54 protein-coding genes (2 of these 54 running past the window's edge) are annotated in these 57,671 nt (G+C 41.6%); 42 read left to right on the forward strand and 12 right to left on the reverse strand.

Annotated elements, in window-relative coordinates:
* Positions 1 to 316, reverse strand: the 5' portion of a protein-coding gene (locus tag cpu_RS01960) for a hypothetical protein (RefSeq protein WP_075858310.1). The gene continues 230 nt to the left of window position 1, outside the view; the window shows 316 of its 546 coding nt (coding positions 1-316); it begins with the start codon at positions 314 to 316; its stop codon lies off the left edge, out of view.
* Between the two features lie 343 nt (positions 317 to 659).
* Between cpu_RS01960 and cpu_RS01965 the strand changes: the two genes are divergently transcribed.
* From cpu_RS01965 to cpu_RS02025, 13 genes are all read left to right on the forward strand, one after another.
* Entirely contained in the window at positions 660 to 1,580 is a 921-nt protein-coding gene (locus cpu_RS01965) for a DMT family transporter (protein ID WP_075858455.1), read from the forward strand.
* A 204-nt stretch (positions 1,581 to 1,784) separates the two neighbouring features.
* Positions 1,785 to 2,579 (forward strand): TrmB family transcriptional regulator, encoded by a 795-nt coding sequence (locus tag cpu_RS01970; RefSeq protein WP_075858311.1) that lies wholly within the window; start codon positions 1,785 to 1,787, stop codon positions 2,577 to 2,579.
* A gap of 13 nt (positions 2,580 to 2,592) precedes the next feature.
* Positions 2,593 to 4,161, forward strand: coding sequence for a DHA2 family efflux MFS transporter permease subunit (locus cpu_RS01975; RefSeq protein ID WP_077177117.1), 1,569 nt, complete (start codon positions 2,593 to 2,595; stop codon positions 4,159 to 4,161).
* A gap of 15 nt (positions 4,162 to 4,176) precedes the next feature.
* On the forward strand, positions 4,177 to 5,262 hold the full coding sequence (locus tag cpu_RS01980; RefSeq protein ID WP_075858312.1) for an HlyD family secretion protein: 1,086 nt from the start codon (positions 4,177 to 4,179) through the stop codon (positions 5,260 to 5,262).
* A gap of 187 nt (positions 5,263 to 5,449) precedes the next feature.
* The gene (locus cpu_RS01985) at positions 5,450 to 5,818 is read left to right on the forward strand and encodes a DsrE family protein (protein WP_075858313.1); all 369 of its coding nucleotides are present in this window, start codon (positions 5,450 to 5,452) and stop codon (positions 5,816 to 5,818) included.
* A gap of 73 nt (positions 5,819 to 5,891) precedes the next feature.
* Positions 5,892 to 6,653, forward strand: a complete 762-nt coding sequence (locus tag cpu_RS01990; RefSeq protein WP_075858314.1) for a TatD family hydrolase — start codon at positions 5,892 to 5,894, stop codon at positions 6,651 to 6,653.
* 13 nt (positions 6,654 to 6,666) lie between these two features.
* Positions 6,667 to 7,803: an ABC transporter substrate-binding protein gene (locus cpu_RS01995; protein ID WP_075858315.1), complete on the forward strand. Its 1,137-nt coding sequence runs from the start codon at positions 6,667 to 6,669 to the stop codon at positions 7,801 to 7,803.
* Between the two features lie 17 nt (positions 7,804 to 7,820).
* Positions 7,821 to 9,629 carry a sensor histidine kinase gene (locus tag cpu_RS02000; RefSeq protein WP_075858316.1) on the forward strand — a complete coding sequence of 603 codons (1,809 nt, stop codon included), beginning with the start codon at positions 7,821 to 7,823 and terminating at the stop codon, positions 9,627 to 9,629.
* Complete coding sequence (locus tag cpu_RS02005; RefSeq protein ID WP_075858317.1) at positions 9,613 to 10,944, forward strand: sigma-54-dependent transcriptional regulator; 1,332 nt, start codon at positions 9,613 to 9,615, stop codon at positions 10,942 to 10,944. Before cpu_RS02000 ends, cpu_RS02005 begins: the two co-directional genes overlap by 17 nt.
* A 240-nt stretch (positions 10,945 to 11,184) precedes the next feature.
* On the forward strand, positions 11,185 to 11,826 hold the full coding sequence (locus tag cpu_RS02010) for a 4Fe-4S dicluster domain-containing protein (protein ID WP_028052035.1): 642 nt from the start codon (positions 11,185 to 11,187) through the stop codon (positions 11,824 to 11,826).
* Positions 11,827 to 11,853: 27 nt separating this feature from the next.
* Positions 11,854 to 13,086, forward strand: coding sequence for an NrfD/PsrC family molybdoenzyme membrane anchor subunit (gene nrfD / locus cpu_RS02015; protein ID WP_075858318.1), 1,233 nt, complete (start codon positions 11,854 to 11,856; stop codon positions 13,084 to 13,086).
* A 1-nt stretch (position 13,087) separates the two neighbouring features.
* Entirely contained in the window at positions 13,088 to 16,195 is a 3,108-nt protein-coding gene (locus tag cpu_RS02020; protein WP_075858319.1) for a molybdopterin-dependent oxidoreductase, read from the forward strand.
* A gap of 265 nt (positions 16,196 to 16,460) precedes the next feature.
* Positions 16,461 to 17,273 carry a GGDEF domain-containing protein gene (locus cpu_RS02025; RefSeq protein ID WP_075858320.1) on the forward strand — a complete coding sequence of 271 codons (813 nt, stop codon included), beginning with the start codon at positions 16,461 to 16,463 and terminating at the stop codon, positions 17,271 to 17,273.
* A gap of 41 nt (positions 17,274 to 17,314) precedes the next feature.
* Here the strand turns inward: cpu_RS02025 and cpu_RS02030 are convergent, their stop codons facing one another.
* The 8 genes from cpu_RS02030 to cpu_RS02065 all read right to left on the reverse strand — a co-directional run bounded on the left by cpu_RS02030 (position 17,315) and on the right by cpu_RS02065 (position 22,265).
* Entirely contained in the window at positions 17,315 to 18,235 is a 921-nt protein-coding gene (locus cpu_RS02030) for a polysaccharide deacetylase family protein (protein WP_075858321.1), read from the reverse strand.
* Positions 18,229 to 18,759 carry an undecaprenyl-diphosphatase gene (locus tag cpu_RS02035; protein ID WP_075858322.1) on the reverse strand — a complete coding sequence of 177 codons (531 nt, stop codon included), beginning with the start codon at positions 18,757 to 18,759 and terminating at the stop codon, positions 18,229 to 18,231. The genes cpu_RS02030 and cpu_RS02035 overlap by 7 nt, the downstream gene beginning before the upstream one ends.
* Positions 18,759 to 19,448, reverse strand: coding sequence for a polysaccharide deacetylase family protein (locus cpu_RS02040; RefSeq protein ID WP_075858323.1), 690 nt, complete (start codon positions 19,446 to 19,448; stop codon positions 18,759 to 18,761). The genes cpu_RS02035 and cpu_RS02040 overlap by 1 nt, the downstream gene beginning before the upstream one ends.
* Before the next feature lie 107 nt (positions 19,449 to 19,555).
* Positions 19,556 to 19,798, reverse strand: coding sequence for a hypothetical protein (locus cpu_RS02045; RefSeq protein ID WP_075858324.1), 243 nt, complete (start codon positions 19,796 to 19,798; stop codon positions 19,556 to 19,558).
* Positions 19,799 to 19,830: 32 nt separating this feature from the next.
* A complete protein-coding gene (locus cpu_RS02050; protein WP_075858325.1) occupies positions 19,831 to 20,151 on the reverse strand; it encodes a hypothetical protein in 321 nt (106 codons plus the stop codon).
* A 2-nt stretch (positions 20,152 to 20,153) separates the two neighbouring features.
* A complete protein-coding gene (locus tag cpu_RS02055; protein ID WP_075858326.1) occupies positions 20,154 to 20,525 on the reverse strand; it encodes a hypothetical protein in 372 nt (123 codons plus the stop codon).
* A complete protein-coding gene (locus cpu_RS02060; RefSeq protein ID WP_075858327.1) occupies positions 20,518 to 21,048 on the reverse strand; it encodes an RNA polymerase sigma factor in 531 nt (176 codons plus the stop codon). Before cpu_RS02060 ends, cpu_RS02055 begins: the two co-directional genes overlap by 8 nt.
* Before the next feature lie 68 nt (positions 21,049 to 21,116).
* Positions 21,117 to 22,265: a PIG-L deacetylase family protein gene (locus cpu_RS02065; RefSeq protein ID WP_075858328.1), complete on the reverse strand. Its 1,149-nt coding sequence runs from the start codon at positions 22,263 to 22,265 to the stop codon at positions 21,117 to 21,119.
* Positions 22,266 to 22,396: 131 nt separating this feature from the next.
* On the opposite strand from cpu_RS02065, the gene cpu_RS02070 reads away from it, so the two are divergent.
* The 6 genes from cpu_RS02070 to cpu_RS02095 all read left to right on the forward strand — a co-directional run bounded on the left by cpu_RS02070 (position 22,397) and on the right by cpu_RS02095 (position 29,756).
* Positions 22,397 to 22,969, forward strand: a complete 573-nt coding sequence (locus tag cpu_RS02070; RefSeq protein WP_075858329.1) for a glycerol-3-phosphate responsive antiterminator — start codon at positions 22,397 to 22,399, stop codon at positions 22,967 to 22,969.
* A gap of 351 nt (positions 22,970 to 23,320) precedes the next feature.
* Entirely contained in the window at positions 23,321 to 24,031 is a 711-nt protein-coding gene (locus tag cpu_RS02075) for an MIP/aquaporin family protein (protein WP_075858330.1), read from the forward strand.
* 31 nt (positions 24,032 to 24,062) lie between these two features.
* The gene (glpK, locus tag cpu_RS02080; RefSeq protein WP_075858331.1) at positions 24,063 to 25,565 is read left to right on the forward strand and encodes a glycerol kinase GlpK; all 1,503 of its coding nucleotides are present in this window, start codon (positions 24,063 to 24,065) and stop codon (positions 25,563 to 25,565) included.
* Positions 25,566 to 25,794: 229 nt separating this feature from the next.
* Entirely contained in the window at positions 25,795 to 27,381 is a 1,587-nt protein-coding gene (glpA, locus tag cpu_RS02085; RefSeq protein ID WP_075858332.1) for an anaerobic glycerol-3-phosphate dehydrogenase subunit GlpA, read from the forward strand.
* On the forward strand, positions 27,374 to 28,552 hold the full coding sequence (locus cpu_RS02090) for an anaerobic glycerol-3-phosphate dehydrogenase subunit B (protein ID WP_075858333.1): 1,179 nt from the start codon (positions 27,374 to 27,376) through the stop codon (positions 28,550 to 28,552). The genes glpA and cpu_RS02090 overlap by 8 nt, the downstream gene beginning before the upstream one ends.
* Positions 28,545 to 29,756, forward strand: a complete 1,212-nt coding sequence (locus cpu_RS02095) for an anaerobic glycerol-3-phosphate dehydrogenase subunit C (RefSeq protein ID WP_077177119.1) — start codon at positions 28,545 to 28,547, stop codon at positions 29,754 to 29,756. Before cpu_RS02090 ends, cpu_RS02095 begins: the two co-directional genes overlap by 8 nt.
* An 89-nt stretch (positions 29,757 to 29,845) precedes the next feature.
* Here the strand turns inward: cpu_RS02095 and cpu_RS02100 are convergent, their stop codons facing one another.
* Positions 29,846 to 30,355, reverse strand: coding sequence for a LysM peptidoglycan-binding domain-containing protein (locus cpu_RS02100; protein WP_075858334.1), 510 nt, complete (start codon positions 30,353 to 30,355; stop codon positions 29,846 to 29,848).
* A 126-nt stretch (positions 30,356 to 30,481) separates the two neighbouring features.
* Here cpu_RS02100 and cpu_RS02105 point away from each other — a divergent pair, with 126 nt between their 5' ends.
* The 11 genes from cpu_RS02105 to otsB all read left to right on the forward strand — a co-directional run bounded on the left by cpu_RS02105 (position 30,482) and on the right by otsB (position 45,053).
* Positions 30,482 to 31,825, forward strand: coding sequence for a histidine kinase (locus cpu_RS02105; RefSeq protein WP_234970167.1), 1,344 nt, complete (start codon positions 30,482 to 30,484; stop codon positions 31,823 to 31,825).
* Entirely contained in the window at positions 31,797 to 32,552 is a 756-nt protein-coding gene (locus cpu_RS02110) for a LytR/AlgR family response regulator transcription factor (RefSeq protein ID WP_075858335.1), read from the forward strand. The genes cpu_RS02105 and cpu_RS02110 overlap by 29 nt, the downstream gene beginning before the upstream one ends.
* Positions 32,553 to 32,690: 138 nt before the next feature.
* Entirely contained in the window at positions 32,691 to 34,634 is a 1,944-nt protein-coding gene (acs, locus tag cpu_RS02115) for an acetate--CoA ligase (RefSeq protein WP_075858336.1), read from the forward strand.
* Positions 34,635 to 34,831: 197 nt separating this feature from the next.
* Complete coding sequence (gene acpS, locus cpu_RS02120) at positions 34,832 to 35,203, forward strand: holo-ACP synthase (RefSeq protein ID WP_075858337.1); 372 nt, start codon at positions 34,832 to 34,834, stop codon at positions 35,201 to 35,203.
* 1 nt (position 35,204) lies between these two features.
* Positions 35,205 to 36,776 carry a bifunctional ADP-dependent NAD(P)H-hydrate dehydratase/NAD(P)H-hydrate epimerase gene (locus cpu_RS02125; protein ID WP_075858338.1) on the forward strand — a complete coding sequence of 524 codons (1,572 nt, stop codon included), beginning with the start codon at positions 35,205 to 35,207 and terminating at the stop codon, positions 36,774 to 36,776.
* Positions 36,777 to 36,946: 170 nt separating this feature from the next.
* Complete coding sequence (ald, locus tag cpu_RS02130) at positions 36,947 to 38,065, forward strand: alanine dehydrogenase (protein WP_075858339.1); 1,119 nt, start codon at positions 36,947 to 36,949, stop codon at positions 38,063 to 38,065.
* Between the two features lie 79 nt (positions 38,066 to 38,144).
* Positions 38,145 to 39,251, forward strand: a complete 1,107-nt coding sequence (gene alr / locus cpu_RS02135) for an alanine racemase (RefSeq protein ID WP_075858340.1) — start codon at positions 38,145 to 38,147, stop codon at positions 39,249 to 39,251.
* A 271-nt stretch (positions 39,252 to 39,522) separates the two neighbouring features.
* Positions 39,523 to 40,656 (forward strand): glycosyltransferase family 4 protein, encoded by a 1,134-nt coding sequence (locus cpu_RS02140; protein ID WP_234970171.1) that lies wholly within the window; start codon positions 39,523 to 39,525, stop codon positions 40,654 to 40,656.
* Positions 40,657 to 40,673: 17 nt separating this feature from the next.
* On the forward strand, positions 40,674 to 42,872 hold the full coding sequence (locus cpu_RS02145; protein ID WP_075858342.1) for an amylo-alpha-1,6-glucosidase: 2,199 nt from the start codon (positions 40,674 to 40,676) through the stop codon (positions 42,870 to 42,872).
* A gap of 11 nt (positions 42,873 to 42,883) precedes the next feature.
* Positions 42,884 to 44,314, forward strand: coding sequence for an alpha,alpha-trehalose-phosphate synthase (UDP-forming) (locus cpu_RS02150; RefSeq protein WP_075858343.1), 1,431 nt, complete (start codon positions 42,884 to 42,886; stop codon positions 44,312 to 44,314).
* Positions 44,298 to 45,053 carry a trehalose-phosphatase gene (otsB, locus tag cpu_RS02155; protein WP_075858344.1) on the forward strand — a complete coding sequence of 252 codons (756 nt, stop codon included), beginning with the start codon at positions 44,298 to 44,300 and terminating at the stop codon, positions 45,051 to 45,053. The genes cpu_RS02150 and otsB overlap by 17 nt, the downstream gene beginning before the upstream one ends.
* Here the strand turns inward: otsB and cpu_RS02160 are convergent.
* Positions 45,007 to 45,909, reverse strand: coding sequence for an MBL fold metallo-hydrolase (locus cpu_RS02160; RefSeq protein ID WP_075858345.1), 903 nt, complete (start codon positions 45,907 to 45,909; stop codon positions 45,007 to 45,009). The two genes, otsB and cpu_RS02160, sit on opposite strands and share 47 nt — an antisense overlap.
* Before the next feature lie 454 nt (positions 45,910 to 46,363).
* Between cpu_RS02160 and cpu_RS02165 the strand changes: the two genes are divergently transcribed.
* A complete protein-coding gene (locus cpu_RS02165; protein ID WP_075858346.1) occupies positions 46,364 to 46,633 on the forward strand; it encodes an AMP-binding enzyme in 270 nt (89 codons plus the stop codon).
* 24 nt (positions 46,634 to 46,657) lie between these two features.
* Here the strand turns inward: cpu_RS02165 and cpu_RS02170 are convergent, their stop codons facing one another.
* Positions 46,658 to 47,473 carry a C40 family peptidase gene (locus tag cpu_RS02170; protein WP_075858347.1) on the reverse strand — a complete coding sequence of 272 codons (816 nt, stop codon included), beginning with the start codon at positions 47,471 to 47,473 and terminating at the stop codon, positions 46,658 to 46,660.
* A 158-nt stretch (positions 47,474 to 47,631) separates the two neighbouring features.
* On the opposite strand from cpu_RS02170, the gene cpu_RS02175 reads away from it, so the two are divergent.
* The 11 genes from cpu_RS02175 to eutJ all read left to right on the forward strand — a co-directional run.
* Complete coding sequence (locus cpu_RS02175; RefSeq protein WP_075858459.1) at positions 47,632 to 49,902, forward strand: vitamin B12-dependent ribonucleotide reductase; 2,271 nt, start codon at positions 47,632 to 47,634, stop codon at positions 49,900 to 49,902.
* A 350-nt stretch (positions 49,903 to 50,252) separates the two neighbouring features.
* Positions 50,253 to 51,077 (forward strand): MerR family transcriptional regulator, encoded by an 825-nt coding sequence (locus cpu_RS02180; RefSeq protein ID WP_075858348.1) that lies wholly within the window; start codon positions 50,253 to 50,255, stop codon positions 51,075 to 51,077.
* A gap of 53 nt (positions 51,078 to 51,130) precedes the next feature.
* Positions 51,131 to 52,546, forward strand: coding sequence for an allantoinase AllB (gene allB / locus cpu_RS02185; protein ID WP_075858349.1), 1,416 nt, complete (start codon positions 51,131 to 51,133; stop codon positions 52,544 to 52,546).
* A 51-nt stretch (positions 52,547 to 52,597) separates the two neighbouring features.
* The gene (locus cpu_RS02190) at positions 52,598 to 53,173 is read left to right on the forward strand and encodes a cysteine hydrolase family protein (RefSeq protein WP_075858350.1); all 576 of its coding nucleotides are present in this window, start codon (positions 52,598 to 52,600) and stop codon (positions 53,171 to 53,173) included.
* A gap of 65 nt (positions 53,174 to 53,238) precedes the next feature.
* Entirely contained in the window at positions 53,239 to 53,790 is a 552-nt protein-coding gene (locus cpu_RS02195) for a UbiX family flavin prenyltransferase (protein ID WP_075858351.1), read from the forward strand.
* Between the two features lie 22 nt (positions 53,791 to 53,812).
* Entirely contained in the window at positions 53,813 to 55,165 is a 1,353-nt protein-coding gene (locus tag cpu_RS02200) for a UbiD family decarboxylase (protein WP_075858352.1), read from the forward strand.
* Between the two features lie 13 nt (positions 55,166 to 55,178).
* A complete protein-coding gene (locus cpu_RS02205; protein WP_075858353.1) occupies positions 55,179 to 55,451 on the forward strand; it encodes a BMC domain-containing protein in 273 nt (90 codons plus the stop codon).
* 14 nt (positions 55,452 to 55,465) lie between these two features.
* Positions 55,466 to 56,443, forward strand: a complete 978-nt coding sequence (gene pduB / locus cpu_RS02210) for a propanediol utilization microcompartment protein PduB (RefSeq protein WP_077177122.1) — start codon at positions 55,466 to 55,468, stop codon at positions 56,441 to 56,443.
* Positions 56,444 to 56,457: 14 nt separating this feature from the next.
* On the forward strand, positions 56,458 to 56,814 hold the full coding sequence (locus tag cpu_RS02215) for a BMC domain-containing protein (RefSeq protein ID WP_075858354.1): 357 nt from the start codon (positions 56,458 to 56,460) through the stop codon (positions 56,812 to 56,814).
* A gap of 17 nt (positions 56,815 to 56,831) precedes the next feature.
* Positions 56,832 to 57,119, forward strand: a complete 288-nt coding sequence (locus cpu_RS02220) for a BMC domain-containing protein (RefSeq protein WP_234970172.1) — start codon at positions 56,832 to 56,834, stop codon at positions 57,117 to 57,119.
* A gap of 45 nt (positions 57,120 to 57,164) precedes the next feature.
* Positions 57,165 to 57,671, forward strand: partial view of an ethanolamine utilization protein EutJ gene (eutJ, locus tag cpu_RS02225; RefSeq protein WP_075858356.1) — the 5' portion only. 303 nt of this gene lie beyond the right edge of the window; 507 of the gene's 810 nt are visible here — the first part of the coding sequence; the start codon lies at positions 57,165 to 57,167; its stop codon lies beyond the right edge, outside the window.

Genomic DNA, 57,671 nt, shown 5'->3' on the forward strand with positions numbered 1-57,671 from the left:
TTCTTTCTTTGACGATAAAGTTTACCAGGTCGGTTTCGCTTTTACCTTTTTCTTTAGCTATCTGGGCTAAGGATTTTCCGCTTTGCCGCTCCGTCATTAAAGTGGTAGTGTCAATTCCCAAGAATTTAGCGATGGAATCCCGCATGCTGCCGAGGGTTTGGCCAAGCCTTGCCCCGTATCCCTTCATGGTTTGAACCACTGCTGGAGTAGGTGTAGTTGTATCGGCGGCAAAAATGGTGGCCGGGACTGTTGCCAGTAAAACACCTCCAATTGCTAAACCTGTTGCTAACCTTTTAAACCAATTTTGTTTTTTCATGATATTTACCTCCCAAGGTATTTTTTATTTTTGCTCCCTGTTTGGAGCTTACTTAAATCATAACAGGAAGGCTTTAAGAACCTTTCAGGAAAGTGTTAAAGAGTTGTCAAGATTAGCCAGCAGGGAAATTTATTATAATTTGGTAAAGATAATTAAAAATTAACAAAAAATTAAATGTATAATTAAGTGCCGTAAAGCACAATACTTGCCATTGGTGTTATAATAAAATTAAAATGACTATAGAAAATTAATTTCTAATAATAAATAATATTATGACAATTCAAAAATATAATATAGTTAAAATTTTTTTAGTAAAAATTGCAGGAGGAGATTTACAGTGAACATGAGCTATCTTTATTTAGGGATTACGGTGGTGTTGTTTAGTACGTATGAAGTGGTAGGTAGAGCCTTGGCGGAATTGGTTAATCCTTTTCAATTAAATTTTTTAAGATTTTTCTTTGGAGGATTTATCCTTTTGCCTATTGCTCTAAGTAATATGAAGCGAAAGAATATAAAACTTACTGGCAGTGATTTTTTGTTTGCCTCTCTAATAGGCCTGTTAAATGTGGTTCTAAGTATGTCATTTTTGCAAATAGGTATCAATATGACTAAAGCAAGCCTGGCAGCGGCGATTTTTAGCTCAAATCCGCTCTTTGTGATGCTTTTTGCCTATTTTATCTTGGATGAAAAATTAAACTTCCAAAAAATCCTGGGGCTTTTTATTGGACTCGTAGGGGTTGTAATTGTCTTTTATAAAGATTTAGAGTTAGGAACTTCCTATGTCTATGGAATTATAATGTTAATTTTAGCTGCTGTAACCTATGGGCTTTATACGGTTTTAGGTAAAAGGTTTTCGCAAAAAACCGATAGTGTAATAATGAATTGTTTTTCTTTTATCATGGGGAGCATATTCTTACTGCCTATAATCTTAATAAAACACTACCCGATTTTTTCCCTTCCGCCTAAAGCAATTTTACCTATGGCTTATTTAACTTTTTTTGTTACAGGTTTAGCCTATTACACGTACTTTTTAGGCTTAACCAGTATTGGTGCCGGAAATGGTTCGCTGGTATTTTTTTTAAAACCGGTCCTGGCAGGCTTTTTTGCCTGGATTTTCTTAAATGAAAAAATTACTATAGAGCTTGTGGCTGGAACGCTTATTGTTTTGCTTGGGATTTTCTTGGCCCAAAGAGCCGGTAGGGAAAGAATTGGGGAGATTAAAAAGGACTTAAAAGTTTTTGAAAAAGTAACTTTTAATAGTTGAAAAAAAGAGGCTTCTGGAAATATCCAGGAGCCTCTTTGCTTTTAGTTTATATTTTTAATTACGCCTACGGACCAAAAGAATAACAGAAAGGTAGTAAGAACCTTTCGGAAAAGCTTTACAAAAAATTCTTATTGCCTTTTTCCCGAACAGTAGCTAAAATTTTAAAGTAGTCATACATATAACTACTATGAAAGGGGGTTATAGGTGTTAGAAAAGTTAAAGTCTTTAGGCTTTAGCGAATATGAAGCAAAAGCTTACCTCGCTTTACTAAATTTAGGGGAAGCTACGGGCTATGAAGTGGCCAAAAATTCCGGGATTCCCAGGTCAATGGTTTACCAGACTTTGCATAAGCTTATAGAAAAAGGCGCGGTACAGAAAATCCAGGGGGAGCCGGTAAAGTATCTGGCCGAACCTCCTAGTGAATACTTGGAGCGGTTAAAAGAGGAGTTTTCCGTAAAGGTCAGGGAAGCGAAAAAAGCTTTAGAAGCCATAACTCCAGGAGGAACCAAAGAACGGGTAATCCATTTAAATGGTGAGCAAATTCCTGGAAGAATTCGGGAAATGATCCACAAAGCTAAAAAAAATATTAAACTTTTAGCTTCTATCGCAATGGTTATACCCTATCAAGAAGAACTTAAAAACGCAAGGCAACGACAGGTAGCCGTTGAACTAACTTTAATTGGGAAGGGAGAAGAATTACAGGAATTTAATCCTGTGGTTTTAACAACCGAGAAAACGATTTTAAGAAAAAGGGGTAGTTTAGGGTTTCAACTAATCATTGACGGTGATGAGCTCCTGCTGGCGGAAGAAGGAGTGGAAAACGAGACTATTGGCATTTGGACCAGGCATCCGGTAGTAGTACATCTAGCAGAACACCATTTTTTCCATCATCATGACTTGCCCAAACTTTTTAATGCTTTTCTCAGCGAGATAGAACCAGAGGTTAAGGAACACTACTGGAAAAAGATTAGAGAGCTACAACAAAGACTTGAATTGTAAAGAGGGTGAGAGCTTGGAGCACGAGCGGCATAATTTTGGGGAAAATAAGTGGCTTACCATGTTTGTTGTGGTTATTGGTACTTTTATGGCTATTCTTGACACCTCCATTGTCAATATTGCTATTCCCAAGATGATGCAAGTTTTTGCAGTGGGCACCGAAGAAATCCAGTGGGTTTTAACCGGTTATATGCTGGTGATGGGGGTGGTAATTCCGGTTACCGGTTATTTAGGGGATACCTATGGTTATAAAAGGCTGTATATTGCAGCACTATTTTTCTTTACTTTAGGTTCTGCTCTGTGTGGCTTTGCCTGGAGCAATAACTCGATGATTGCCGCCCGGGTAGTTCAGGCTATAGGCGGTGGGATGATGATGCCTGCCTCCATGACCATTATTTTCAACACCTTTCCCCGGGAAGAGCGGGGGATGGCATTGGGGATTTGGGGGATATCGGTAATGGTAGCCCCGGCTATTGGTCCGACTTTAAGCGGCTATCTGGTGGAGTATTTTAACTGGCGGCTAATTTTTACCATCAACATTCCCATCGGTCTTTTTGGCATGGTTATGGCTGTGCTGTTTTTAAAAGAATCGGTGCGCCGACCTCATGCCAACTTTGATTTTCCAGGGTTTATCACTTCAGCGGTGGGTTTTTTTGCCCTCCTTTTAGCTTTAAGTAAAGGGACTGATTGGGGTTGGAGCTCTACTAAAATCCTCTTTCTTTTCTGGCTTTCTGCTTTGTCCCTTACGCTTTTTACTTACTTTGAACTAAAGAGTCCGGAACCGCTCCTGGATTTGAGCGTCTTAAAAAATCCTACTTTTTCCATGAGCTTAATTATTACTATGATTAACACAATGGGGCTTTTCGGTGGTCTTTTCCTTTTTCCTATCTTTTTTGAAAATTTGCGGGGTTACCCCCCTATGGATACCGGGCTTATCATGCTGCCGGCGGCTTTGGCCTCCGGTTTGGTGATGCCTATAGCTGGACGCCTTTTTGACCGCCTGGGGGCCAAGCCAGTGGTATTATTTGGGTTAACTTTGGCGGTTTTAAGCTCTTTTGGTTTGGCTCGTATCAATATAAATACCGAACTCTGGTGGCTGCAAACTTTATTAATCATTCGGGCGATGGGGATTGGTTTTTCCATGATGCCGGTAAATACTGCTGGGATGAATGCCCTGCCTACCTATCAGGTGGGGAGAGCTTCGGCTATTAACAATACTTTACGCCAGGTAAGTAGTTCTTTAGGGGTGGCAATTATTACTACCATAACCCAGCAGCGAGTGGCGTTTCACGGTGCCCGCATGGCCGAGGGCTTAAACCAATTTTCGCCTTTATTCCAGCAAACCATTAACTTTATTAAGACTGGTTTAGAGGGGATAGGGGTTTCACCTTTGGCTTCGGTTAAAGGAGCATATGGGGTAATAGCAATGAGGCTTTACCAGGTGGCATATGCTAAAGCAATTGCCGATGCTGTTTTTGTTACTGCTTTAATTATGATTTTAGGGTTTTTCCTAACTTTCTTTTTAAAGGAAGAACGAAACATTCAACCAGGAGAAAAAGAAAAACTGCCGGTGGCAGAATTTTAACGGGAGGTGCTGGGGATGAAGAAAAAGTTTTTAGCAGTAATTTTGATTATTGTGCTGTTAGGGGCTGGTTACGGTATTTATGCTTACTTAGATAATAAAAACTATGTTACTACTGATGATGCGAAAGTCACTGCTGATATCTACAGCATTGGCGGTAAAACTGGTGGTAAAGTGAAGGAAGTAAAAGTCCAGGAAGGAGATGAAGTAAATCCAGGCGAGCTTTTGCTAAAATTTGAAGATGATATTGCCAAAGCCCAGTTAGAGCAGGCCCAGGCGGGATTAAGTGCAGCTCAAATGCAGTTAAAAAAGGTGTTAAAAGGAGCCAGGGTTGAGGATGTAAACGCAGCTAGGGCTTTATATGAACAAGCGCTGGCTGGCTATAATGGGGCCAAGGAATCATATGAGCAGCTAAGTAAAGATATAGATGACCTTCAGAAAAAATATGATGCTTTAAAGCCTTTACTGGCAAATCCAGCTACACCCCAGGAGGTAAAAGATCAGGCCAATGAACTTTTAAAGCAAATTGGCCAGTTAAAGTACCAGCAGTTAGCGGCCAAGACCCAAATGAATACCGCTCAAGCTGGCGTAAAGGCAGCAAAAAGTAAGCTTGATCTGGCCCTAAACGGTGCCCAGTTAGAAGACATCAAGGCGGTAGAAGCTCAAGTTAAAGCCCAGGAAGCAGCTTTAAAACTTGCCAAATTAAACCTGGATGCGACCGAGGTAAAAGCACCGGTTAAAGGTGAGGTAGTCAAAGTCTGGGTAAAGCCCGGGGAAATTTTGGCTCCTGGCCAGACTGCCGTATCCCTGGCGGACTTTAATAACCTCTACGTTACCGCTAACATCCTGGAGAAAGAGATAGGCGGGGTCAAGGTTGGAGCTTCGGTTAAAATTTACGTGGATGCTTTGGGGGGGAAAGTCCTGTCCGGTAGAGTAGAGTCTATCGGCAAAGCTACCCAATCCACATTTAACCTCTTTTCCGCTGACAGTTTTACCGGTAGCTTTACCAAGGTAAGCCAGCGAATTCCTGTAAAGATTAAACTTTTAGAAAAGCCTGAGGGTCTTGTTCCAGGTCTTTCGGCAACGGTAAAAATTAAAAAGTAAGAGAGAAAAGCCGGTCTTTTTAAAGGGCCGGCTATTTAGTTGCTTAAAATAGCAATATCATTTTTCAATATGCGTCATAAGATAAACAAATTGGACAAGCAACTTTTTCCATGTTACATTATTTTTAAGGAACGGTTTTGAAGATTTGGCCTGACTGCCTTGAGTTCAGCAGAGAGGGGGCGTTTGGATGAGTAGGTTAAAACTCCTTTTTCATGTCAACGAATCTGATAAATGGCAAAGGGCGTTTGTGAATATCACTAATTTTTTAAATGATGTTGGCCAAGGGAATGCTGACATTGAAGTAGTGGCTAACGGTGAGGCGGTTTTGTCATTCAAGAGCAGTAGCGATCAGCTCAATGGAACAACAAGTGGATCGCTGATGGGGCAGATGAAGAAGTTATCGGAGATGGGAGTAAACTTTGTTGCGTGCCGGAATGCTCTTAAGGCTCAGTCAATCGCCGAAGAGAGTCTCCCTAACTTTGTGACAGTTGTACCGGCTGGCATAACAGAAATTGCCAAAAAACAAACGGAAGGGTATGCTTACATAAAGCCCTGATTAAATAATAATTTAAACTAATGGCGATAAAAGGGAGAGTCCAAGGCGTAATAAAAGGGGGAATAAAATCTATATGGTAGAAATTGTAGATTCTCATACTCATGTCTCGATGCTTTCGTACGAGGGGTTGGAAAACATGGCCCTGGCTGGGGTGAAGAAGGTTATTGGCTGCTCCCTATTTTTCGGGGCTAAACATGCCCAAACCCTTTTTGATCATTTCCACCAAATGTTAACCCTTTCGCTGAGAAATGCTGCCCAAAATGGTATCAGGCTTTTTGTCGCTGTTGGTGTTCATCCCATGGGGACACCGGAAGATTGGCCCAGGGTGGTTGATGCCCTGCCAAACTACCTGAAGATGAGCAATGTCATTGGTTTAGGAGAAATCGGCCTCCATGAGGGGAGTCAGCGGGAACAGGATGTCCTCAAGGAGCAATTGAAGGTGGCCAAGGAATACGGGGTACCGGTAATCCTTCATACCCCTCCCCAGAATAGGATAGAAATAACTAAGAAAACAATGGAAATTGCCGCCTCCGTCGGGATAGAACCCGGAAAAATGGTCATCGACCACGCTAATTTGGATATTATTGACTTAATCGAGGAGTTTGGGGCTATTCCCGGGCTTACCATCCGTCCGGAGGGAATCACTCCTCAGCTACTTTTAAATCACCTGGAACGATTTCAACGAGGTGTCCTGAATAGCGATTACAGCAATCTCAAGCCTAACGATCCCCTTAGTGTTCCCAGGGCTGTGCGGTATTTGGAACTTAACGGGGTTCCTGCGGAAATCACTGCCAGGATTGCAAGATTTAATGCTGAAGAATTGTTTGGTATTTAGATAACCAAGGGTTATGACCCGTTTAAAAAATAGCCTTAAAGGAAAGAAAAGGGGCTGGTTTCGAAAGTACGATGGTGCTTTTGGAACGGCCCTTTTTTGCTTTTACGTTATCTATGCTATTATTAAGGCAAAAGCTGTTATTATTAAAGAAGGTGTTGATAAAATGGTGAAAAAAATTACCTTTTTAGGATTAATAATCGGAATAATTTTTATAGCAGGCTGCGAGGTCGGTGCCCAACCGGAGAAAGCCAAATGGACTGTAGGGATCTTAGCTGCCAGCAGTATAAAGGCGGAAAAAATCGTTGGCCTTAAGCAAGGTTTAGCGGATTTAGGGATTATCGAGGGAAAAGATGTTAACTATATTATTTTAAATGCCGAAGGCGAGCGGGAACAACTTTTGCCTTTAGCCCGAAAGTTAGTCCATGAGAAGCCGGATGTGCTGGTCGCCACCGGAGGTGTGGAAGCGGATGCCCTGAAAAGAGCAGCTAAGAATCAAGACACTCCCATTGTTTTTATCGGAGCTGCTTCTTCGGTAGAAGGTGGTCTGGTAAAAAGCTTTATCGAACCGGGAGGACAAATTACCGGGGTGGATAATTATCATGCGGAGTTGGCCGGAAAAAGGTTGGAATTGTTAAAGAAGTTATTGCCGCCGGTGAATAAGGTTATCGTTCTTTATGACCCTAAGGTGCCTCCCGGTTATACCAGTTTGAAAATTGTTAAAGATACAGCAAAAGATTTGGGAATAGAAATAAAAACCATAGCAGTAAGTTCAAGGGCTGAATTTAAAACAAAATTGAACCAACAATCTCTAAAAGGATTTGATGCTATTCTCCCTTTATCCAGTTTTTTGCTGGAAACTTTAACCCAGGATTTATTAAAGCTTTCTTTGCAATATAAGATTCCGGTTATGGGTATTTTTGAGCAGGAGGCGGACCGGGGTTATTTTGCAGCTTATGGAGTTTCCATGTACAACCAGGGGTATCAGGGAGCCAGGATTGTGGCCAAAGTACTGCACGGCCAGCAACCGGAACAGATTCCTGTAGAAACACCGGATAATCTGGAATTGGTGGTAAATCTGCGTACAGCAAAGAAGTTAGGACTTAAGCTTAATGCAACCGGATTGAGTTTTGCTAAAACTGTAATTAAGTAAAATTGAGGCGATTTGCGATGAAATTTTGGAACAGGATAAAAATTAAGGTTTTAGCCTTTGGTATTCTTATGTCCATTATACCTCTGGTGTCACTGACCTATCTAAATGTTCGGGCAGCCGAAAAGGATTTACTGGTATCCATTCAGCAGCGGAATACTGATCTGGTAAAAGGAATAGCTATGGATATCGGTCAGTTGATTTCCGGAATAGAAGATAAAATTTCCGCTGCCGGTAATGTTTTCGGGGAAGCGCTTTTGCAGCAGGACCGGGAAAGTCAGGAAAAATTCCTTTATATCTTTTTACGGGATATACCGGCCGTTGAAGATATTAGTCTTCTGGACGAGCGGGGAAGAGAGGTTGCCCGGGTATCCAAACGGGAAGTAATTACTCCCCAAAAACTGTCCCAAGTAGATCCGGAACTCTTAAGCAAAGAAGGAATGGTCAAAAGCTATCAGACTGCTGACCGGCGAACCATGGTCAGTTTAATTATCCCGGTGAAAAGTTTGTTGACCCGGGAAATTAAAGGTGGTTTTTATGTTCAGGTTAATTTAAGGCCTGTTATGAATACCGTCCTGGCCAAGTACGGTAACCAAGACGGCGACATTTTTGTGGTTAATAATGATGGAAAATTAATTGCCCATGAAGATTTCAGTCAGGTTTTAAGACAAACTCCGGTAAGCTCCAGCCTTGCTGTCCGCCGTTTTATGGAGGGAAAGGAATATGAAGGTACGTTGCCTTTAAGATATGTTTCTTTTAACGGCGAGGAAGTATTGGGGGTTTATGCACCTATAAAAAAATTAGGGTGGGCAGCGGTTATGGAAATACCGGTTCGTGAAGCTTACAGACCCATTACTGCTTTGAAGTTTAAGTTTCTAATAATAACTTTTTTTGTGGTAGTGTTGGTTGTGATAACCAGTATTCTTTTTGCTTTGCGTTTTACGAAACCTATTGAGGTTTTAGAGCAGGGAGCCAGGCGGGTGGCTGCCGGCGACCTGAACTTTGTTTTACCCAAAACTACCGATGATGAAATCGGGCAATTGGTAGATGCTTTTAACTTTATGACGCAACAGATAAAGCAAAAATCTGCAGAACTTATTCAAACGGAAAAAATGGCAGCTTTAGGGTTACTGGCTGCCGGAATAGCCCATGAAATTAATAACCCTTTAGCTACTGTGTCTGCTTATGCTGAAGACCTGTTGGAGAGGATTGCTGATGAAGATGTAAGGGAGCTTCACCGCTCCGGGGAATTGGCGAGATACTTACAGGTAATCTGTAAACAGATAGAAAGGTGCAAAAAAATTACCGGAAGTTTGTTAAATTTTGCCAGACAACCTGCCGGTCATATGATTGACATAAATCTTAACGAATTGCTGGAAGATACTTTGGCCCTGGTTAATCACCGGATTAAACAACTTGGCATTCAGGTTGAGAAAGAATTTAATATAGATTTGCCTGTGGTTAAAGGGGACCTTTCCCAGCTACAACAGGTTTTGCTCAATATTATCGGTAATGCTCTGGATGCTATGGAAACAACGGGAGGACGGCTTAAACTTATTACTGAAAAAAGAGAAAAAGATTTAGTAATTAAAATAATTGACACCGGAACCGGCATTGCCCAGGAGGAGCTGAAGAAAGTTTTTGATCCTTTCTATACTACAAAACCGTTGGGTAAAGGTACTGGTCTGGGACTATCCATTTGTTACGGTATTGTTAAAGAAATGAAGGGGGATATTCAAATTAGTAGCAGGTTAGGTAAGGGAACAACGGTAACTATTATTTTACCGGTGGAGCGGAAAGAAGGTGAGAAAGATGAAGGAAACAATTAAAGTTCTGGTAGTTGATGATGAGGAAAATTTTCGGGAATTGCTTATTCAACGGTTAACCCGGAAAGGCTATGGAGTTAAGGGAGCGGCAACCGGTGAAGAGGCTCTCCAATTTTTAAAGGAAGAAACTTTTCATTTAGCAATTTTTGATATTAAAATGCCGGGAATGGATGGAATAGAACTGCTGCAACGGGCCAGGCAATTAGATGAAAATCTTCAGGTGATTATCCTTACCGGGCACGGTACCATAGAATCGGCTATTGGAGCGATGAAGCTTGGGGCTTATGATTATTTAACCAAGCCCTGTAATCTGGCAGAGCTGGAAATTACCCTGCAAAAAGCTTACGAGAAAAGGCAGTTACTGGAAGAAAATTTGGGAATGAAAGAAGTTTTGCGCAGGGATAGAAGTTCCAAAGTAATTGTAGGTAAAAGTCAAGCCATTACCAGGGTGCTGGAGTTAGCGAAAAAGGTGGCAGCTTCCGACTCACCGGTGCTGATTGAAGGAGAAAGCGGTACCGGTAAGGAATTAATTGTCAATGCGATTCACCAGTGGAGCAATAGAGCCCAACAACCGCTGGTAGCTATCAATTCCGGAGCCCTACCGGCCCAACTTCTGGAAAGCGAGCTCTTCGGTTATGAAAAAGGGGCTTTTACCGGAGCCTTAACCACAAAAATGGGTTTAATTGAAAGCGCTCACCGCGGGACTTTGTTTTTAGATGAAATCGGGGAAATGGAACTGGGATTACAGGTAAAACTTTTGCGGTTTCTGGAAACCGGTGAATTCCGGCGAGTTGGTGATATACGCTTACGCAAAGTGGATGTTCGGGTAATAGCGGCTACCAACCGGAATCTGGAGGAAGAAGTGGCGAAAGGTAATTTCCGGGAAGATTTATATTACCGGCTGAATGTCATTAAGATACGGGTTCCTCCTCTGCGGGAGCGAAAAGAAGATATTCCCTTACTGGTTGAGTATTTTTTGCAAAAGGCGGGTAACGGGGAAAAAAAGGAACTTACTCCGGAGGCTTTGCAGGCACTTATGAGTTACGATTATCCCGGGAATGTTCGGGAACTTTTCAATATCCTGGAACGGGGGCTGTTGCTCAGCATCGGGGATAAAATCCAAAAGGAAGACCTTTTTGGCTGTCTTCCCCGGGAAGAGGATCCGAAGAAGATTTATACTCTGGAAGAAATGGAAAAAAGATATATTAAACAGGTTTTAGAGGCGGTTCAATGGAATAAAACCAAGGCCGCCGAACTGCTGGGAATTAGTGTCCGCAATCTTTATCGTAAAATTGAGGAATACCAATTAAAGAAATAACTTAAAAAGTTACTTACCATCCATGACATTTTGTCACGGTAGTACGACAAAATGTCATGGATTTTTTTATATCTATCCCGATTTTTGAGCCTTTTGGGATTGGTATAGTTTTTGCTTAATAAGTTTATGAAAAATTAAACTCTCCGGAGAGGAATATTTGTGAGATATTGTTCAAGTAGCACCGGCCTTTGACGATTAAATTTTACAACCTATTTAGTTGTTTGGAAAGGAGAATAAGCAGTGAGCTCAGACAAGAAATGGGCAATGGTAATTGATTTGCAAAAATGCATTGGCTGTGATACCTGTACGGTGGCCTGCAAAGCCGAAAACCGTACGCCACCGGGAATATCGTACAATGTTGTCATTGAAGAGGAGAAGGGGATTTTCCCCAATGTTACTAAAATTCATATTCCGAGACCGTGTATGCAATGTGACCGACCTGCTTGTGTTCAAGTTTGTCCGGTAAAAGCAACCTATAAAATGGAAAACGGAATTGTTGCCATCGACTATGACCGCTGTATTGGTTGCCGCTATTGTATTGTAAGCTGTCCTTACGGAGCTAGGTCTTTTGATTTTGGTGAGGATTACAGCCGGGAGATGATTGGCTACAACGAAGTGCAGGCGCCGGAATACGGTATCGACCGCGGCAAACGGGAGAAAGGTAAATCGCCAATAGGGAATGTTCGCAAATGTATGTTTTGCTACCACCGGTTACAGCGCGGAGAAGAACCGGCCTGTGTTGAGGTTTGTTTAGGAGATGCCCGTTATTTTGGCGATCTTAACGATCCGGAAAGTGTGGTTTCCAAATTGGCTGCAAGCCCCAGGGCCTTCGTTCTTCAGGAAGAAATGGGAACTAAACCCAGGGTCATTTATCTGAAATAAATTAAAAAGAGGGAGGATGAGGGTACGGTGAAAAGCAGCACACGATTGACTAAAGCCTGGTATGGGGTACTCGTTATATTAATGGCGCTCGGTGGCTGGGCGATTATCGAACGAATTCGAGGCGGATTGGCCGTTACTAATTTGACCAGTACCACGCCGTGGGGAGCCTGGGTAGCCTTTTATATCTTTTTTGTGGGTTTAAGTGCCGGTTCTTTTCTTCTCTCGACTATGATTTTTGTGTTTAAAATGGAACAATATGAGAAAATTGGTCGGGATGCTTTGCTGGTTGCCATTCTCAGCATGGTTTTAGCTATGTGTTTTATTTTGATAGATTTGGGAAGAATGGAGCGCTTCTGGCATGCTTTACGTTACTGGAATTTCACCAGTATCCTGGCCTGGGAAGTTCGGTTTTATGTAGTTTATATTGGTTTATTAATGGCTGAACTTTATTTTTCCATGCGACAGGATTTAATTCGGGCTGCTAAAGGCAGTGGGTGGCAAGCAGCTTTAGCCCGTTTTCTTACCTTTGGCAGTACTGACCTGACCGCTGCTTCCAAACAGCGGGACCATCGTTTGTTGAAAATATTAGGTTCAATCGGAATTCCCGTTGCTATTTTTGGAGTACACGGCGGAACGGGAACACTTTTCGCAGTAGCCAAAGCTCGACCTTTTTGGAATAGCGGGCTTTTTCCGGTAATCTTTGTGGTTTCGGCGTTGGTTTCGGGAACCGCGTTATTACTGGCAATTTATGTGATCCGGAGCAAAGTGATGGGGCGTGAGGTAGATAAGGAAATGGTTAAGTCCCTGGCGGGACTCTTAACCCTTTTTCTGTTTATCGATTTAGGCTTGGAATTTTACGAATTTTTTGTGGGCGCCTATGGACTCCAATATACGGAACTGGCTACCATCGAAACTATTTTTCGGGGTCCTTTTTCCTGGTCGTTCTGGTGGGTACAACTGTTTCTGGGAGTAGTTGTTCCACTGTTTATTTTCTTTCACCCCAGGCTGAAAGAATCGGTAAATGCTATTACCCTGGCGGCTATTTTGGTGGTAATCGGCATTTTAGGCGTACGGTTTAACATTGTGGTACCCGCTTTAATTGTCCCGGTGTTGCCGGGATTGCCCTGGGGTTATTATTATCCTACGCTTGTTGAATGGCTTAGTAGTTTAGGAATAGTGGCTTTCGGCCTGTTTTTATATACAGTGGCAATTAAAGCATTACCAATAGATACCGTTGAAGAATTAAGGGAGGGAAAATAATATGGATCAACAAAAGAAGCCGGTTAAAATCAGCCGAAGAAGTTTTCTTAAAACCAGCGCTGTTTTGGCGGGAGTAGGTTTGGTAGCTCCCGCAGCCTTGGGGTCTGAGCAGTCGGCGGTTGAATCCTGGTTTTTAGATGATCCTCACGGGACGGGCCAAGAGGTCCTGGATTACGGTGCTGAGGATGTTATTTATACCACCTGTGAACAGTGTAATACCCACTGTACTCTTAAAGCGGTTATCACCCCTGCTAAAGGAAACGGTCCTACTTCTTATATTAGAAAGTTAGCCGGCAACCCTTATAGTCCGCTTAACATGCAACCTTTTGGTCAGATTCCGTACAATACTCCTGTGGATGAAGCAGCAAAAGGTAGCGGTGATATAGCCAAGGAGGGAAGAGGCTTTAGGGGTGGACGGACCTGTCTTAAAGGCCAGGCCGGTATCCAAACTGCTTATGATGCTTTGCGAGTGCAAAAGCCTTTGAAAAGGGTTGGTCCCCGGGGAAGCGGGCAATGGCAAAGTATAAGCTGGGAACAAGCATTAAAGGAAATAGTTTACGGTAGTCCGGATCTTGGGACTCCGGGGTTAAAAAACCTTTGGGCCTTTGTTCCCGAAGAGAAGGTAATGGCCGATTGGGAAAAGGTGAAAAAAGGAGAGATGTCCCAGGAAGAATTTGATGCGAAGTATAAAGATGTGCTTATCGATACTAAACATCCTGATTTGGGGCCCAAGGCTAATCAAATTGTAGGCTTTTTTGGGGACCGGCGGGATTTTTTCAAAGACCGGTTTTGGAGCCAAACCCTTGGCAGCATTAACAGCCTTGACCATGGAGGAATTTGTAGTGTCAACGGTGTAATCGGGAATGTACAGTCTTTTAACACAGAAAAACCGAAAAAGCGCATGTACGCCGATGTGGATAATGCTGAATTTGTTATTATCTGGGGAACTAACCCGCTGGTAGCCAATAAAGGGCCAACTTGGCTCGCCCCCAAAATTATGAATGCTCTCAAAAGAGGGATGAAGCTGGCGGTGGTCGATCCAAGATTGAGCCGGATTGCTGAAAAGGCACATATCTGGGTACCGACAAAGCCGGGAACGGATGCAGCTTTAGCTCTGGGTATGGCCCGCTGGATTATAGAAAACAAGCGTTATGACTTAAGATATTTAACCAATCCCAACCAGGCGGCTGCAAAAGCTGACGGGGAACCGACCTGGTCCGATGCAACTTACTTGGTTAATTTGTCTGCAAAAGGAAAGCCCAAGCTAAGAGCCAGTGATCTTGGAATTGGAACTAAAGAACAGTTTGTGGTAATCCAGAATGGAAAGCCTGTACCCCATGACCAGGCTAGCGAAGGAGAATTGGAAGTAGATACGGTTATTAACGGCATCCATGTCAAGTCGGTGTTTACCCTGTTTAAAGAGCGGGTTATGGAATACACCATTGAGGAATATGCCAAGATTTGCGAAATCGACCCGCAGCAGATTATCGAACTGGCCCGGGAGTTTACTTCCCATGGGAAAAAAGCGGCTATTACCTCCTACCGGGGTCCGGCAATGCATACCAATGGTTTCTATAATCTGCGGGCTATTAACTGCCTTAACCATCTGATCGGCAACTATGACTGGAAAGGGGGCAGTATGAGCACCGGAGCGAAGTTTAATCCTTTTGAGGGCAGGTATGATCTGTTAAAAGTACCGAAAGGATTTAAAGCCTGGGGCATTCCGCTGGTACGGAACAAGGTTGCCTATGAAAAAACTACTCTTTTTGAACGGGATGGCTATCCGGCCAAGCGACCCTGGTTCCAGTATTCTGCTAACAATATTCAGGAGGCCTTGCCAAGTGCTGCTGAAGGTTATCCATATCCTATCAAAGCCCTGTTCATTCACCGGATTTCTCCTTTATTATCGGTACCGGTGGGAAAAGCTCATAAAGAGATCTTAAAAGACCAGAAAACTATTCCCCTTTTGGTGGTATCCGATGTGGTAATCAGTGAAACAGCTACTTATGCCGATTATATTTTGCCTGATTTAACTTATCTGGAACGCTGGGGTTTTGAAACCATATACCCCAATTTTCCACTGAAAGAAACCCATATTCAACAGCCGGTAACCCGGGTTTATCCTGAAGCCAGGCAGATGGAAGATTTCTTTATTGAGCTGGCCAAGGAGTTAAAGCTGCCGGGGGTTGGGGCTGGGGCCTTTCCGGACGGGAGTTCACTGGATCGAGCTGAGGACTTTTATTTGAAGCTGGTGGCCAACATTGCCTATGATGGGAAAAAGCCCGTACCGGAAGCTGATGACAAAGAACTGTTAATCTTTGAAAGGGCAAGAAAAAAAGCGTTGGGGAAGTTTTTTGATCTGGAGGCCTGGAAACGGGCGGTTAAGCCGGAAGAGTGGCGCCGGGTGGTCTATGTTCTTAATCGGGGAGGTAGATTTGAAGAAAAGGGGAATGAATATGATGGTCCGTATCTTAAATATAAATTGGGCGCGGAAGTTAATTTTTACTCCGAAAAAGTGGCTAAAGGTAAGCACTCCTATACCGGCAAGCCTTTTGATGGTCTGCCCCGTATTGAAGAAATTACCTATTACAATGGACAAAGGGTGGAAAATGAGGGTTATCCCCTAATTTTAATTACCTGGAAAGCAAGACATATCGGAACTCACCGTAATATTAGCGATGCTTGGTTACGGGAAATTGAGGCGGAAAATTATGTTTGGATAAATCCGGAAGATGCCAAAAAACGCGGAATTAACACCGGAGATACTATTAAAATTATATCCCCAAATTTTGAAGTAATAGGCAAGGCTCTGGTTACTGGTGGTATTAAGCCCGGCGTGGTAGGATGTAGCTATAACTACGGCCACTTTGCTTATGGTGCAGCGCCGGTGATAATTGACGGCAAAAAGATACCTGCCGTTCAACCTTACGGTCATACAGGATGGGTAGCTGGAGTTAGTGATACCGGATTTGCGTTGGGCAGAGGTACCGGTTTTTCGGTAAATGCTGTTCAATTAGTGGACGTGGCCTTAAAAAATGCTTGTTTGTCCGATCCTATTGGCGGCGGAGCCAGTGGATTGGACACACGGGTGGAAGTAGTTAAGGCTTAAAAAAAGAGGTCTGGGAATATTCCCAGGCCTCTTTTGCTGTTATTTCTTTATTTAGCCTTATTAGATAGGGCAAGATAGTTTTAATATTGCTTTAATAACTATTTCCAAAAAAGATTTTTTCCAAAGTTACTCACTCCCTGTTAAAGTAACTTTAATGGAGTTTAGGACAAAGCAAAATTTGCTGTTGGCTAAAAATTATTATTGGCAATAAGCCTAAATTGATGTAAAATAACGTATAAAATAATATTTGCAGGGAGTGAGCGGGGTGAGTAAAGTTGATAAAATTGAAGTTGCAAGAAATATCTTATATAACGCCGCAAAAATGAATATGAATAAGGAAAATATACTAAAAATAAGCCAAAAAATAGATCGATATAAAGTGGAACATTTTAACAAAGGTGGATATTTAGCCAAAATGCCCTGGGGGAAAGGGAAAATTTCTAGGTTTGTTACGTCAATTTTATTAATGACCGGGTTTATATTTTCCCTTCTTTTATATTTACTTGAAGGAAGCAATAGTTCAATGTGGAAGATATATCTAATATTTCAATTTATAACAACCACTGTTTATTTGGTTTTTCTGCAAAAATTACAGCGACAAGTTTATCTAGATGCTTTGACTGGGCTAAATAATAGGAGATATTTTTATGAACGATTATCCCGTTTAAAGACAAAAAATTCCTTTTCATTGCTTTTAATTGATATTGATGATTTTAAAAGAATAAATGATACTTATGGACATGCTGCCGGAGATCTGGTACTACAGCAAGTTGCTAAGACTCTACAAAGTGTAACGAGAAAAAACGATCTTATTGCCCGCTGGGGGGGTGATGAGTTTGTAATAGTTCTTTTGGAAGTAAATGAACAAGAGGCCTTTAAAGTTGCTTGCCGGCTTAAAAATTTGGTAGAAAATAGCAAAATTCTGATTGGAGATAGTTTCGACAAAGTTACCATCAGTATTGGTATTGCTTCTATTAAGAAAGGAACATCATTTAATGTAGAATATTTTATGAAAGTTGCTGATGAAGCTCTTTATAAGGCAAAAGGAAAAAAGAATTTTATTACAATTGGAGGCTAAAAAGCAAAGACCCTGCTCAAAATTTTGAGTAGGGTCTTAATTTAAAGAAGCTTTTTAAGTAAACTAAGCAAATTTCCCTGTAAGTTGTAAATATTTTGCGGAAAGTTTTCATTAAGTTTTAATTTTAATAAAAGCATTCGCCCGCGTAGGGCATCTGTAACTAATAAACGCCGAACTTTATAAGGGTCATTGTTGTGAGGGATGTTGCCAGCAAAGGCAATTTTAAAGCCATTTTGTTTTACAAGGTTTATAAACCATGAATTATAGATACCATGCGGATAACAAAAAATTTCTGTTTTTTGTCCGGTTTCTTTTTGAATTCTTTTTATGGATAGTTGTAAATCTTGATTTATTCGAATTTTAGCTTCCTGCCAGGATTCCATTCTTTTTTGGCCTGGAAGATAAATTGGGCCTAAAAAGGAATAATTTTTTATTTTGTTTTTACTTGTAAAAATTTTATCGTGACTATTATAAGTGTGAGACCCAAAATAAATTAAGCCGGAATTAGCCATTTCCCGAACTTCCAACCAGTTTAGATAACCTTTAATTGGATTGTCATGGTTTTTGGCTTCGTCAACCCGGGCCACAATTAAATTAATTACCGCTGGCACATGATATTTTTTTAAAATAGGAAAAGCATAAAGATAATTGTTACGGTAGCCATCGTCAAAGGTTATTAAAAATTCTTTGCCAGAAGGTTTATAACCGCCGTAATAGAAAGCTAAAAGTTGCTTTGCAGATATAGGTTTATATCCAGCATTTAATAAAGTTTTAATTTGATTTTCAAAAGTTTCTACCCGAACATTGTAAAGATGATTGACTTTACCCCATGCACTTTCCGGAACTACCCCATGGTACTCTAATACCACAATGTTGGAGGACGGAGAAGCAGACACACACCCGGCGGAGATCAGAGTAAGAACAAGTAAGAGAGAGATGATTGGGAAAAATTTTTTTAACATTGCAGATCCCTTCTCTTAATGCTTAGAAAGTTTTTCTCAAAATATAACCGTAAAAAATTAATTAATGCACCTAAAAGTATCCCTCCAACTACATCAGTGGGGTAATGGTGGCCAACATAGATCCGGGAAAACGCCATTATGATACTATAAACAATTGCTATACGACCAAGGGATGGAGAGAGGGAGTAAAGTCCCAATGCCAAAGTAAAACCTCCGGTCACATGGTCTGAAGGGAATGAACCATCTGGCTGATGAGGATATAATAAATGCACTTTATGGCTGATAAAGGGACGGGGTCGATAGTAAATTTTACTTATTAGGCCAGCTAATCCTACGGCAATTAGTCCGGCAAAGCCAATTTTAAAAATCTCAATTTTGACACGTTTTTGGCTGGTTAAAAATATTGCTAACAGCATCAAACCATAAAAAAATATTCCATATTTAGAGATGGCAATCATCAAGCGATCAATAATTATATTATGTCCGGAAAGGTTGTTAATTACCTGAAAAAGTGTGTAGTCCATTATTTCACTCCTATGCTGTATAATTGGTTAATCGTTACAAATTGATAACCCGCGTCTTTGTATTGTTTAATTACTAAAGGAAGAGCTTTTATAGTTTTACTCCGATCTAAACGGCCGTCGTGGGCTAAAATAATAACTTTATCTTTTGGGACTAAAAAAGTTGTTTTCTTTTTATCAAGGACACTTTCCACACAGATATTCCACATTACCAGAGTTTTCTTATTTTGAGCTAAAATTTTATGAAGATAAACCGGCCGACGCCCGCGGGGTGGGCGGAAAAAAGCAGGAGTATAATGGGTTTTTGCATATACCACTGCATCAGTTTTTTTGATTTCTAAAGCTAAATTAGCATTATCTTTAAAGTAATTAATTACAGGATGGGTATAAGTGTGGTTTTCAATTTCATTGCCCTGGGCATAAATTTCTTTTATTAGATCCGGGTATTTGGCGGCGTTTTGGCCTACTACAAAAAAGGTGGCCGGAATTTTTTCCTTTTTTAATATTTTTAATACCTGCGGCGTAAAGCGCGGATCGGGCCCGTCGTCAAAGGTAAGGGCACAGTATTTTTTGGGTGGTGCTGGCTTTGTTACTGTTTTCATATTGCCAAGGATACGAAAGTGGGGCAATAAAAATAAACTAAGCAGAGAAAAAGTCATAATGATAAAAACTTTTCTATTGCTGTTTGGCATAAAAATCATTCCTTTAAAAAATTTAATTTGTTATAATATTTTGAGAAGGAAGGGATTTTACTCCCTTCCTTGGGGTGATTTAGGGCTAGGGGTTATTTCCTTAGCCTTTATTTTTTGTTGGTTTTAGTAGCTTTTTTTGTTTTAACTTGGGTAGTGGTTTTTTTGTTGTTTTTAATAACTTTTTTAACTTTGGTTTTGGTGGTTGTTTTAGCTTTTTTGGTTTTAACTACTTGTACTTTAGCGGTCTTAACAGTAGGACTTGCAGTCTTTTTTGCTGTGTTAGCCATTACAGCTAACGGGCTTGTTAACAACATGCCAAAAACAATTAAAATAGATAGAATTTTTTTCACCGTATCACCTCCTTTCTAAGGATAATTTTTATTTAATTATCCATTAAATGGATAATTAAAGCATCGATATCGCCATCAAATTCTTTGTGACCTATTACCACCAGTTTTTGTTTTGGTTTAAGCCGGTTTTTGGAGATAAGAGATTTGTTGAAATAAATTTTTGTATTTGGAGTTATTTCTATTTTTTTAATCTTGTGTTTTTCTTGCAAAGTCAGGTGATCATTAGTAACTGATATTATAATCCCTACTACACTAACTGTGCTGTTAGTTTGGGCGTAGTAGTATTTATAAAAGCTACCTAGCAGGGTAAAGGCCAGTAGCAGCAAAAAGATTAATTTAAAAAATTTTTTCATTTTTACATCTCCTTATGGATTAAAACTAAATTTAGTTGACTTTCAAAAAGTTTAAAACGTTTACTGGAAAAAGAAATAAAGAAAATAGTTATCAGGATAAAGAATAAAATTTCAAATGGAAAACGTTCCATTAAAGCTTCAAAATAGTAGGTGATTTTTTGGCCAAATAAAACCCCATCGCGCAACGCGGCGTAAAAAATAAGGTGCAGGCGGCTTTTAAAGAAATGAAAGATGAAGGCGGCAGTTTCTAAAACAAGAAAACTTAACAGCATAAAATAAAAAGATAGCCAGAACTTAAGTTTGCGGTAGATTAATAAACGCCTTTGTTCGTAAGCGTGGTCGATAATTTTCTGAGCTATATGCGGGTCAATCATCTTTATCTCCCCCCAGTAACAATGACTTTAAAAGTTCTCTTCCACGGTACAGCCAGGATTTTACCGTGTTTTCCGGGTTTTTAGTGATTAAACTTATATCTTTTATGCTTTTATCCTCAAGATAAAATAATTTTAAAGCTGTTTGGTATTTTTCCGGAAGTTCTTTTAGCAATTCCTCAACTTCAGAACTTTTCAGGTTAAAACTTTCTTCCTTTGGAAATTCCTCGACGATTTTTTGGTATATTTGTTTGTCTTTGTGTTTTTGCCGTAAAAAATGATTTAGTTCATTCCGGGCAATAGTAAAAAGCCAGGCTTCAAAGTTGTTTTCCTTCTTTAAAGTTTTTACCTTAAGTAAAACTTTGACAAAAACCTCCTGGGTTAAATCTAAGGAAATATGCTCGTCTTGTAATTTTCCCTTAAAAAAGTTTAAAACTTTCTGGTAATAAATGTGGACTAAGATTTCAAACGCCTGGTCATCACCGTTTCTTGCCCTTGCTATAACCGGAATAAGCTTATCGTCCATTATGCTCAACTCATTTCTCTAAAAATATAGAGGAGATTTTTTTTGCAAAAGTTGCAATTAATAATTTTTTAATAGTTAAATGGTAATGTTTTATTGCTTATTTTTTTCCCTTTATAACTTTCTATGATAAATATACCATGACCTTCCAAAGGAATAGTAATGTTCTGTTCCCAGGTATTCACATTTTTTATAATTCTGAATGTTTTCCTGGTTTGAAGGTTAAATCCATAGACCGCAAGCTTATCCTGCTGGTTTTTAGCAAATGTTATGAGCACTTTGTCTGCAAATACCTGGGCATGTAAAACATTAGAGCCGCGCTTCCAGACAGTATTGGCGGTACTGCTTTCGGGAAGAAATACTTCATCGTCTTTGGCAAAAAGCTTCATAAAGGCTCCTATAACTCTGCGTTGGGAATGATATAAAGCCAGGGCATCTGTTTTTTTAGCGTATTCAAAATCATTTAAAGAAACAACGGAGAATTTTAGTTTATTTTCCGTTAAAACCCGGGGAAGCTTAAACTTTTTTCCGTAGTTGGGCCAAAAGTAGCTGTGAACCAGGTAGGTATAAGTTTTTCCCTGATAATCTATTTCCCTTAAAGCCACACTGGTGGCAAACCCCCCGAAGCTATGGTCCGGATGGTTGTCCAAAACCGAAGGGAAGATAACCATATCCGGTTTTTCTTTTTTAATAATTTCCCCTAAATTCTCAATTAAATTTTTTCCAGTAAAAGGCTGTCCTGGTTTATAGCTCTCCGAATAACTTTGGGAATTAAAACCGGTATTGGGAGAGGTAAAAGGGGTATCGTAATATTGAAACAATAATGTTTTCAAATAACCATCAGGATAGGTTAAGTGGTAAATCCGGTCAATCTTTAAATAGTTTTTTACCTTTAAAGTTTCCGTAATTCTTAAACGGCCAAAATTAATATAATCAACAGTTTTAGGCTTAAGCTCTTTATAATTTACTTCTACGGCTTGCGTAAAACCGTCACCGGCAGTCAGGTAAACCACTATTATTTTGGCGTTTTTTTCTTTAGATTGGACGAGTAATCCTCCGGCGGCTAAAAGTTCGTCATCGGGATGAGGAGCCACAATTAAAATTTTTTCTTGCGGTTTAACGTTTAAAAGAGCGTAGCTAAAATCTTTGTTTAAGAAAACATTATACACCAACCATAATATTAGAAAATTCATTGCAAACAAGATAGCTTTTTTTCTCATTTTTTCTCACCCTTTTTTTATTGATGAAAAAGTAAGAGAAAAAGTTGCGTCTTTAAAAAAATTTTTGGCTTTTTCCGTAAAAAGTAGTAAACTTTTAAATGGTAAACCGTTATTAAGGGAGGCAGAATTACGTGTTAATAGACTTAATAAACCAGCAAAAAGTTATTCCAGCTATTAGAACCCCTGTTGATTTTCGCGAGGTTTTAACTATACCCTCGGTGAAAATTATGTTTTTATTGTTTGGGGATATTAATTCCCTGGGAGATTATCTAAGGCACGCCAGGTCTTCGGGGAAAAAGTTAATCGTACATTTTGATTTAATTGAGGGCTTAGGTAAAGATGAGGCGGCAGTCAAGTATTTAGTAAAAGCCGGAGTAGAGGGTATTATTACTACCAAAACTTCTATTGCCCGGCAGGCTAAAAAAGAAGGGATTATTGCCATCCAGAGGCTTTTTATCATTGACTCGGAGGCAGTGCGAAGCGGCTTAAAGCAGCTTAATGAGTCCAAGCCTCACGGTGTTGAAATACTACCGGCGACCGTTCCGGCAAAAATTGTCCAGGAAATAAAAGAAGCTTCCCGCCTTCCGGTGATTGGCGGAGGACTAATTCAAGGGGAAGAAGATTTAAAGGAAGCATTGTCCAAAGGCTTTTCGGCGGTTAGTACAAATAAAACAGCCCTGTGGTATTTAAACGGTGTTATATAATTGTGAAAAAAAGAACATTTTTTGAAAAGTAAAAATATATTGACAAATTAATTTACTTTGACTACACTTAATAGCAGGTGAAGATTTGAGGCGGGAGAAAAGGAGAGCCTTTTTAGTAAAGGGTGGTACCTTTTACTAAAAGGCTCTTTTCTTTTAACAAACTATTGAGGATACTGTATGCGGGCTGGAGAAAAGGAGAGCCCTCCATTTGGGTACAGGTTGTTTGTATCCTTAGGAGGGTTTTTCTTTTTATACTTAAGAAGAGGAGGGGTGAGCTGGATAGAGGGGGTAGTAAAAGTCTCTTTAAAGCATTTTAATTTCTACTAAAAATTTCAGGAGGGGAAAACCACAATGACCGCATTTATTGGCGAATTAATTGGTGTGGCAATTATTATTTTATTTGGTGGTGGCGTTGTCGCAAACGTTTCACTTAACAAATCTAAAGGTCAAAATTCCGGCTGGATTGTTATTACTGCAGGTTGGGCTTTTGGGGTGGCTGTTGCGGCTTATGCTACTGGAAAGTTAAGTGGTGCTCATTTAAATCCTGCGGTAACTATTGCTTTAGCTTATCTTGGCCAGTTTCCCTGGTCAAAAGTTCCTATGTATATTTTAGCTCAGGTTTTAGGTGGATTTATTGGCGGTGTTTTAGTATGGCTTGCTTATCTTCCCCACTGGGCGGAAACCGATGATCCAGGAGCAAAATTAGGTGTATTTAGTACCGGTCCTGCTATTAGAAATTATGCCGCAAACCTTCTAACAGAGATTATTGGAACGACTGCTTTAGTTTTTGGGGTACTTGCTTTAGGCGTAAATAAGGAACCTGCTGCATCTGGTTTAGCTCCCCTTTTAGTGGGTATTTTGGTATGGGCATTAGGCTTATCCCTTGGTGGTCCTACAGGCTATGCAATTAACCCGGCACGGGATTTAGGCCCCAGAATTGCACACGCAGTCTTACCTATTCCTGGCAAAGGAAGTTCCGACTGGGCGTATTCCTGGGTGCCGATTGTAGGTCCGATCATTGGCGGTTTAATTGGGGCGATTTTATATCAAATGGTATTTTAGTCAAGTATAATACAAACTGGGAGGGAATTTTGTGACGAAAAAATATGTATTGGCGTTAGACCAGGGTACTACCAGCTGCCGGGCAATTTTATTTGACCGGGACAGCAATATTGTGGGGGTTGCCCAAAAAGAGTTTACTCAATATTATCCTAAGCCAGGCTGGGTGGAACATGATCCGGAGGAAATCTGGAGCACTCAGTATGGCGTTATCGCAGAACTTTTGGCCCGCTACAATGTGAGTCCTGAAGAAATTGCAGCTATAGGGATTACCAACCAGCGGGAAACAACGGTGGTCTGGGATAAAACAACAGGAAAACCGGTATACAACGCTATTGTCTGGCAGTGCCGGAGAACTACTGGAATTTGCGATGAATTAAAAGCCAAAGGGCTGGAAGAAAAGGTACGGTATAAAACCGGGCTGGTAATTGACGCTTATTTTTCGGGTACAAAGATTAAGTGGATTTTAGATAACGTTGAAGGGGCCCGGGAAAAAGCGGAAAGAGGAGAACTGTTATTTGGTACCATTGATACCTGGCTTGTCTGGAAGTTAACCGGCGGTAAAGTACATGTTACTGACTATTCCAATGCTTCCAGGACCATGATTTACAATATTCGGGAGTTAAAATGGGATGAAGAGCTTTTAGCAGAACTGGGGATTCCCGCTTCGATGTTGCCGGAAGTTAAACCTTCTAGTTTTGTTTATGGAAAAACTGATCCCAATACCTTCTTTGGACACGCAATTCCCATTTCCGGGATTGCCGGAGACCAGCAAGCGGCCTTATTTGGTCAAACCTGCTTTGAACCGGGAATGGCTAAAAATACCTATGGTACCGGATGCTTTATGCTGATGAATACCGGTGATAAAGTTTATGAATCTAAAAACGGCCTCTTAACCACCATTGCCTGGGGGATTGACGGTAAGGTAGAATATGCTTTGGAAGGAAGTATTTTTATTGCCGGTGCAGTTATCCAGTGGTTAAGAGACGGCTTAAAACTTATTGAAAGTGCAGCAGATTCCGAATATTTTGCTTCCAAAGTTTCCGATACCGGTGGAGTGTATATCGTTCCGGCCTTTGCCGGACTGGGTGCTCCTTACTGGGATATGCGGGCCCGGGGTACGATTGTTGGCTTAACCCGGGGTACTAACAAATACCACCTTGTAAGAGCTGCATTAGAATCTATGGCCTATCAAACCCGGGATGTTTTATCAGCGATGGAAGCTGACTCGGGCATTAAACTTCAGGCTCTTAAAGTAGACGGTGGGGCTGTTGCCAACAACCTTTTAATGCAGTTCCAGGCGGATATCCTGGGTGTTCCGGTAGAACGACCGGTAAACATTGAAACTACTGCGATGGGAGCTGCTTACTTAGCAGGTTTAGCCGTTGGTTTCTGGGCCGATAAGAATGAACTTAAAGCTAAGTATAAAGTAAGCCGTCGTTTTGAGCCGGAGATGGATGTGGAAACAAGAGAAAAGCTTTATAAGGGCTGGCAGCGTGCAGTAACTAGAGCCCGGGATTGGGAAACCGAAGAGTAAAAAAGTAAAAGAAAATAGTCTGGCTGGAGACATTGATCGCCGTATTGCCATCCTTCAGAGGATGGCTATACGGCTTTTTTATAGTGCTCGGCCGTCAATGATAAGTGGTCGGTAACTTACGACCTACAACCGATCATTGACCACAGTAAATTTTGGGAGACCTTTTAAACTGTAGGGCGGGCTTTAGCCCGCAGAAAATCGTGAATTTAACTAACAGGCGGGGATATTAATGAAGAAACTAAAAACAACAGTTTTAATTATCGGTGGAGGAGCTACAGGCACTGGGCTTTTACGAGATTTGGCTTTAAGGGGTATAGATGCCTTGCTGGTAGAGCAGAAAGATATTGCCCATGGGGCGAGTTCGCGGTTTCACGGCCTTTTACACAGCGGTGCCAGGTATGCGGTAAAAGATCCGAATGCAGCTAAAGAATGTATCGAAGAAAACCTTATCTTAAAAAAGATTGCGCCGTCCTGTGTGGAAGAAACCGGGGGCTATTTTGTGGAGCTTGCTTCGGATGATCCGGAATTTACCTCAAAGTGGCTTGCTGGCTGCCAAGAAGCAGGAATAAAGGTGGAGGAGATTGACCCCAAAGGGTTTAAGAATAAGTATCCTTTTTTAACTTCGGAAATTCGGCGGGTTTTTACTGTACCCGACGGCACCATAGACGGTTTTCGCCTGGCCTGGGCCAATGTCTGGCAGGCAAAAGAGTTTGGCGGAAAATATTTAACCTACCACCAGGTTGTTGGTTTTGAACAACAAAACGGAAGGCTTACCGCGGCAAAACTTCGTTCTACCCTTACCGGTGAAGAAGTGGTAGTGGAGTTTTCTTTAGCGGTGAATGCTGCTGGAGCCTGGGCATCCAAGGTAGCCGAGCTTGCGGGAGTAAAAGTTGGCGTCCTTCAAAATAAAGGAACCTTAATTGCCTTTAACCACCGGTTGTTTACAGGAGTGGTAAATCGCCTTCGACCGCCTAGCGATGGAGATATCTGGGTTCCTCACCATACCATAACAATACTAGGCACTACTTCGGTTAATGTGGAAAGTCCGGAAGATTTAAAACCCACAGCCCAGGAAGTGGAGCGGCTTTTAACCATTGGACGGGAGCTTATACCCGATGTCGATAATTACCGCATGCTCCGGGCTTTTGCGGGTATACGTCCCCTTTATCTGGGTAATAACGCCAATGCTCAGGACAGCCGGAGCATTTCCCGGGATTTTGTAATCATTGACCACGAGAAAAATGACGGTTTAAAAGGCTTAATTAGTCTGGTGGGAGGTAAACTTACCACCTACCGCTTAATGGCCGAAAAAACCGGTGATTATATAACAAGGATGTTTGGCATTGGCAATCCCTGTAAAACCGCTGAATTGCCGCTAACTCCTGAAGCTAAGGTAAATTTAGAAAATCGGATTGTCCGCCGTTATTTTGTTCGAGCCTCCAGAATTAAGGATAGGCTTGATAATATTAAGGAAGAAAAGCAGATTCTTTGTGAATGTGAAGGGATAACTGTTGCAGAATTAAAAGAAGTTGCAAGCTGGGAAGATACTCATAATCTTGAGGATTTAAGGCGGAAAACCCGGCTAGGGATGGGTACCTGCCAGGGGCTAAACTGTGCTTACAAAAGCCTTATGGCTGCTTTTTCCGAGTTAAGACAAAAACCCCAATCCCCCATAAATCAGCTAAAGGAGTTTTTAAGCCACCGTTATTCCGGGCAAAAGCCGGTGCTTTTTGGGGAGGCACTGAGGGAAGCGGAATTAACTGCTGGATTATACGGCTGTAATTTTGGGCTTTTTGGAGGTACAGCGAATGAATGATTTAGTAGTTATTGGTGCTGGGATGAGCGGATTAATGGCGGCGGGGGCGGCCGTAAATCAGCAAAAAAAAGTACTGGTGATAACTAAAGGCCAGGGTGCTTTAACTTTATCCTCGGGATGCATCGATTTTAACTTGAAAAAATTAGAAAGGGATAGCGCCAATCCCCTTTCCAAAGTCCAGGATGTAGTACAGGAAAGCTTTAACTTTTTTAAGAGCTTGGTAAAAGAGCAGGATTTAACTTATTACGGTACTCCTGAGGCTACGGCTAAAGTTTTAACCGCCCTTGGGACGGTAAAAACTACCTGTCTTGTCCCCGAGAGCATGCATGTAGAAGAGCCGGAACAGTTTGAACGCCTTGTTGCCGTAGGATTTAAAGGATATTTTGAGTTTTCGCCAGAGTTATTTTTACACTATGCCCAAAAAAGCGGATTTTTCCCCAACCTAAAAGAAACCGGTGAAGTGCATTTTGTGGTGGAGGAAAAAAATCTAAACCCCACCTATCTTGCGTTAGCTTTAGGAAGTAACCCTATTAAAGATAGGCTTATTACCTTTTTAAAGCCTCATGTCAAGCCTAAAACCGTCTTTGCCTTTCCGGCAGTATTGGGAAATTTAGGAGAAAAACTTTATTTAGAACTGGAAAAAGAGCTTGGGGCTAAGGTGGTAGAGATTCCCGGGGGACTACCTTCAATTCCGGGACAGAGAGTTTATCAAGCTTTAGTAAAAAGTCTAAAACAAAAAGGAGTTCAATTTATACACAATGCGGAAGTGAAAGGATATAAAGAAGAAGCAGGAAAAGTTATTTCAGTCCTGGTGGAAGAAGCTGGTGGCAGGGTAAAAGAGGTTTATGCCAAATCCTTTGTTTTAGCTACCGGTTCTTTTTGGGGAAAAGGTATTATTGCTAATGGCAAAAACGTGGTAGAACCGATTTTTGGCGCAAAAGTTTTCACGCCAGAAGATTTTGCCGAAAACTATAATTTTTTAGGCTCCGGGATAATTACTGATAACTTTTTGCGGCCCCGGCAGGACTTAACTAACCTTTTTGCCGCAGGTGATATCTTAGCCCATACTAATTATCTAAAAAATAATTCCGGGCTTGGCTTAGCTCTGGCCACCGGTTATAAAGCTGGCATTTTAGCGGTGAGGGAAAGCGGGGTGAAGGAGAGTGCTTAACATTAACGAAGAAACATTAAATCAGTGCGCAAAATGTTCAACCTGTACCGTAAACTGTCCGGTAGTTAAGGTAAATCCTGCCTTTCCTGGGCCTAAAGCTTCCGGTCCTGATTGGCTTCGCTTATCTTTAAACGGAGAGACAAAAAATGAATTTCCCGAGGGGATAGAGTATTGTTCCAACTGCAAAAACTGTGAAATTGCCTGTCCTTCGGGGGTGCCGGTGGCAGCTTTAAATCAGCTTACCCGGGCGGCAAAACTTAAAAAAGAAGGATCTGGACTTAGGGAAAAGCTTTTTGCCAATCCCCGCTTTTTAGGTAAAATTGCTGTAAATTTTTCCGGAATAATAAACTTTTTTACCAGGATTAAAATTTTGCGGTTAATAGGAAAAAGCTTTTTTGGTATTTCAGCTAATATCCCTTTCCCCCCTTATGCCCCTATAAGTTTTTCCCGCTGGTTTAAAGGTTACCAGCAAAAAGTAACTAAAGCTGCGAAGAAAGTAGTTTACTTCCCCGGCTGTTTTGCCGAGTACAATAAACCCGAAACCGGGAAGGCGTTAGTGAAAATTTTAAACGCATTAGATTATGAAGTAGTGGTACCTGAGTTCAAGTGCTGCGGGCAACCGGCAATCGGTAACGGTCGTTTAGAAGAGGCCAAACAGTTTGCCTTTCATAATATAAATGAACTTAAAAAATATGTAAAAGACGGAATGCCGGTTTTATTTAGCTGTCCAAGCTGCCTTTTAACTTTTAAGGAAGAATACGGTGGTTTACTTGGAATTGAGGAAGCAAAAGAAGTAGTTCCTTATTTATATGATGCCGGGGAGTTTTTGGGATGTTTAGAATTTGAAGATATTTTAGAAAGTAAAGCTTTAAGGGGGAAATATGCCTACCATGAGCCCTGCCATTTAAAAGCAGCAGGGGTGGGTACTCCCGGACTTGACCTTTTAAATGAAGTGATGGTTGATACTGTAATGCCTTTAGATGCAGGCTGCTGTGGTTTATCGGGAAGCTATGGTCTTAAGGCGGAAAAAGAGCCGATTACCATGGCTATAGGTGAAAATTTAAAAGTAGCTATAAAAAAGATAAATCCCGAGGCTCTGGTAACTGAGTGTGGGATGTGTGGAGTGCAGCTTCATAATGTAAGCGGCCTTCGGGTATACCATCCTTTAGAACTGTTAGCATCAAACTTAAAAGAAAACGATTAAAACCTGCCGAGATAGTTGTGACTTAGACTGGTTTTTACCGTCTAGAAAATAGGAAAAGCGGTTTGCAGGCTCTTGCAAACCGCTTTTTGCTACTCCCGGTACACACCAATATTATCCGATTGAGTGCAGATTCGGTCGTTGCAGGAAATTAAAAACATATAGCCTAAAGTTCCGGCTGCCGGTTCCCAGATAAAAGAGACTTGATTTGTTTTTTCGGGTAAAGAGATAATTTTAATAAGTTTTGATGAGGTAAAAGTGTCCGTACCTGTCGGTGTGAGCATAAGATACAAGTGAGTAATTTTATTATAAAAGGTTACCCTAACTGTAGTTTTAGCTGCAAGTTTAATAAAGTTTCCCTCTTTAGGGAGGGGTTTACCGGATTCATCTAGCAGCTCAATTGATTTATAAAGCGGCGGTGGGCCGAAGGGAATGCAAAGCACAGTCCCAACTTTTAAATTCCAGGGATTGCGGATGCCGGGATTGTGGAGTAAAAGGTCACTTAGCTTTATTTCAAACCGGCGCGCTATTTTAAATAAGCTATCTCCCGGCTGAACAACATATGTGATGCCCGGACAGGGTCGTTGATTCTCTCTAAACATAATTATCACCCCTATACTAAGATATGACGAAAAGCAAAAAACTGTTATTGAAAATAAAATAGCTATTTATTTTTTAGAAAATTAAATTATAATAAAATTAAGAAAATTTAGACACGGGGTGGGAGTTTGGAGCCCTTTTTAAAGCTCATTTTTCTGGCTGGAGTAATGACCACCATTGAAATTCTTTTTCTTTTATTTTCATTTTCCTGGGGGATCAATAGATCACTTTTTCTGCCTTTAGCTCTTCTTTTTGTCATAAATTTAGCGGGAGTTTTTATTGCCAGCTACTTTTTCAGGTCTTTTAGAATCATAACATTAAATAAAGAGGTTCAAGACCGGTTAAACCCTTTAATGTTAGCAAACGAAGCGTTGCCCATTATAAAGCAGGGTTTAAACGTAGAAACAGCCGGGAAAATAGCGGAGATCATTCAGCGAATAAGCGATATGGAAGCGGTGGCAATTACCGACCGGGAAAAAGTGCTGGCTTATGTAGGGGTAGGGTGTGAACGGCATAAAATTGGCGATCCCATTCGGACTTTTGCTACCAAAGAAGCTATTCGTACTGGCGAGTTAAAGATAATTGACCATAGCTTAAAATATATTTGTTCGGTGAAAGATTGTGATTGCCCTTTACAAGCTGCTGTTGTCGTACCCTTAAAAATCAGGGGTGAGGTTGTTGGAACAATAAAACTTTACCAGACCAAGAAGGGTGAGATGCCAGCACAAACGGTAAAGCTTGCCATGGGTATAGCGCAGATTTTAAATCTGCAAATGGAAATAGCAGAATTAGACCGTCAGGCGCAAATGGTAACTAAAGCCCAGTTAGAAGCACTGCAGGCCAAGATTAATCCTCACTTTCTCTTTAATACCTTAAACACAATTATTATGTTTAACCGTACCAATCCGGAATTAGCCCGAAAGCTTTTAATTCACCTGTCAAAATTTTTCCGGCAAACGTTAAAAAGTCCGGGATTGTTTGGAACCTTAAAAGAAGAATTGGATTATGTAAATACTTATCTGGTATTAGAAAAAGCGCGTTTTCGCCAAAAGCTAAGGATAATGCGGGAGATCGACCGGGATTTATTAAACTATCAATTTCCGGTTTTAACCCTCCAGCCAATAGTAGAGAATGCTGTGAAACACGGGATTATGCCTAAAGAAACTCAGGGGACAGTCTTAATTAAAATTTTACGGGAGGAGGATAGGATTATAGTAGAAATAAAAGACGACGGGGTAGGGATTGCTCCGCATCTTGTAAGTCGGGTGTTAGAGCCGGGCTTTGGCTCGGGTAATGGGGTAGGCATGTCCAATGTAAACGAACGCTTAATTAGTCTTTATGGCCGGGAGTCCGGTCTTAAAATAGAATCCAAGCTGGGGGTGGGAACTACTGTGCGGTTTTCGATCCCGGCGATAAGAACGGAGAAAGAGGGGGAGAGGGAGAATGAAAATCAGGACATTAATAGTGGATGATGAGTATCCTGCTCGCCAGGAGCTCCGTTATCTTTTAGGGGAAATTCCTGAAATCGAAGTGGTGGGAGAGGCGGCGACTGCCAGTGAAGCTTTAGCTTTAATTCGGGCAGTAGATTATGCCCTTTTGTTTTTAGACATTGAAATGCCCGGCTTATCTGGATTGGAACTTGCCAAAGAAATAAATGCCCTACCGCGTCCGCCGTACGTAGTTTTTGTAACTGCTTATGATGAATATGCCTTAAAGGCCTTTGAGGTAAATGCCGTTGATTACCTTTTAAAACCTATTGAGCCCAAGAGGCTTCAAAAAGCAGTGGAGAAAGTGAAAAAATTAATTCAGGAAAATGGTTTTGCCAAAGAAGAGAGAGAGGTAACTTTTTCCCGGGAAGGAAGCAGACTTGACCGAATTCCAGCGGAAAAAGGTGGAAAAACTGTTTTGGTAGGTGAACAGGATATAATCTATGCTTATACGGAGCAGGATTATGTTTATATTAAAACTTTTCAGGATAAATATTTTACTCGTTTTACTTTAAAAGAGCTAGAAGCCCGATTAAATCCTACCGTATTTTTTCGCTGTCACCGTTGCTTTATAGTAAATCTGCAAAAAGTTAGAGAGATTGTACCATTTTTTAATGGGACATATACTCTGGTGGTTGACGATAAAGAGAAGAGTGAAGTGCCGGTTAGTAGGGCTCAGGCGAAGAAACTTAGAAAAATTCTTGGACTTTAGACCGTTAAAGGTATAAATTAAGCCTTTTAGCGGTTTTTTTTTACCTTTTAGGACCGAAAACTGGATTTAAAACCGGAGATGTAACTATTATATATATAAAAAGGAAATTGTAGAAATATTCAAAAAAGGAGGGGGCTTATGAGCGAAAATTTTGAGGCGCTTTTGCAGGAAAATCGGGTTTTTGAACCACCGACAGAGTTTCGGGAAAAAGCTAAAGTTTCGGACTTATCCCTTTATGAATGGGCCCAAAAGGATTTTTTGGGCTTCTGGGCAGATGCTGCCAAGGAAATTGAATGGTTTACCCCATTTGAAAAAGTTCTTGACGACAGCAACGCTCCATTTTTTAAGTGGTATACCGGCGGGAAACTAAATGTTTCTTACAACTGCGTTGACCGCCATACGAAAACTTTCCGGCGCAACAAAGCAGCCATTATTTTTGAAGGAGAGCCCGGGGATTCCAGAATTTTAACTTACCAGGAGCTATACCGGGAAGTAAACAAGTTTGCCAATGTATTAAAGAGCCTGGGGGTAAATAAAGGAGACCGGGTTACCATTTACATGCCTATGATTCCCGAAGCTGTGATAGCGATGCTGGCCTGCACCCGGATTGGGGCACCCCACAGCGTGGTGTTTGGTGGATTTAGCGCTCAAGCGTTAAAAGACCGGATTGACGATGCTAAGGCCAAGGTTCTAGTGACCGCTGATGGTGGATATCGACGGGGGTCCATAGTAGAACTTAAGAAAAATGCTGATGTGGCGCTTGAGGGTGGTACTACTATCGAAAAAGTAGTGGTGGTAAAAAGAACCGGTCAGGAAGTGCCGATGACCGAGGGGCGGGACTTCTGGTACCACGATTTAATGGCTAAAGCAGCATTATACTGCGAGCCGGAGCAGTGCGATGCCGAAGATATGCTGTACATTCTTTATTCCTCCGGGACCACCGGCAAGCCCAAGGGAATTCAGCATACTACTGGCGGTTATCTGGTAGGGGTCCATACTACCTTTAAATATATTTTTGATTATCGGGAAGAAGATATATACTGGTGTACTGCAGATATCGGTTGGGTTACCGGGCACAGCTATATTGTTTATGGCCCCCTCTCCAATGGAGCTACTACTGTGCTGTATGAAGGAGCTCCCGACTGGCCGCAAAAAGACCGCTTCTGGGAAATAATTGAAAAATACCGGGTTAATATCCTTTATACTGCACCTACTGCTATTAGAACCTTTATGCGCTGGGGAGAAAAATGGCCGAAAGGGCGGGATTTATCGAGTTTACGGCTCCTGGGCACTGTTGGCGAACCAATTAATCCGGAAGCCTGGATGTGGTATAACGAACACATTGGCGGCGGCCGTTGCCCGATTGTGGACACCTGGTGGCAGACGGAAACGGGGATGATTATGATTACTCCGCTTCCGGGAGTTATTCCCACTAAACCCGGCTCAGCGACCAAACCGTTCCCGGGAGTAGAAGCGGATGTGGTTAATGATAAAGGTGAACCGGTACCTCCCGGACAGGGTGGCTACTTAGTTCTGAAAAAACCCTGGCCGGCAATGCTTAGAACACTATATGGTGATCCAGAACGTTATGTAAATACCTACTGGAGTAAATTTCCAGGATGGTATTTTACCGGTGATGGGGCCAAGAAAGATGAAGATGGCTACTTCTGGGTATTAGGCCGGGTAGATGATGTTATAAACGTTTCCGGCCACCGGATAGGTACCATGGAAGTGGAAAGTGCTCTGGTTGAACATCCTTTGGTGGCGGAAGCAGCGGTGATTGGAAAGAGCCATGAAGTAAAAGGCCAGGCGATAGCTGCTTTCGTCACCTTAAAAGAAGGGGTAGAAGGTACGCCGGAACTTATTCAAGAGTTAAAACAGTTTGTAGCGCAAAAAATTGGTGCTCTTGCCCGTCCGGATGACATCTTCTTTACTGCCGAGCTTCCCAAAACCAGAAGCGGTAAGATTATGAGAAGATTACTCCGGGACATTGCCGAAGGGCGGGCCCTGGGCGATACTACTACCCTTACCGATCCGGCGGTAATTAATAAGATTAAAGAGCAGTACAAAGAAGAAGGTTAATTGTCGTTAAACTTTCCGGAAACCATAAATCTAAACCATTCGGCCAGGGAGAGGCCTGTTTCGCGGTAAAAGGTTAAATCCCTGGCTTTTTCTATTACCTCCCGGTAAAGTATTGCCGGGAATTATTTTTTTAGACAATTATCCCAGATTTACGGTAAAATATTGATAAGTAGAGATTAAAGGTAAGGGGTAGTAAGGTGTTCAGCACGGGGATTGATTTAGTTGATGTTTTAAGAATAAAAAAGCTCCATCAGCGATTTGGGGAGCGTTTTTTGCATAAGATTTATACCGCTAAAGAATTAGAGTATGCTTTTTCCCTAAAAGATCCCTACCTGCGTTTGGCTACCCGCTTTGCCGCTAAAGAAGCAGCAGCCAAAGCTTTGGGTACCGGGATTGGAGCAGTAAATTTTAAGGATATTGAAGTTGTATCCGGCCAAAATGGACCGGAACTTCTTTTGCACCGTTTTGCAGCAGAAATTTTTCAGGAAAAGGGTTTTACGGGAAAAAGTTTAAGTCTAAGCCATGAAAAGAAAGTGGCGGTGGCGATTTGCATTATGTGGAGGGGTTAGGATGCTGTTATTAACCGGACGGGAAATGGCGGAGTTTGACCAAAAAGCGATTAATGAATACGGGATTCCGGGAATTGTTTTAATGGAAAATGCGGCTTTAAAAACCTTCTACCGGATTAAAGAAATTTTAGGGGAGGTAGCCGGGAAAAAGATTATTATACTGGTGGGTAAAGGCAATAATGGAGGCGATGGGCTGGCTTTGGCCCGTCATTTAGCCAATGCTGGGGCCAAAATCCGGGTATTTTTGCTTTTTAAGGACCAATTTAAAGGCGATGCTTTAATTAATTTTCATATTTTAAAGAAAATGAGCGAAAAAATTTATGAAGGGGTAACCGAAAACTTAAACCTCTTAAAAATATCCTTGATTGATGCCGATATGGTGGTAGATGCTATTTACGGCACCGGATTTCGGGGGGCGTTACCGCCAGAAATCCGCGAAGTGGTAGAAATAGTAAATCAAGCCGAGGCTATAAAACTTGCCGTGGATATCCCATCGGGAGTTGATTCTTCTACCGGGCGGGTGGAGGGAACTGCTTTTTTAGCCGATTATACAGTAACTTTTGGACTACCAAAGCTCGGGCAAATCCTTTATCCAGGGCGAAGTTATTGCGGGAAAGTGCTTGTGGAAGATATTTCTTTTCCGGAAAAGCTTAAAAAAGAGTTTCCGGTAAAGCGTTGGCTTTTAGATAAAAAGGTCATAAAGAAATTTTTAAAGCCCCTAGCGCCGGATACTCATAAAGGGCGCCAGGGTTTTGGGCTTGTAGTTGGCGGTTCAATGGACTATTCGGGTGCTCCCTTTTTGGCGGCCAAAGGTAGTTTGGCGGTGGGAGCAGGAGGCGTTTACTTGGCAATACCGGAGAATTTGTTTGGAGTTTTAGCCGGGAAAGCTCCTGAGATAATTTTAAGAGGGCTACCAGCAGCTGACGGCCAAATTTCTTCTAAGGGTTTTCTTGAAGTTGAAAAAATCCTTCCTAAAGTAAAGGCGGTGGTAATTGGGCCGGGAATGGGAGCGTTGGCTGAAAGTAAAGAGGCGTATCTTAACTTTTTGGAAAACTGTCCATTGCCGGTGGTAGTTGATGCCGATGGTCTTAATAACTTAATAGGAAATTTAGAATTCTTACAAAAAAGGAATGCTGCTACTGTTTTAACTCCTCATTTAGGAGAAATGGCCAGGCTTTTAGGAACTAGTATTGAAGAAATTAAAGAAAAGCGAGAAGAAATAGGTAAAAAATTTGCTGTTGATTATAATGTTTATTTGGTTTTAAAAAGTGAAACCACAGCAGTTTTTAATCCTGAGGGAGAGATATGGTATTACCCCGGGGGACACCCAATCTTAGCTAAAGCCGGAAGCGGAGATATTTTAGCCGGTCTTATTATGGGTTTTTTAGCCCAGGGTTATGGAACAGGTGAGGCAGTGCTTCTTGGAGTGTATCTTCACGGCAAAGCAGGAGAACTTGCCCAAAAAGAAAATTCACCCCGGAGCTTTTTTATATCTGAGATTTTTTCTTATATCAATGAAGCTTTTGGGAAACTTGATGAATATGGAAAGAAAACTTTCCATTTGGAAAAATAAATTTCCGAAAATTACAAGGTATTTTGAATTTTGCTACAAGCTGGAAAGAAAACTTTCCGGCTTGTTGTATTTTTGGGGAATTTCACGCTTTTAAACCCTTTTGGGATATTGGTATGAAAATTGCTTAAACTAAACATAGTTCTTATTTTAAAAATGGGGGTGTATTTTTCATGATTATCGGAGTACCAAAAGAGATTAAAAACAATGAAAACCGGGTGGCTATTACTCCCGCAGGCGTAGAAGCCTTAGTATCTGCTGGCCATAAAGTGGTAATTGAAAACAATGCTGGCCTTGGTAGTGGTATTACCAATGAGGAATACATAAAGGCCGGGGCAGAAATCCTCGATACCCCAGCTGAAGTATTTGCCGCGGCAGATATGATTATGAAAGTTAAAGAACCGCTACCTTCGGAATATCCTCTCTTTAAAGAGGGGCAAATCCTCTTTACTTACCTGCACCTGGCACCTGAGCCGGAATTAACGCGGGCTTTAATGGAGAAAAAAGTTGTTGGTATTGCCTATGAAACTATCCAGCTTCCCAATGGTAGCTTGCCGTTGTTAACTCCTATGAGTGAAGTGGCAGGTCGGATGGCTGTCCAAATCGGAGCTCGCTTTTTAGAAAAACCCCAGGGTGGTCGGGGCATGCTGCTTGGAGGCGTACCCGGAGTACCGCCGGCAGAAGTGGTCATTATCGGCGGTGGTGTGGTTGGTACCAATGCGGCTAAAATGGCCATGGGCATGGGGGCTCATGTAACCATTCTGGATAAGAGTGCCGATCGGCTAAAATATTTAGATGACATATTTTTCGGTCGCATTACTACTGTAATGTCCAACAGCTATAATATTGCGGAAGCGGTTAAAAAAGCAGACTTGTTAATTGGCTCTGTTTTAATTCCTGGTGCTCGGGCACCCAAGCTTGTAACTGAGGAAATGGTTAAGAGTATGAAGCCCGGTTCGGTTATTGTTGACGTGGCTATTGACCAGGGCGGCAGTATTGAAACCATTGACCGGGTAACTACGCACCAGGATCCGGTTTTTGTAAAACATGGTGTTGTCCATTATGCTGTTGCCAATATGCCTGGCGCTGTACCCAGAACTTCTACCTTTGCTTTGACCAACGTAACTCTTCCCTATGCTTTAGCCCTTGCCAACAAAGGCTGGGAGAGGGCTGTTCGGGAAGACCGGGCTTTAGCTCTTGGAGTTAACGTTTTAGATGGTAAAGTTACCTATAAAGCAGTAGCCGACTCTTTAGGGCTTCCTTATACTCCGCTGGAAGAAATTCTTGGCTAAAAAGAAACTTACAAGGGGTGGATAAATTCCACCCCTTTAATGTATCATAGTGAAAAAGGGATGGGGTGAGGGATGGAAAATGCGTCCGGTTTGGGCAGAAATTAACTTAGAAAATATCAAGCATAATTTTCGAGAGGTAAAACGCTTGGCCCAAAAATCGGAACCAATGCCGGTAATTAAAGCTAATGCTTACGGCCACGGAGCGGTGGAAGTTGCTAAAGCTTTAATTAAAGAAGGGGCTAAACGCTTTGCCGTGGCAATTGTTGATGAAGGAATAAAGTTAAGGGAAGCGGGGATTTTAGAACCAATTCTTATATTGGGTCATACCCCCCCCGATGACCTTGAGAGGCTTTTATTTTATAATCTTATTCCAACAATCCACCATCGGGATATGGCTTTAGCCTATCAAGATAAACTTTCCCAACTAAAGCGGAACATTATCTGCCATTTAAAAATTGATACGGGAATGGGAAGAATTGGTTTCTGGCATGACGATTTAACTTCTATTGCTGAAGTTTTTACACTGAAAAACATAGAAGTGGAGGGGATTTATACCCACTTTGCCCGGTCCGATGAGAAAGACCTTAGCTTTTCCAGGTTACAACTGGAAAGGTTTAATAATCTCCTCAGTTATTTAGCCCGCCAAGGAATTACCGTAAAGTATCGGCATGCCGCTAACAGTGCGGCTATAATGCGTCTGCCCGAAGCTCATTTGGATCTGGTAAGGCCGGGAATCATGTTATACGGGGAGTATCCTTCCGGGGATGTTCCCGGGGGAATTGCCGATTTAAGGCCGGCTTTGACTTTAAAAGCTAAAGTATCCCAGGTAAAGAGAGTTCCGGCGGGTTTTCCTGTAAGTTATGGCAGTACCTATATCACCAAAAAATCTACCCTGATTGTATCATTGCCCCTTGGCTATGCGGATGGCTATTTTCGCCTGCTCTCCAATCGTGGCGTAATTTTATTAAACGGCAGGCGCTGGCCCATTGCCGGACGGGTTTGTATGGATCAATTGATGGTGGCAGTGGATGAAAAGGAGATAGTAAATCCAGGTGATGAAGCTGTGCTCTTAGGAAATCAAGGAAAAGAAACGATTACGGCCATGGAAGTGGCAGGGTTAATTGGAACAATTAATTATGAAGTATTAACTAATATAAGTACTCGCGTTCCGAGAATTTATGTATAAAAAAATTTTATAATTAAAAGAGGCTTTTAGCCTCTTTTTTGTCTATTTGTGTCTATTTGAAATGAAAAATCTAACATGTTATAATATTACTAAAGCACTATTAAAAATACACTTCTAACTTGCCTACAAAATATCCCTCATAAATTTTACCACTTCAACATAAACTTTTAAGGAAGCGGTTTTCTATAAAAACCCACTTTTAAACAACAAAAAATCGGGAGGTGGTAATATTTATACGATTGCCAAACTTCACTGGGCTTTTCCACCAATTATTGGCGGGGTTGAAACACACCTGACGTTACTCTGTCCGGAATTAACCCGTCGAGGTTACAATTTACACCTTTTAACCGGGGCAGTAGATGGAGAGCCCGAAGAGTTTAATTACCATGGTATGCGGGTACGACGACATAGATTTTTAGATTTAAATTCCCTTTCGCCCCAAATTATTAAAGAAAACCGCGAACACATCAAGGATGTCCTTTATTCCTTTCTTGATGAAGTAAATCCCGAAATAATCCATCTTCACAACATGCATTATTTTAGTCCTGACCATTTAGAGTTTTTAGTAGAGTACAAAAATAACCGCAAGATTCCTCTAGTTTTAACCGCCCATAATGTTTGGGAAGATGACCTTTGGGATGAAATGCTTACCTTTAAAGATGAATGGGATTATATAATAGCAGTTAGTGACTTTATTAAAAAAGAACTCATTCGTTTTGGTTTTGCTGGGGAAAAAATTACGACGGTTCATCATGGTATTGATACCCAAAGATTTAAACCGGGAGTTTCACCGAATAATCCCTATGCGAAGATGGAGTTTTTTAAAGGTAAAAAAGTTATTTTCCACCCTGCCCGGATGAGCTTTGCTAAAGGTTCCGATTATGCGGTAAAAGCCTTTAGAGAAGTTCAAAAAGCATTTCCTGATACCGTTTTAGTAATGGCTGGAACCTCCAAAACCGTTGATTGGGGCGGGGTTCAACAAAAAGAAGTACAACAAATAATGAAACTTGTAGAAGAAAATGGTCTTTCCGATAGTGTTTACGTTCAATTTTTCAACTGGCAGGAAATTCACTGGATGTACGAAATTGCGGATATCTGTATTTACCCGAGTTCTTTTGAAGAGCCTTTTGGTTTGGTAATGCTGGAAGCCATGGCTTCAGGTAAACCGATTATTGTTACGAATTCCGGGGGTATGCCGGAAGTAGTGGAAGATGGGGTTAATGGCTTTGTAATTCCCAAAAAAGATCCCAAAGCTCTTGCGGAAAAATTAATTTTACTTTTAAGTGATGTTCCCCTACGGCGGAAGATGGGAGAAACAGGGAGAAAAATGGCGGAAGAGAAGTACACCATTAAGGTGATGGCGGATAACACGGAAAAAGCTTACCAATGGGTAACTAAACATTAAATTCGGGAGTGGTGTGGATGGATATTAATCGGCAGTTAGACGAGGACCGTTTTAGGATAGCTCCCAAGGAGTTTCAACCCCGGGTAGAAGTGTTAAAGGAAGGAGAGATGTTTTTAACTGCCTTACCTGATGGTTCAATTTGGGAAGGCGATTTAAGTGGGCTTGGGTTATTTTATCGTGATACACGGTTTTTAAATCGCCTCCTTCTATATCTTGAAGAGTTTGAACCACTCTTACTATCCTCATTGATTCGCGAGAGTCATTTTGCCCAAATTGAGCTTACCAACCGGGAGTTTCACTTACCCAATGGGGTTTTACTGCCACTTCAATCCATCCACTTCCGGATTACTCGGGTCTTAAAAAACGGCCTCTACCAGCGGCTTAGAATTATTAATTTTAATTCCTTTCCGGTTACAATTAACCTTACTTTTTCGGCCGGAGCCGATTATGTGGATATCTTTGAGGTCCGGGGTACTACCAGAAAAAACCGGGGGCGGCTATTGCCAGTATGTCAAAAAAATAATGGTTTTACTTTTGGTTATGAGGGGTTAGACCATTTTTTCCGATCTACGGATTTAACCTTTTATCCTGATCCGGATCGGGTGTGGGTTGAAGGAGATAAAGGTTTTGTTCGCTTTACCTTAACTTTAGAACCTCACAAAAAATACTTCCTTTATCTTCAGATTATACCCGGTATTGACCAAAAAATTATTTATGAAGAAGATACATATGCTGCCAAAAAGGAAATGAGTATTGGTTTTTCCAAAGCTGCGATAAACTTAAATAAAGATTACCTTAACTGGCAGCGGCAGTGTACCAAGATTGAAACTAATAATGAAATTATTAATCAAATGATCAATCAAGCGGTAACCGATTTAAGAGCGCTAATTTCCGAATATCCGGAAAGTGGCAAAATTATTGAAGCGGGTATCCCCTGGTACGCTGCTCCTTTTGGCCGGGATTCCCTTATTACCTCCTGGCAGACTCTTATCTTAAATCCCGAAATTGCTAAAAATACTCTTAGGTTCTTAGCCCATTATCAGGGAAAAGTGCTTGATTCATGGCGAGAAGAACAACCGGGAAAAATTTTACATGAAATTCGCCGGGGGGAGATGGCTCTAAATCACGAGGTGCCTCATACTCCTTATTATGGAACGGTTGATGCAACCCCCTGGTTTATTATCCTCTTAGGTGAAGTTTTTCGCTGGACCCATGATGAAAAACTATTACAGGATTTAGCAGAACCTTTAAAAAAAGCCCTTTACTGGTGTGAAAAATACGGAGATATGGATGGCGATGGCTTTATTGAATATCTCCGGGAATCGGAAAGTGGCCTTTTAAATCAGGGCTGGAAAGATTCCTGGGATGGAGTTATTGACCGTGATGGTTCGTTGCCGGAAGGGCCAATAGCTTTAGTGGAAGTGCAAGCGTATTATTATCTTGCCCTTTTAAGGGGAAGCGAATTATTACAATTTTTGGGAGAAATTGAAGAAGCGTTAAAACTTCGCCGTCAAGCCTTAAAGCTGCAAACAAAGTTTATAAAAGCTTTTTGGATTGAAGATGAAAACTTTTTGGGCTTTGCCTTGGATGGCAAGAAGAGACTTATTAAAACAACCGTTTCCAATCCCGGCCATACCCTATTTACCGGAATTTTGCCGACAAAACTTGCCCAGAAAGTAGCGGAAAGATTGTTCCGTCAGGATATGTACTCGGGCTGGGGTATTCGAACGATGAGTGCCAAAGAAAAACCTTACAATCCTATGAGTTACCATAATGGTTCCGTTTGGCCTCATGATAATTCAATTATTGCCCGGGGATTAAAAGAAATTGGGCAAGAAGTTCTATTGGAAAAACTAGTAACCGATTTAGTGGATGCGGCCAGGTTTTTCAATTATTATCGTTGGCCGGAGTTGTTTTGCGGTTTTACCCGGCGGGCCAATGGTGGGCCTGTAAGGTATCCAATAGCCTGTGATCCTCAAGCCTGGGCGGTAGGAAGTATTTTTATTCTCTTGCAAAGTATTTTAGGGATTTTTTGTGATGGAGGCGATATTCGCATAGTACGGCCAACTTTACCGGGTTGGCTAAGTGAGGTTTACTTAGAAAACCTTAAGGTTGGAAATGGGGTTGTAGATTTAGAATTTAGTCGTAGCCGTGGTAAAACCTACTGTAACGTTGTTAAAAGGGAGGGAGAGGTAAAGGTACTAATTGAACCCTAGGAGGTGGATAAATGAAGTCGAACCTTTTGGTAGTATCCAATCGCGGGCCTTTTACCATTGAAGGGGAGATGGGTAATTTAAAATATCGCCCGGCAGTCAGTGGGCTTGTTTCAGCTGTGCTGCCGGCAGTAAAAAAAGTTGGGGGAATCTGGCTTGCCTGGGCAGGAAGGCTTACGGAAAAGACTTTGGAAGTTCAGACGGTAATTAAAGATGATTTTAATTTTGTAGAAGTACTTTTATCAAGGGAAGAGTTAAAAGGCTACTATGAAGGTTACTCCAATGGTGTTCTCTGGCCTCTTTGCCACTTGATGCCTGAGAAAGTTGTACTTTCGGAGGAAAATTACCGCATATATAAAAAGGTGAATCAAAAGTTTGCCCAAAGGGCAGGAACACTACTAAAACCTGGAACATTGTTATGGATTCATGATTATCATTTAGCTCTGATGCCCTATTTTGTTCGCCAAAAATATTCCTGGCAAAGGATAGCCTTTTTCTGGCATATACCTTTTCCACCGGTAGAAATTTTTACTATTCAACCATGGGCTCAAGAGATTTTACGCGGCCTTTTAGGAGCAGATTTAATTGGCTTTCATACTGAAGACTATCGGGAAAACTTTTTACGAAGTGTGGAGCGGGTATTAAAGATTCCAGTGAATTATGAGTGGGGTACCGTTTATTATAATGGCCGGGAAATTAGAGTAAAAGCAGTTCCCATAGGGATTGAGCCTAAGAATTTTCAAAAAGACGTTCCAAAAATTGAAGAAATTGAGCAAGACCTCCGAGGGCAAATAATATTCCTGGGAGTGGAGCGGTTAGATTATACCAAAGGGTTAAAGGAAAAAATTTTGGGTTTTGCAAGATTTTTAGAGAAAAATCCTGAGTATTTGGGCAAAGTTATACTATTACAAGTAGCAGTGCCTACGCGGGAAAATATTGCCGCTTATAGAAATTATGCAAAAGAGGTTTTGGAAGAAGTACAAAAGGTAAATGAGCGATTTGGACATAGCAGTTGGCAGCCAATAAAAATTTTAACTCGAAATTATAGCCAAGATGAGCTCATTTATTTATATCGAAGAGCGGATACTCTTATTATTACTTCCCTGGAGGACGGTTTAAATCTTGTGGCCAAAGAATTTATCGCTTCCCGTCAAGAACCGGGAGTAGTTATCTTAAGTAATCGTACCGGGGTAGCTCGGCAGTTTGGAGTTGCTCTTAAGGTAAATCCTTATTCTCCGGAAGAAATAGCTGGGCAAATTAAGACCTCCTTGGAGATGTCCTTGGAAGAAAAGGAAAAAATGTTTGCTAAATTAAAAGAGCAGGTTTTATTAAAAAACAACGAATGGTGGTTGGATAACTTTTTAGGAAAAGAGCTAATGCTTTCGGTGGCACCGGGCAAATATTATCGCAAACGGGGTGAAAAGAAGATTGGAGCAGTTGACTAAGCTTTCTGGGCAAAAAATTTTTATTATAACTGATTTTGACGGAACTATAGCTGCGTATCGGAAAGATCCGCGAAAGGTAAATTTGGCAAAAGATATGGTAGAAATATTGTATAAAATTACCCGCCAGCCGGATTTTAAACTAGCGGTAGTTTCAGGGCGAGGATTAAAAGATTTAGAAAATATGGTAGCAATAAAAGGTATTATCCTGGCTGGATGCTTTGGGGGATTATACCGGGATGAACGGGGTAAACTTTCCACCTGGGAGCGAGCTTATGAATATTTTGGGCCTGCGGAAGAGCTTTATAGTTTTTTTAGTCGTAATATTTCTTTACCAGAAGTATTAATTGAGAAAAAAGAAATTGCTCTAACTTTACACTATAAAGATTTGGGACTAAAAAAACGAAGAGAGATTTTTAACATTATTGAAGAAGCTCAGGAAAAAAATCCTGCTTTTGATTTTCATATTGGCGATAAGGGTACTGAAATAATTCCCCGGGGACTGGGTAAGGGATGGTTTATTAAAGAGATGTTAAGCAAATATCCCGGTTATTTTCCAGTATTTTTAGGGAATGATTGGGTTGATCTTGAAGGGATAGAAGTTTTAAAGGGGCGGGGGTTAGCTTTTTATGTGGGTGATTCCCCACCCCCGGGAAGTCACGGGCTTTTGGGGTTAAAAGAGGTAAAAAAGCTTTTTAAGAAGCTTTTGGCATTAAGCCAAGGCGTTTTAAGTGCATCTTAATGCCTGTAATTTCCCACATCCGGACCCACGGGTCAATTTTTTGATACTTTAGCGGATAAAAGATGGAATGATCGGCGATTCCCTCAAGGGAGTAGCCCTTTTGGAACAAAGTTTTTATTTTTTCTTCACGGATTGAGATAATTTCTAAAAATGTTTCTAGCTTTGCCAGAAAATATTTTCGTTCAACTACTCCTTCTTCGTGGCCAGTGATAAAATATTTGGCATCAACTTCTCTCAGAATTTGGGAAGATTTAATAAATAAATCGATATTTCCATCGGGAGTCATGTAAAAAGGGCCAAAGGAGGTTAAGTCATAATCTCCGGTATAAATTACCCCTAAATCTGGAAAATAAGGAAAAACGTATCCCGTTGAGTGGCCTGGGGCTTTAAGAAATATAGTGGTAACTCCTCTAATTTTTATTTTTTCCGCGGAAGAATAAGCTTCTTTTGGCTTTTGAATAATGGCAACAATATCAGGACGATTATAGGGCGAAAGGGATGGGCTTTTAAAACCTCCCCTTTTTATTTCTAAAGCCCACCAGTTAACATAATCTTGCCCAAAATGCTTTTCGACCCCAAGCCGCTTGGCAAATTCAACTAAACTTTGCAGAGCTGGTAGGTCTTCTTTATTGATAAAAACCGGGGTGGAATTTTGAAATAAATTTATGCCCCAGACATGGTCGTAATGATAATGAGTTAAATAAATTTCCTGAATAGAAAAATTTTTGAGAAAATTACCTGCACCGGGGTCGATTATTGCTTGCTTACCGTTACTTTCAAGAAGCAAGCTGGTACAGTAAGGAAAATGGCTTTTCTTTTCCCCAGGAATAACTTTAAGTGGCCCAAATTGCTGCATTTATCTCTTTCCTCCTCTTTTTTAATATCTTAGCAAAAAAAAATTAATCCGGCTATGCCGGATTAGGGAGTAGAGGGTGATATTTTTTAAAAATCTTGGAAAGGGAAACGTAGTATCTAAAATATGTAAATTTTAAAAAAAGGTGCAAGGAAGGAGGCTGATGGAGAAAAAACTTTTAGATGCAATTTTTACCATGGGATAACTATTAAAGATATAGGCAATGGAAGTTTAAAACAGGCCGGCAAAAGTTGGAGCGGTTACCTAAATAAAAAGGGAACAAAAAATTCGGGCGGGCTACCAAAATATTTAAAGTTACCGAAAATAAATGCTAATTTTTAACCGTTTAAAGTGATTTTAGGGCATTTAAGCTCTTAAAAAACGCTACTTAACTTTTCTTCCTTCCGCCTCCCTTTTTTTGGGAGTAAAATAATGTAAAGAAAAGGGGGGAAGCGGGATGACTCCAAGGGAAATAGAAGATGTTTTTTATGAATATGCTGAAGTATTAGATGTAGCCGTTGTAGGGATTAATGAGCCCTTGGCTACAGAAAATGCAGTAGCTTTTGTAGTTTTAAAAGATAAAGCATATGTAGAAAAGCTTTTGGAATTTTGCCGAACAAAACTTCCGCCGAGGTATATACCTAAAAAAATAATACCAGTAGATTTTATTCCTAAAACCAAAACTGGAAAAGTATTATTTGGAGAATTAAAAGAAAAAGCAATATAAAAACGCGGCCTTGGGGCCGCGTTTTTATCTTACCCTTACTGCACCGGCATAATGGCTTTCATAATAGCCTTCACTTAAAGAAGATATAATTACCTTATCTTTGCCGGAGCTAGCGTGGACAAACTGTCCGCTGCCAATATAGATGCCCACGTGATTGATAATGGAAGAGCCTAGAGTCTTGAAAAATACTAAATCTCCTGGAATGAGGTCGCTTTTACTAATTTTAACGCCCACATTATACTGAGCCAGAGCGTTATGGGGGAGGGTAATACCTACTTGTTTGTAAACATAACTGGTAAAACCAGAGCAGTCAAAGGCTGAACCGGAACTTGCTCCCCACTGGTAGGGAGTACCTAAATAACTTAAGGCAATATTTGCTACGTCGTCCCGGCCGCCACCGCGGGACACTTTTACGGTGGTTCGGGAGCGCGAAGTACTGCGGGAAGAGGTGGTTTTGCGCACGATTAATTTTTGTCCAATGCTAAGTTTTTCCGACTTTAAATTATTTAAGCGCTTTATTTCTGTTACGGAGAGATTAAATTTTTTAGCGATGTCCCACAGGGTATCGCCTGATTTAACTATGTAAATTGAAGTACTGCTGGTTGAACGGGAATCCGCAGAAGAAGAAGACTTTCCGGGAAGAACAAGTTTTTGTCCTGGCTTTAAAGCATCAGTTTTTAAGTGGTTAGCTTTTTTAATGGCGTCTACAGTAGTGTTATATCGCCGGGCTAGAATCCAGAGATTATCACCTTTTTTTACAGTGATGGTAGCGGCTAAAGCCGGGACTTGTACTAAAAATGCTGAAAGAGTTAGTGTAGCTATGGCTTTTTTAAAATTCATGGCAACACTCCTTAAAAGTTTATAAAACGTAACTAGAAAAGATTATTCTACAAAAAAACTAAAATTCCTGCAAAAATTGCCTCAAAATCAAAAAAGGAATTTGAACTTGAAGGTTGTATAATATGAAAGATGACAAATTTCTTTCGGGGGGTTTTGGAGTGAACCTAAAGGAAAATGCTCTAAAAGTACTTGAAGCCCGGTATCTAGCGCGGAATGAAAAGGGGGAATTAATCGAAACCCCAGAAGAAATGTTTTGGCGGGTGGCCCGGGCTATAGCTTTGGCAGAAAAAAATTATGACGAAAAGGCGGATGTGGAACAAATTGCCAAAGAATTTTATACTTTAATGACTGAACTTGACTTTTTACCAAATACCCCTACTTTGGTTAATGCCGGACGGCCTTTAGGACAGCTTTCAGCCTGCTTTGTTTTACCCGTGGGGGATTCTATGGAAGAGATATTTGATGCGGTTAAGTTTTCAGCCTTAATCCATAAAAGTGGTGGGGGTACGGGCTTTAGTTTTTCGCGGCTGCGTTCAAAAGGTTCCCGGGTTCGCTCGACCGGCGGTGTTGCCAGTGGTCCGGTAAGCTTTATGAAAGTTTTTAACGCTGCAACCGAAGCGGTAAAGCAGGGCGGAGTCCGGCGCGGAGCCAATATGGGGGTTCTAAGATGTGACCATCCGGATATCCTGGAGTTTATTACTGCCAAGGAAGATAATAAAGACATTACCAATTTTAATATTAGCGTAGCTTTGACCGAAAAGTTTATGAAAGCCCTAGAAGAAGATGGGGAGTATGAATTAATTGAGCCGTCAACCGGAGAAATTGTGAAAAAACTAAAAGCCCGGGAGGTTTTTGATAAAATAGCTCAAAACGCCTGGCGTAATGGAGAACCGGGGATTATTTTTATCGACCGGATTAATGAAGGTAATATGGTGCCTGATTTAGGACAAATTGAGTCTACTAATCCATGTGGTGAGCAACCTCTTCTTCCCTATGAGTCCTGCAACTTAGGCTCTGTTAATCTTGCCAACATGGTTAAGGGGCAGGAAATAGATTGGGAGCATTTAGAAAAAACCGTAAAACTTGCGGTTCGTTTTCTTGATAATGTAATTGATGTTAACCATTATCCCTTAAAAGAAATTGAAAATATGACTAAAAAAACCCGGAAAATTGGCCTTGGAGTTATGGGCTTTGCGGACATGCTAATTAAATTAAATGTTCCTTATGATTCGGAAGAGGCTTTACAAATTGCTGACAAAGTTATGGAATTTATAAATGATAAATCCAAAGAAGCATCAGCAGAACTGGCCAAAATTCGGGGTACTTTTTCTGCCTGGGAGAAAAGCCTTTGGGCGAAAAGGGGTTTAAAACTCAGAAATGCCACGACTACGACTATCGCCCCTACCGGGTCAATTAGTATTATTGCGGGGGTATCTTCCGGGATTGAGCCGATTTTTGCCTTGGCTTTTAAGCGCCATATCTTAGACCGCAAGGATATTGTTGAAGTCCATGAAATTTTTGAGCAACATGCCAAGGATAATGGCTACTACAGCGAAAAACTAATGGAAGAAGTGGCGAAAACCGGACGGGTCTCCGGGGTTACCGGGGTGCCCAAGGAAGCCCAAAGATTATTTGTGACTGCTTTGGATATTTCCCCCGAGTGGCATGTAAGGATGCAGGCGGTCTTTCAAAAACATACCGATAACGCTGTTTCTAAAACTATCAACATGCCCAATTCGGCTACTGTAAAGGATGTCAAAGAAAGTTACCTTTTAGCTTATAAACTTGGTTGCAAGGGCCTTACGGTTTACCGAGATGGTAGCCGTGAGGAACAGGTGTTAAATGCCGGGTTAACCGAGGAGAAAAAAGAAGTAAAGCAAACGGAAACCAAACCCTTTAAAGTAGTTCCCCGTCCCCGGCCAACGGTCACTTACGGTTTTACCGAAAAGGTTAAAATTGGTTGTGGCAATCTCTATATAACGGTTAATCGAGACGAACACGGTATTTGCGAAGTGTTTACTAACCTTGGCCGAGCCGGAGGTTGCCCTTCCCAGTCGGAAGCAGCCAGTCGCCTTATTTCTTTGGCCTTGCGCTCGGGAATAGATGTTACCGAAATTATTGGTCAGCTCAAGGGTATTCGCTGCCATTCTACTTTAAGGCAAATGGGTAATGGTAAAGATATTAAAGTTTTATCCTGTCCCGATGCTATAGGCAAAGCTATGGAAAAAGTTTTAAAAGATGCTTATGGCTTTAAAGGACAAATAGAAGTAGAAGCACCGCCTGTAGTAATAAGTAACGAAGGGGAAGTCTTTATTCCGGATCAGAGTAGTGAAAAGAAAAATGGATATTGTCCCGAGTGTCAGAGCAAATTAGAGCACGAAGGGGGATGTGTTGTCTGCCGCAACTGTGGTTACTCTAAGTGCGGTTAAGAAAAAAGCCTTGTAGCGTTTGCTATAAGGCTTTTTTATTTTAATCTAAAGTGTATTTTTTAGTTTCGTGATGTCCAAATTAATAGGTGAAGCTCACACTTAAAAAGTATTTTATAAACATTTATAAAAACAATTATAATGTTAAACAAAAAATGGACTTAACAACAAAGCTATTAAAAAAATTAAAAAAATTTTTTCTTTCCCGAAAAAAGCAGGAGGAAAATCAAAAATAAGAGCGAATATAAAATAATGTCGAAAAAAGACGCACTGGTGATGTTAAAAGTTTGTGAAGATATATACAAAAACATTTAAAAACATTTTTATATGTTTTGGAAAGGAAGGAGTAATAAATGTCCCAGGGAAAAACCTTTTTTACGATTGGTGATGCGGCAAAGTTAATTGGGGTCGTGCCGGCGACCCTCAGGAACTGGGAAAAAGCAGGTTTAGTAAAACCTGGTCGGCAAAACGGTAATTACCGTATTTATTCCCTTAAAGATATCGAAAGACTCAAAAAAATCAAATATTTAATGCAGGTAAAGGGCTTCAACATTGTTGGGGTTAAAGAGTATCTGGCGGCTCAAGGGGAAGAGTTGCCTGAAGAACCGGTAAAATTTGAGAAAAAAGGCCCCAGGATAGCTGTAGGACAAAAGCTTAAAATGCTGCGGGATAAAAAGGGCCTTACTTTGGAGGAAGTATCTGCTCATACCGGGGTTTCGGTTTCTTATCTAAGCCGAATTGAATCAGGGCAGGTAAACGTTTCAATTGCTACCTTGCAAAAGCTTGCAACTTTTTATGAGAAAACGCTCCTGTACTTTTTTGAAGGTTTAGATACTAAAGAGCAAAAATTAGTTCGGGCCGGTTATGGCCAGGTACTGGAAACTGATGAAGAGGGGATTAAAGTTGAGCTTTTAACAGCTATGAGGGAACCACTAATGGAGCCGCTTCTTTACACTGTAGCTCCGGGTGCCGGGCGGAATGAAAATATTTCCCATGAGGGGGAGGAATTTGTTTACGTTTTAAAAGGGGTTTTGGAAATTTGGTTGGATGAAACGGAAAGATACGTGGTAGGATCGGGAGATAGTTTTTATTTTAAAAGCACTCAGCAACACCGCTGGCGCAATATTAGCGACGAAGAACTGGTGGTGCTTTGGATTAATACTCCACCTACTTTCTAAGGTTTTTAGCCCGCAAGGGCAAAATATATTTAAAATTTAAAGGAGGTTTTAAAATGGGTTTTGATTTGGTTTTGAAAAATGCCAAAATACCTCAAGGGGACCGAACGGTGGATACCCATGTCCTGGTAAAAGACGGTAAAATTGCCGGTTTTACCACTGACCTTACCGGGATCGAGGTTGCCGAAGTAATTGATGCCGAAAATAATCTTGTATTGCCTGGTTGCATTGATTCCCACACCCACTTTAATGATCCCGGGTTTACCCACCGGGAAAACTTTTCTACCGGTACCCAGGCAGCGGCTGCAGGTGGGGTTACCACGATTATTGATATGCCCTGCTGTAGTGTACCGTCGGTAAGAAGTGTCGATAACCTTGAAGCAAAGCTGGAAGTAATTAAAGACAAGGCTTATGTGGATTATGCCATGTGGGGAGGCGCTACCGGGGAAGATGTCCGGAATAATGCCCTCTACAACATTAAAGAACAAGCGGATTATGGGGTTGTAGCTTTTAAAGTTTACATGACCCCTTCGGTGCCTACTTATCCTCCGGCTAGTGATGCAGAAATGCTGGAAATCTTTCGGGAAGTAGCAAAAACTGGACTTCCGGTAGGCATTCACGCGGAAAACCTGGACCTTTGCACCTACCATGTCAACAAATTAAGAAAAGAAGGTCGGATGGATGGCCCGGCCTGGGCGGAGGCTCGCCTGGAGCTTGCGGAAAAAGTTGCTATCCAGATGGCCATTAGCTTTGCCGAAGAAACCGGTGTTCGGCTCCATATCGTGCATATGAGCACCGGTATTGGTGGCGTGCTGGTAGGTGAAGCTAAAAAGCGGGGAATTGACGTGACAGCTGAAACCTGCCCTCACTATCTGGTGTTAAATGCCTATGAGTCGATGACTAAGTGGCGCCAGTTTGCGAAAATTGCACCGCCTTTAAGGACTACTAGAGACAATGAAATGCTCTGGGAACAGCTGGCCGATGGTCGGGTAGACTTTATTGCTACAGACCATGCTCCTTATGAAATTCCTACCGAAAAAGAAGCTGAGGGCATGGATATCTGGACTGCCTTCCCGGGAATTCCAGGGGTAGAAACCATGGTACCGGTAATTATTAGCGAAGGCTATAATAAAGGCCGGCTTACCTTATCCCGCTTAGTAGATGTGCTCTCACGAAATGCGGCAATCCACTATGGCCTTTATCCCAAGAAAGGTGCTTTAGAAATTGGCTCGGATGCCGACTTTACCGTAATTGACCTGGATTATGAATGGACCATTGATAAAGATAAGATGTACACCATGGCTAAATATACTCCCCTTCATGGCATGAAGCTTAAAGGAAAGCCGGTTAAAACTATTGTTCGGGGTAAACTGGTTTATGATGATAAGAATGGTATTGTTGGTAAACCAGGGTATGGCCAATTCGTTAAGCGGCAAACGATTTCTAAACTTGAACGCTGGATTAAATTTTAACCTGTAAAAAGGTTAAAAATATCATTACGAATTATCAAAGGAGGAGAAAATATGAAAGGTGACAGACACTGTATTGTTATCATCGACATGTTAAACGACTTCATTGGACCCAATGCCCCTTTAAGATGCCCCGATGGGGAGAAAATCGTTCCCAACTTACAGAAGCTTGTAGAATTTGCCCACGAAAAGGGGATTAATGTAGTTTTTGTGCAGGAAGCACACCGGAAAAACGATGCCGACTTTAGAGTTCGCCCGGTACACGCCATTAAAGGAACCTGGGGTTCGGACTTTATTCCGGAACTTCGTCCCGATGAAGAAAAAGGTGACTACATTGTGCAAAAACGTCGCCATAGCGCTTTTGCCTACACTGACTTAGACCTGTATCTAAGAGAAGAAAAAATTGACACCGTGGTAGTTACCGGTGTTTGGACTAACGTTTGCGTTCGGAGCACTGCCTCGGACGCTCTCTATCATGCTTACAATGTAATTGCGATTTCCGACTGCTGTGCCTCTAAAGATGAAGAAATGCACCAGGCAGGTTTAAGAGACATGGCGTTGTTTGCTGAAGTTATGACCTTAGAAGAATACATGAAAGAATGGCCCAATCGGGAAGGAGCAAAAAGGTAACTTATTTTTGGGAAAGGTCCTAAATTGGGCCTTTCCCGTCTTTGCTTTCTAAGGAGGCAAATTAAATGCGAATTGTGGTAGGGGTAACCGGGGCCAGCGGGGCTATCTATGGCTATACTTTAATTCAACTTTTGTCCCAAATGGGGATTGAAGTTCACACTGTATATACCGAAATGGGCGAAAAGGTATTACAGCACGAATGTGGCGTTAGCTTAGCTGAAATTTCCCGCTATGCTCACGTTTATCAAAATAATAACTTATTTGCCCCCATTGCCAGTGGGTCTTTTAAAACCCAGGGAATGGTTGTGGTACCCTGCTCCATGCATACCCTGGGGGCTATTGCCAATGGTACCGGGGAAGATTTGCTAACCAGGGCTGCTGACGTCACCTTAAAAGAAGGTCGAAAACTAATTGTTGTTCCCCGGGAAACACCGGTTACAGTAATTCATTTAGAAAATATGTTGCGTCTGGCTCGGGCGGGGGCAATTATTTTACCTGCTTCCCCGGCGTTTTATCATAGGCCTCAAAACCTGAGCGATTTGGTTTCCTTCATGGCTGGGAAAATTTTTGATGTTCTGGGAATAGAGCATAACTTATTTCAGCGCTGGGGGGAGTAGATTAAGAAGGGGGTTTTAACTATTGACAGCGTCACTAAGGACGTTTTTAGAGCAACTAAAACGGCAGAATTCCTTATATCTGGTAAAAAAACCTGTAAAACCCAAGTTTGAATTAGGGGCGATACTAAAAAAAACTAAAGGGACCGTGCCTACCTTTTTTCAAAAAGTTGAGGGATATGAAATACCAGCAGTCGGGGGAATTGTTGGTACCCGGGAAAATTTTGCTTTGGCTTTAGGGGTTAAAAAAGCTGATTTGCTTACCAAAATAACCGAAGCCATAACCAATCCTGGGGAAACCCGGCTTTTACCTTCAGGCCCGGTGCAGGAAAATGTTTTGACCAAAGGCTTTGATTTAGAAAAACTTTTTCCTATTCCAACCTTTCATGAAAAAGATTCGGGGGCGTTTATTACGGCAGGGGTTTTGGTGGCTAAAGATCCTCTTTATGGCCGGCGGTTTACCTCTATCCGGCGGATGCAGCTAAACGGACCTAATAATTTAAGCATTTTAATTGAATCACCGGGATTAATAGAACAATATTATGACTTTGAACGGCGCGGCCAAGCCATGGAAGTGGCAGTGGTTTTAGGAGTTCATCCGGCAATTATTTTATCAAGCCAGCTACCAACCCAAACCTTTGGCCTTGATAAATATAATGTGGCAAGTCGCCTCATTGGAGAATCTTTAGCTTTAGTGCGGTGTAAAACTATCGATTTGGAAGTACCGGCGGAAGCGGAAATCGTTATCGAAGGACGGATGCTTCCTAATGTCCGTCATCCCGAAGGACCTTTTGGGGAATTGATGGGGTATTACGGGCCGCAAACAATGCAACCGGTAGTGGAAGTAACAGCAGTTACCTTTAGAAATAATCCAATCTTCCAGGTAATTTTCCCCAGCAGTTACGAACATAAATTACCCAATGCCCTGATGCGGGAAGTGGTACTTTTAAACCATGTCCGTCATGTTGTTCCTTCCGTCAAAGATGTTCATATTACCATGGCCGGAGGGGGTCGGTGCCACGCCATTATCTCGATTAAAAAGACGGCTGAAGGACAGGGAAAACAAGCAATTTTTGCAGCGCTGGCTAGCAATAAAGATATAAAACATGTGGTAGTGGTCAATGATGATGTGGATATTTTTAATCCCGAAGAGGTGGAATGGGCTATTGCAACCCGGGTGCAGGCGGATCAAGACGTAGTTATCATTCCTGGAGCCCAGGGAACTCCGCTAGAACCCTCGCACAATCTCCGGGGAGTTTCGGCGAAGATGGGTATTGACGCAACTTATCCGTTAGCGGAAAAAGAACGATTTGCCAGAACTCACATACCAGGATATGAACAAATCCGGTTAGAGGATTATCTAACCCTGGATTGGTAGGAGGGGATAAAAAATGGGAAGTGCCATTGGCTTTGTAGAAACCCTGGGACTTACAGCGGCCATTGAAGCGGCCGATGCGATGGTTAAAGCAGCTAATGTTCATATTATTGAGTACCGGGTGGTAGGTTCGGGCCTGGTTAATATTACAATCCAAGGAGATGTGGCGGCGGTTAAAGCTGCGGTAGAGGCAGGCGTTGCGGCAGCCCAAAAGGTTGGCGAAATTGTTTCCTTTAACGTCATCCCCAGACCCCATGAAGAAATGTTGAAAGTTATACCCGTTAAATAAGGGGGTGAAGAACCTTGGAAAATCTTGTGGATAAGATAGTTAGAGATGTTTTAAACAGACAGATCCGGGAAACAACTACCGTTATTAGTCGTCCTAACTACCAGAGGGAAAAAGGTAAGGAGCGGCTATTAGGGGTAAAACCATCCGCAACAAAGGCGGAAAATTACTTTACAACTGGTTCGGCAGCTAATTTTCCTACCAGTGGTACCCTTTTTACCATTTCCATGCGACCACCGGTAAAGCCAGTTGCTGAAAATACTCCGGTAAATGATCCGCCGGCTTTCGCTTCTAAGCCTTCTCTTGCAATGACCGTTGAGGAGCAATTGCGCAAAAATTATGGCCAAGCCACGTTTATTGGAGTAGCTGCCGGTAACACTGTAGGTTATGTAATTCCCAACCTTGATCCGGGCCTTCGCAAATATTTACAAACCACTGGAAGTTTCCGGGCCTTGGGAGTTATAAGCTCGCGGGTGGGCGCTGCAGCCCAAATTATGGCTGCTGACGAAGCGGTAAAGAAGACCAACTCTGAATTGGTGCGCTTAGAACTGGCCCGGGATGATTTAGGTGGACCAGGTCACGGGATTTTCGCTATATTTGGAGCGGAAGATGTGGCCGATGTAATGCGAGCAGTGGAATTGGCCCTAAAGGCTACCGAGGAGTATACCCAAAACGTGCACCAAACTAAGGCGGGTAAGATCGAAACTCATTACTCCGCCAGGGCAGCAGCGGCCTTAAATAAAGCCTTTGGAGCTCCCTTAAACCAGGCCTTTGGCATCATTATTGGTGCCCCAGCGGGAGTAGGACTTTTAATGAGTGATACTGCTCTGAAAACGGCCTTTGTTACGCCAGTATCGTTCTGGGGACCTTCGGTGGAGCAAGCATTTGCTAACGAAGTATGGCTTACGGTCACTGGAGACTCCGCAGCAGTAAAAAATGCGTTAGATGCAGCCCGGGAAGTTGGGGAAAGGGTGCTGGCCGAATTGAGGGCTTAAAGGAGGTATATTAAATGGATAAAGCCCTTGGCTTAATTGAAGCAATTGGTTATTCTACTGCTATGACCGCCTTAGATGCAGCAGTAAAAGCTGCCAATGTGTCCTTTTTAGGTTTTGAAAGGGTAATTGGTGTTGGCAAAAAAATTTCTGTTACTTTAAAACTAGAAGGAGAGGTAGCAGCCGTAAAAGCGGCGGTTGATGCAGGGGTAGCTGCTGCTCAAAAAGTAGGGGAAGTATTAACGTCTCACGTTATACCCAGACCTCATTTGGAATTAGATAAAATTATTTTTAGCGCTGAAACTAAAGAATCGTTGGTAAAAACTCCCGAGAAAGAAGAGAGTAAAAACAAGGAAAATAAAAAAGCAAAATAAATTTAAGGAGGTATTTTATCATGGGTGAAGCCTTAGGTTTAGTGGAAACTAAAGGTTTGGTGGCAGCAATTGAAGCGGCCGATGCGATGGTTAAAGCTGCCAATGTAACTATTGTCGCTTACGAAAAAATTGGTTTTGGCCTAGTTACCGTGATGGTGCGGGGTGATGTGGGTGCGGTTAAAGCTGCTACCGATGCCGGTGCTGCTGCTGCCCAAAAAGTTGGGGAGTTAGTAGCGGTTCATGTAATTCCCCGTCCCCATGCGGAAGTGGAAAGCCAGATTCTTGCCAAAATCCAAGGGAAATAGCCCGGGAACTTACCCCGAGCTATCCCCCCATTTAGGAGGGGTTGGGTGGAGATTGAACAAAAGCTTTTTCTTTTAAATGAGCTAATAATAAATGAAAAAACCAATCCGTTGCCACCGCCCTATAAAGTTGGGGTTGACCTGGGTACCGCAGATATTGTTCTGGTGGTTACCGACCAAAAGGGAATACCAGTAGCTGGAGCACTAAAATGGGCCAGTGTAGTGAAAGACGGCCTGGTGGTAGATTATCTTGGTGCTATCCAAATCGTCCGGGAGCTAAAAGCGAAAGTAGAACGGCTTTTAGGTACTGAGCTTTCTAAAGCAGCTACCGCTATTCCCCCGGGGACGGTTGGTCGCAATGCCGAAGCCTGTGGCCATGTAATTGCCGGGGCGGGATTAGAACCGGTGACCCTGGTTGATGAACCGGTAGCTGCGGCCCGGGCTTTAAGCATTGAGCAGGGGATAGTAGTGGATGTTGGCGGTGGGACTACCGGAATTGCCGTACTTGAAAGCGGTCAGATAACTGCTACCTTTGATGAACCTACCGGTGGTACG

This window comes from Carboxydothermus pertinax, from assembly GCF_001950255.1.
Classification (GTDB): Bacteria; Bacillota; Z-2901; order Carboxydothermales; family Carboxydothermaceae; genus Carboxydothermus; species Carboxydothermus pertinax.

Excerpts from the sequence above, each read along its gene's own strand:
- cpu_RS01965 (WP_075858455.1), top strand. The coding sequence starts at position 660 with ATGAGCTATCTTTATTTAGGGATTACGGTGGTGTTGTTTAGTACGTAT.
- cpu_RS01980 (WP_075858312.1), top strand. The coding sequence starts at position 4,177 with ATGAAGAAAAAGTTTTTAGCAGTAATTTTGATTATTGTGCTGTTAGGG.
- cpu_RS01985 (WP_075858313.1), top strand. The coding sequence starts at position 5,450 with ATGAGTAGGTTAAAACTCCTTTTTCATGTCAACGAATCTGATAAATGG.
- cpu_RS01990 (WP_075858314.1), top strand. The coding sequence starts at position 5,892 with ATGGTAGAAATTGTAGATTCTCATACTCATGTCTCGATGCTTTCGTAC.
- cpu_RS01995 (WP_075858315.1), top strand. The coding sequence starts at position 6,667 with ATGACCCGTTTAAAAAATAGCCTTAAAGGAAAGAAAAGGGGCTGGTTT.
- cpu_RS02000 (WP_075858316.1), top strand. The coding sequence starts at position 7,821 with ATGAAATTTTGGAACAGGATAAAAATTAAGGTTTTAGCCTTTGGTATT.
- cpu_RS02005 (WP_075858317.1), top strand. The coding sequence starts at position 9,613 with ATGAAGGAAACAATTAAAGTTCTGGTAGTTGATGATGAGGAAAATTTT.
- cpu_RS02020 (WP_075858319.1), top strand. The coding sequence starts at position 13,088 with ATGGATCAACAAAAGAAGCCGGTTAAAATCAGCCGAAGAAGTTTTCTT.
- cpu_RS02030 (WP_075858321.1), bottom strand. The coding sequence starts at position 18,235 with ATGTTAAAAAAATTTTTCCCAATCATCTCTCTCTTACTTGTTCTTACT.
- cpu_RS02035 (WP_075858322.1), bottom strand. The coding sequence starts at position 18,759 with ATGGACTACACACTTTTTCAGGTAATTAACAACCTTTCCGGACATAAT.
- cpu_RS02040 (WP_075858323.1), bottom strand. The coding sequence starts at position 19,448 with ATGCCAAACAGCAATAGAAAAGTTTTTATCATTATGACTTTTTCTCTG.
- cpu_RS02050 (WP_075858325.1), bottom strand. The coding sequence starts at position 20,151 with ATGAAAAAATTTTTTAAATTAATCTTTTTGCTGCTACTGGCCTTTACC.
- cpu_RS02055 (WP_075858326.1), bottom strand. The coding sequence starts at position 20,525 with ATGATTGACCCGCATATAGCTCAGAAAATTATCGACCACGCTTACGAA.
- cpu_RS02060 (WP_075858327.1), bottom strand. The coding sequence starts at position 21,048 with ATGGACGATAAGCTTATTCCGGTTATAGCAAGGGCAAGAAACGGTGAT.
- cpu_RS02065 (WP_075858328.1), bottom strand. The coding sequence starts at position 22,265 with ATGAGAAAAAAAGCTATCTTGTTTGCAATGAATTTTCTAATATTATGG.
- cpu_RS02075 (WP_075858330.1), top strand. The coding sequence starts at position 23,321 with ATGACCGCATTTATTGGCGAATTAATTGGTGTGGCAATTATTATTTTA.
- glpA (WP_075858332.1), top strand. The coding sequence starts at position 25,795 with ATGAAGAAACTAAAAACAACAGTTTTAATTATCGGTGGAGGAGCTACA.
- cpu_RS02090 (WP_075858333.1), top strand. The coding sequence starts at position 27,374 with ATGAATGATTTAGTAGTTATTGGTGCTGGGATGAGCGGATTAATGGCG.
- cpu_RS02100 (WP_075858334.1), bottom strand. The coding sequence starts at position 30,355 with ATGTTTAGAGAGAATCAACGACCCTGTCCGGGCATCACATATGTTGTT.
- cpu_RS02110 (WP_075858335.1), top strand. The coding sequence starts at position 31,797 with ATGAAAATCAGGACATTAATAGTGGATGATGAGTATCCTGCTCGCCAG.
- acs (WP_075858336.1), top strand. The coding sequence starts at position 32,691 with ATGAGCGAAAATTTTGAGGCGCTTTTGCAGGAAAATCGGGTTTTTGAA.
- cpu_RS02125 (WP_075858338.1), top strand. The coding sequence starts at position 35,205 with ATGCTGTTATTAACCGGACGGGAAATGGCGGAGTTTGACCAAAAAGCG.
- ald (WP_075858339.1), top strand. The coding sequence starts at position 36,947 with ATGATTATCGGAGTACCAAAAGAGATTAAAAACAATGAAAACCGGGTG.
- alr (WP_075858340.1), top strand. The coding sequence starts at position 38,145 with ATGCGTCCGGTTTGGGCAGAAATTAACTTAGAAAATATCAAGCATAAT.
- cpu_RS02145 (WP_075858342.1), top strand. The coding sequence starts at position 40,674 with ATGGATATTAATCGGCAGTTAGACGAGGACCGTTTTAGGATAGCTCCC.
- cpu_RS02150 (WP_075858343.1), top strand. The coding sequence starts at position 42,884 with ATGAAGTCGAACCTTTTGGTAGTATCCAATCGCGGGCCTTTTACCATT.
- cpu_RS02160 (WP_075858345.1), bottom strand. The coding sequence starts at position 45,909 with ATGCAGCAATTTGGGCCACTTAAAGTTATTCCTGGGGAAAAGAAAAGC.
- cpu_RS02165 (WP_075858346.1), top strand. The coding sequence starts at position 46,364 with ATGACTCCAAGGGAAATAGAAGATGTTTTTTATGAATATGCTGAAGTA.
- cpu_RS02170 (WP_075858347.1), bottom strand. The coding sequence starts at position 47,473 with ATGAATTTTAAAAAAGCCATAGCTACACTAACTCTTTCAGCATTTTTA.
- cpu_RS02180 (WP_075858348.1), top strand. The coding sequence starts at position 50,253 with ATGTCCCAGGGAAAAACCTTTTTTACGATTGGTGATGCGGCAAAGTTA.
- allB (WP_075858349.1), top strand. The coding sequence starts at position 51,131 with ATGGGTTTTGATTTGGTTTTGAAAAATGCCAAAATACCTCAAGGGGAC.
- cpu_RS02190 (WP_075858350.1), top strand. The coding sequence starts at position 52,598 with ATGAAAGGTGACAGACACTGTATTGTTATCATCGACATGTTAAACGAC.
- cpu_RS02195 (WP_075858351.1), top strand. The coding sequence starts at position 53,239 with ATGCGAATTGTGGTAGGGGTAACCGGGGCCAGCGGGGCTATCTATGGC.
- cpu_RS02205 (WP_075858353.1), top strand. The coding sequence starts at position 55,179 with ATGGGAAGTGCCATTGGCTTTGTAGAAACCCTGGGACTTACAGCGGCC.
- cpu_RS02215 (WP_075858354.1), top strand. The coding sequence starts at position 56,458 with ATGGATAAAGCCCTTGGCTTAATTGAAGCAATTGGTTATTCTACTGCT.